Annotated in this window: 53 protein-coding genes and 2 tRNA genes (2 of these 55 cut by a window edge); 36 read left to right on the forward strand and 19 right to left on the reverse strand. The window is 68.9% G+C overall.

The window, feature by feature from the left end:
* The 5 genes from otsB to ilvC all read left to right on the forward strand — a co-directional run.
* On the forward strand, positions 1-456 hold the 3' portion of the coding sequence (gene otsB / locus ACFY9N_RS07190; protein ID WP_391477720.1) for a trehalose-phosphatase. 342 nt of this gene lie to the left of the window's left edge; 456 of the gene's 798 nt are visible here — the last part of the coding sequence; the start codon falls outside the window, past its left edge; it ends in the stop codon at positions 454-456.
* Positions 457-465: 9 nt separating this feature from the next.
* Positions 466-2,181 (forward strand): dihydroxy-acid dehydratase, encoded by a 1,716-nt coding sequence (gene ilvD, locus ACFY9N_RS07195; protein ID WP_391477721.1) that lies wholly within the window; start codon positions 466-468, stop codon positions 2,179-2,181.
* 72 nt (positions 2,182-2,253) lie between these two features.
* Positions 2,254-4,056 carry an acetolactate synthase large subunit gene (locus tag ACFY9N_RS07200; RefSeq protein WP_391477722.1) on the forward strand — a complete coding sequence of 601 codons (1,803 nt, stop codon included), beginning with the start codon at positions 2,254-2,256 and terminating at the stop codon, positions 4,054-4,056.
* Between the two features lie 2 nt (positions 4,057-4,058).
* Complete coding sequence (ilvN, locus tag ACFY9N_RS07205) at positions 4,059-4,568, forward strand: acetolactate synthase small subunit (protein WP_391477723.1); 510 nt, start codon at positions 4,059-4,061, stop codon at positions 4,566-4,568.
* Between the two features lie 80 nt (positions 4,569-4,648).
* Positions 4,649-5,677, forward strand: coding sequence for a ketol-acid reductoisomerase (gene ilvC, locus ACFY9N_RS07210; RefSeq protein ID WP_247622666.1), 1,029 nt, complete (start codon positions 4,649-4,651; stop codon positions 5,675-5,677).
* 72 nt (positions 5,678-5,749) lie between these two features.
* Here the strand turns inward: ilvC and ACFY9N_RS07215 are convergent, their stop codons facing one another.
* The gene (locus ACFY9N_RS07215) at positions 5,750-8,584 is read right to left on the reverse strand and encodes an FAD-binding and (Fe-S)-binding domain-containing protein (protein WP_391477725.1); all 2,835 of its coding nucleotides are present in this window, start codon (positions 8,582-8,584) and stop codon (positions 5,750-5,752) included.
* A 73-nt stretch (positions 8,585-8,657) separates the two neighbouring features.
* Between ACFY9N_RS07215 and ACFY9N_RS07220 the strand changes: the two genes are divergently transcribed.
* Positions 8,658-9,320: a GntR family transcriptional regulator gene (locus ACFY9N_RS07220; RefSeq protein ID WP_391477726.1), complete on the forward strand. Its 663-nt coding sequence runs from the start codon at positions 8,658-8,660 to the stop codon at positions 9,318-9,320.
* A 16-nt stretch (positions 9,321-9,336) separates the two neighbouring features.
* Here ACFY9N_RS07220 and ACFY9N_RS07225 read toward each other — a convergent pair whose 3' ends face one another.
* Positions 9,337-10,251 carry a hypothetical protein gene (locus ACFY9N_RS07225; RefSeq protein WP_391477727.1) on the reverse strand — a complete coding sequence of 305 codons (915 nt, stop codon included), beginning with the start codon at positions 10,249-10,251 and terminating at the stop codon, positions 9,337-9,339.
* A 59-nt stretch (positions 10,252-10,310) separates the two neighbouring features.
* On the opposite strand from ACFY9N_RS07225, the gene ACFY9N_RS07230 reads away from it, so the two are divergent.
* The 3 genes from ACFY9N_RS07230 (at position 10,311) to serA (ending at position 12,849) form a co-directional block, all read left to right on the forward strand.
* A complete protein-coding gene (locus tag ACFY9N_RS07230) occupies positions 10,311-10,805 on the forward strand; it encodes a hypothetical protein (protein WP_391477729.1) in 495 nt (164 codons plus the stop codon).
* On the forward strand, positions 10,802-11,137 hold the full coding sequence (locus tag ACFY9N_RS07235; RefSeq protein ID WP_391477730.1) for a hypothetical protein: 336 nt from the start codon (positions 10,802-10,804) through the stop codon (positions 11,135-11,137). The genes ACFY9N_RS07230 and ACFY9N_RS07235 overlap by 4 nt, the downstream gene beginning before the upstream one ends.
* A gap of 107 nt (positions 11,138-11,244) precedes the next feature.
* Positions 11,245-12,849, forward strand: coding sequence for a phosphoglycerate dehydrogenase (gene serA, locus ACFY9N_RS07240; protein ID WP_391477731.1), 1,605 nt, complete (start codon positions 11,245-11,247; stop codon positions 12,847-12,849).
* 53 nt (positions 12,850-12,902) lie between these two features.
* Here the strand turns inward: serA and ACFY9N_RS07245 are convergent, their stop codons facing one another.
* Positions 12,903-13,448 carry a TetR/AcrR family transcriptional regulator gene (locus ACFY9N_RS07245; protein ID WP_391477732.1) on the reverse strand — a complete coding sequence of 182 codons (546 nt, stop codon included), beginning with the start codon at positions 13,446-13,448 and terminating at the stop codon, positions 12,903-12,905.
* A 94-nt stretch (positions 13,449-13,542) separates the two neighbouring features.
* On the opposite strand from ACFY9N_RS07245, the gene ACFY9N_RS07250 reads away from it, so the two are divergent.
* The 8 genes from ACFY9N_RS07250 (at position 13,543) to ACFY9N_RS07285 (ending at position 21,997) form a co-directional block, all read left to right on the forward strand.
* Positions 13,543-15,078, forward strand: coding sequence for an MFS transporter (locus tag ACFY9N_RS07250; RefSeq protein ID WP_391477734.1), 1,536 nt, complete (start codon positions 13,543-13,545; stop codon positions 15,076-15,078).
* A 67-nt stretch (positions 15,079-15,145) separates the two neighbouring features.
* Positions 15,146-16,189 (forward strand): 3-isopropylmalate dehydrogenase, encoded by a 1,044-nt coding sequence (locus ACFY9N_RS07255; RefSeq protein WP_391477736.1) that lies wholly within the window; start codon positions 15,146-15,148, stop codon positions 16,187-16,189.
* Between the two features lie 61 nt (positions 16,190-16,250).
* The gene (locus ACFY9N_RS07260; protein WP_391477737.1) at positions 16,251-17,351 is read left to right on the forward strand and encodes a branched-chain amino acid aminotransferase; all 1,101 of its coding nucleotides are present in this window, start codon (positions 16,251-16,253) and stop codon (positions 17,349-17,351) included.
* 82 nt (positions 17,352-17,433) lie between these two features.
* Positions 17,434-18,210: a fumarylacetoacetate hydrolase family protein gene (locus tag ACFY9N_RS07265; protein WP_391477738.1), complete on the forward strand. Its 777-nt coding sequence runs from the start codon at positions 17,434-17,436 to the stop codon at positions 18,208-18,210.
* Entirely contained in the window at positions 18,207-19,472 is a 1,266-nt protein-coding gene (locus ACFY9N_RS07270) for an MFS transporter (protein ID WP_391477739.1), read from the forward strand. Before ACFY9N_RS07265 ends, ACFY9N_RS07270 begins: the two co-directional genes overlap by 4 nt.
* On the forward strand, positions 19,469-20,239 hold the full coding sequence (locus ACFY9N_RS07275) for a class I SAM-dependent methyltransferase (protein WP_391477741.1): 771 nt from the start codon (positions 19,469-19,471) through the stop codon (positions 20,237-20,239). Before ACFY9N_RS07270 ends, ACFY9N_RS07275 begins: the two co-directional genes overlap by 4 nt.
* Positions 20,240-20,251: 12 nt before the next feature.
* Entirely contained in the window at positions 20,252-21,757 is a 1,506-nt protein-coding gene (gene gltX, locus ACFY9N_RS07280; protein ID WP_391477742.1) for a glutamate--tRNA ligase, read from the forward strand.
* 168 nt (positions 21,758-21,925) lie between these two features.
* A tRNA-Gln gene (locus ACFY9N_RS07285) sits at positions 21,926-21,997 on the forward strand.
* 81 nt (positions 21,998-22,078) lie between these two features.
* Here the strand turns inward: ACFY9N_RS07285 and ACFY9N_RS07290 are convergent.
* Positions 22,079-23,041, reverse strand: a complete 963-nt coding sequence (locus ACFY9N_RS07290) for a hypothetical protein (protein ID WP_391477743.1) — start codon at positions 23,039-23,041, stop codon at positions 22,079-22,081.
* 136 nt (positions 23,042-23,177) lie between these two features.
* On the opposite strand from ACFY9N_RS07290, the gene ACFY9N_RS07295 reads away from it, so the two are divergent.
* The gene (locus ACFY9N_RS07295; protein ID WP_391477745.1) at positions 23,178-24,155 is read left to right on the forward strand and encodes a DNA topoisomerase IB; all 978 of its coding nucleotides are present in this window, start codon (positions 23,178-23,180) and stop codon (positions 24,153-24,155) included.
* Here the strand turns inward: ACFY9N_RS07295 and ACFY9N_RS07300 are convergent, their stop codons facing one another.
* Together ACFY9N_RS07300 and ACFY9N_RS07305 are read right to left on the reverse strand one after the other, a co-directional pair.
* Positions 24,156-25,142, reverse strand: a complete 987-nt coding sequence (locus ACFY9N_RS07300; protein WP_391477746.1) for a hypothetical protein — start codon at positions 25,140-25,142, stop codon at positions 24,156-24,158.
* 3 nt (positions 25,143-25,145) lie between these two features.
* Entirely contained in the window at positions 25,146-25,637 is a 492-nt protein-coding gene (locus tag ACFY9N_RS07305; RefSeq protein WP_391477747.1) for a hypothetical protein, read from the reverse strand.
* 139 nt (positions 25,638-25,776) lie between these two features.
* On the opposite strand from ACFY9N_RS07305, the gene ACFY9N_RS07310 reads away from it, so the two are divergent.
* Entirely contained in the window at positions 25,777-28,230 is a 2,454-nt protein-coding gene (locus tag ACFY9N_RS07310) for a hypothetical protein (RefSeq protein ID WP_391477748.1), read from the forward strand.
* Here the strand turns inward: ACFY9N_RS07310 and ACFY9N_RS07315 are convergent, their stop codons facing one another.
* Positions 28,231-29,088, reverse strand: a complete 858-nt coding sequence (locus tag ACFY9N_RS07315; protein WP_391477749.1) for a 3-hydroxyacyl-CoA dehydrogenase — start codon at positions 29,086-29,088, stop codon at positions 28,231-28,233.
* Between the two features lie 55 nt (positions 29,089-29,143).
* Positions 29,144-29,575, reverse strand: a complete 432-nt coding sequence (locus ACFY9N_RS07320; RefSeq protein ID WP_391477751.1) for a MarR family winged helix-turn-helix transcriptional regulator — start codon at positions 29,573-29,575, stop codon at positions 29,144-29,146.
* Positions 29,576-29,680: 105 nt separating this feature from the next.
* Here ACFY9N_RS07320 and pepN point away from each other — a divergent pair, with 105 nt between their 5' ends.
* Positions 29,681-32,173 carry an aminopeptidase N gene (gene pepN / locus ACFY9N_RS07325; RefSeq protein WP_391477752.1) on the forward strand — a complete coding sequence of 831 codons (2,493 nt, stop codon included), beginning with the start codon at positions 29,681-29,683 and terminating at the stop codon, positions 32,171-32,173.
* Here the strand turns inward: pepN and ACFY9N_RS07330 are convergent.
* Positions 32,170-32,703, reverse strand: coding sequence for a GNAT family N-acetyltransferase (locus ACFY9N_RS07330; RefSeq protein ID WP_391477753.1), 534 nt, complete (start codon positions 32,701-32,703; stop codon positions 32,170-32,172). The genes pepN and ACFY9N_RS07330 overlap by 4 nt on opposite strands.
* Complete coding sequence (locus tag ACFY9N_RS07335; RefSeq protein ID WP_391477754.1) at positions 32,703-33,341, reverse strand: MBL fold metallo-hydrolase; 639 nt, start codon at positions 33,339-33,341, stop codon at positions 32,703-32,705. Before ACFY9N_RS07335 ends, ACFY9N_RS07330 begins: the two co-directional genes overlap by 1 nt.
* A 154-nt stretch (positions 33,342-33,495) precedes the next feature.
* Between ACFY9N_RS07335 and ACFY9N_RS07340 the strand changes: the two genes are divergently transcribed.
* Positions 33,496-33,568: transfer RNA gene (locus tag ACFY9N_RS07340), tRNA-Glu, on the forward strand.
* A gap of 59 nt (positions 33,569-33,627) precedes the next feature.
* Here the strand turns inward: ACFY9N_RS07340 and ACFY9N_RS07345 are convergent.
* From ACFY9N_RS07345 to ACFY9N_RS07360, 4 genes are all read right to left on the reverse strand, one after another.
* The gene (locus tag ACFY9N_RS07345) at positions 33,628-34,944 is read right to left on the reverse strand and encodes an acyltransferase family protein (RefSeq protein ID WP_391477755.1); all 1,317 of its coding nucleotides are present in this window, start codon (positions 34,942-34,944) and stop codon (positions 33,628-33,630) included.
* Between the two features lie 118 nt (positions 34,945-35,062).
* A complete protein-coding gene (locus tag ACFY9N_RS07350; protein WP_391477756.1) occupies positions 35,063-36,184 on the reverse strand; it encodes a DUF4349 domain-containing protein in 1,122 nt (373 codons plus the stop codon).
* Positions 36,181-36,738, reverse strand: a complete 558-nt coding sequence (locus tag ACFY9N_RS07355) for an RNA polymerase sigma factor (protein ID WP_391477758.1) — start codon at positions 36,736-36,738, stop codon at positions 36,181-36,183. Before ACFY9N_RS07355 ends, ACFY9N_RS07350 begins: the two co-directional genes overlap by 4 nt.
* A gap of 61 nt (positions 36,739-36,799) precedes the next feature.
* A complete protein-coding gene (locus tag ACFY9N_RS07360) occupies positions 36,800-37,438 on the reverse strand; it encodes a TIGR00645 family protein (protein ID WP_391477760.1) in 639 nt (212 codons plus the stop codon).
* A 180-nt stretch (positions 37,439-37,618) separates the two neighbouring features.
* On the opposite strand from ACFY9N_RS07360, the gene ACFY9N_RS07365 reads away from it, so the two are divergent.
* A complete protein-coding gene (locus ACFY9N_RS07365; RefSeq protein ID WP_391477762.1) occupies positions 37,619-38,623 on the forward strand; it encodes a TerC/Alx family metal homeostasis membrane protein in 1,005 nt (334 codons plus the stop codon).
* 19 nt (positions 38,624-38,642) lie between these two features.
* Here the strand turns inward: ACFY9N_RS07365 and ACFY9N_RS07370 are convergent, their stop codons facing one another.
* Positions 38,643-39,239, reverse strand: a complete 597-nt coding sequence (locus tag ACFY9N_RS07370) for an LON peptidase substrate-binding domain-containing protein (RefSeq protein ID WP_391477764.1) — start codon at positions 39,237-39,239, stop codon at positions 38,643-38,645.
* A 53-nt stretch (positions 39,240-39,292) separates the two neighbouring features.
* Between ACFY9N_RS07370 and ACFY9N_RS07375 the strand changes: the two genes are divergently transcribed.
* A complete protein-coding gene (locus ACFY9N_RS07375) occupies positions 39,293-39,790 on the forward strand; it encodes a DUF427 domain-containing protein (RefSeq protein WP_391477765.1) in 498 nt (165 codons plus the stop codon).
* A 15-nt stretch (positions 39,791-39,805) separates the two neighbouring features.
* Here ACFY9N_RS07375 and ACFY9N_RS07380 read toward each other — a convergent pair whose 3' ends face one another.
* Both ACFY9N_RS07380 and ACFY9N_RS07385 read right to left on the reverse strand, forming a co-directional pair.
* Positions 39,806-41,119, reverse strand: coding sequence for an LLM class flavin-dependent oxidoreductase (locus ACFY9N_RS07380; RefSeq protein WP_391477767.1), 1,314 nt, complete (start codon positions 41,117-41,119; stop codon positions 39,806-39,808).
* Positions 41,116-42,438, reverse strand: coding sequence for an O-acetylhomoserine aminocarboxypropyltransferase/cysteine synthase family protein (locus tag ACFY9N_RS07385; RefSeq protein WP_391477768.1), 1,323 nt, complete (start codon positions 42,436-42,438; stop codon positions 41,116-41,118). The genes ACFY9N_RS07380 and ACFY9N_RS07385 overlap by 4 nt, the downstream gene beginning before the upstream one ends.
* A gap of 188 nt (positions 42,439-42,626) precedes the next feature.
* Between ACFY9N_RS07385 and leuC the strand changes: the two genes are divergently transcribed.
* The 6 genes from leuC (at position 42,627) to ACFY9N_RS07415 (ending at position 48,970) form a co-directional block, all read left to right on the forward strand.
* Positions 42,627-44,066: a 3-isopropylmalate dehydratase large subunit gene (gene leuC, locus ACFY9N_RS07390; RefSeq protein WP_391477770.1), complete on the forward strand. Its 1,440-nt coding sequence runs from the start codon at positions 42,627-42,629 to the stop codon at positions 44,064-44,066.
* A gap of 2 nt (positions 44,067-44,068) precedes the next feature.
* Positions 44,069-44,665, forward strand: a complete 597-nt coding sequence (gene leuD / locus ACFY9N_RS07395) for a 3-isopropylmalate dehydratase small subunit (protein WP_391477771.1) — start codon at positions 44,069-44,071, stop codon at positions 44,663-44,665.
* A 65-nt stretch (positions 44,666-44,730) separates the two neighbouring features.
* On the forward strand, positions 44,731-46,098 hold the full coding sequence (gene murA, locus ACFY9N_RS07400; RefSeq protein ID WP_391477772.1) for a UDP-N-acetylglucosamine 1-carboxyvinyltransferase: 1,368 nt from the start codon (positions 44,731-44,733) through the stop codon (positions 46,096-46,098).
* A gap of 5 nt (positions 46,099-46,103) precedes the next feature.
* Positions 46,104-46,859 carry a lysophospholipid acyltransferase family protein gene (locus ACFY9N_RS07405; RefSeq protein WP_391477774.1) on the forward strand — a complete coding sequence of 252 codons (756 nt, stop codon included), beginning with the start codon at positions 46,104-46,106 and terminating at the stop codon, positions 46,857-46,859.
* Positions 46,849-47,982: an NAD(P)H-dependent glycerol-3-phosphate dehydrogenase gene (locus tag ACFY9N_RS07410; protein ID WP_391477775.1), complete on the forward strand. Its 1,134-nt coding sequence runs from the start codon at positions 46,849-46,851 to the stop codon at positions 47,980-47,982. Before ACFY9N_RS07405 ends, ACFY9N_RS07410 begins: the two co-directional genes overlap by 11 nt.
* The gene (locus ACFY9N_RS07415; RefSeq protein WP_391477776.1) at positions 47,888-48,970 is read left to right on the forward strand and encodes a D-alanine--D-alanine ligase family protein; all 1,083 of its coding nucleotides are present in this window, start codon (positions 47,888-47,890) and stop codon (positions 48,968-48,970) included. The genes ACFY9N_RS07410 and ACFY9N_RS07415 overlap by 95 nt, the downstream gene beginning before the upstream one ends.
* A gap of 10 nt (positions 48,971-48,980) precedes the next feature.
* On the opposite strand, the gene ACFY9N_RS07420 is transcribed toward ACFY9N_RS07415, so the two are convergent.
* On the reverse strand, positions 48,981-49,466 hold the full coding sequence (locus tag ACFY9N_RS07420) for a DUF3515 family protein (RefSeq protein WP_391477777.1): 486 nt from the start codon (positions 49,464-49,466) through the stop codon (positions 48,981-48,983).
* A gap of 23 nt (positions 49,467-49,489) precedes the next feature.
* On the opposite strand from ACFY9N_RS07420, the gene thiL reads away from it, so the two are divergent.
* On the forward strand, positions 49,490-50,485 hold the full coding sequence (gene thiL / locus ACFY9N_RS07425) for a thiamine-phosphate kinase (protein ID WP_391477778.1): 996 nt from the start codon (positions 49,490-49,492) through the stop codon (positions 50,483-50,485).
* On the opposite strand, the gene rsmD is transcribed toward thiL, so the two are convergent.
* Complete coding sequence (gene rsmD / locus ACFY9N_RS07430; protein ID WP_391477780.1) at positions 50,455-51,060, reverse strand: 16S rRNA (guanine(966)-N(2))-methyltransferase RsmD; 606 nt, start codon at positions 51,058-51,060, stop codon at positions 50,455-50,457. The two genes, thiL and rsmD, sit on opposite strands and share 31 nt — an antisense overlap.
* 61 nt (positions 51,061-51,121) lie before the next feature.
* Between rsmD and ACFY9N_RS07435 the strand changes: the two genes are divergently transcribed.
* From ACFY9N_RS07435 to mutM, 6 genes are all read left to right on the forward strand, one after another.
* The gene (locus ACFY9N_RS07435; RefSeq protein ID WP_391477782.1) at positions 51,122-53,296 is read left to right on the forward strand and encodes an ATP-dependent DNA helicase RecG; all 2,175 of its coding nucleotides are present in this window, start codon (positions 51,122-51,124) and stop codon (positions 53,294-53,296) included.
* 55 nt (positions 53,297-53,351) lie between these two features.
* Positions 53,352-53,849: a pantetheine-phosphate adenylyltransferase gene (coaD, locus tag ACFY9N_RS07440; protein WP_391477783.1), complete on the forward strand. Its 498-nt coding sequence runs from the start codon at positions 53,352-53,354 to the stop codon at positions 53,847-53,849.
* A gap of 63 nt (positions 53,850-53,912) precedes the next feature.
* Entirely contained in the window at positions 53,913-54,461 is a 549-nt protein-coding gene (locus ACFY9N_RS07445; RefSeq protein ID WP_391478468.1) for a YceD family protein, read from the forward strand.
* Positions 54,462-54,463: 2 nt separating this feature from the next.
* Positions 54,464-54,673 carry a 50S ribosomal protein L32 gene (rpmF, locus tag ACFY9N_RS07450; RefSeq protein ID WP_247622624.1) on the forward strand — a complete coding sequence of 70 codons (210 nt, stop codon included), beginning with the start codon at positions 54,464-54,466 and terminating at the stop codon, positions 54,671-54,673.
* A 13-nt stretch (positions 54,674-54,686) separates the two neighbouring features.
* Positions 54,687-55,379, forward strand: a complete 693-nt coding sequence (rnc, locus tag ACFY9N_RS07455; protein ID WP_391477784.1) for a ribonuclease III — start codon at positions 54,687-54,689, stop codon at positions 55,377-55,379.
* Positions 55,372-55,959 carry the 5' portion of a bifunctional DNA-formamidopyrimidine glycosylase/DNA-(apurinic or apyrimidinic site) lyase gene (mutM, locus tag ACFY9N_RS07460; protein WP_391477785.1) on the forward strand. 276 nt of this gene lie beyond the right edge of the window, so 588 of the gene's 864 nt are visible here — the first part of the coding sequence; it begins with the start codon at positions 55,372-55,374; its stop codon lies beyond the right edge, outside the window. Before rnc ends, mutM begins: the two co-directional genes overlap by 8 nt.

Genomic DNA, 55,959 nt, shown 5'->3' on the forward strand with positions numbered 1-55,959 from the left:
GGCGCGCGCGAGGAGCTGTGGGCGGCCGCTCGGCCGATCATCGACCGCTACGAGGGGGCCGAGTTCGAGCCGAAGACCTTCGGTATGGGGGTGCACACGCGTCGGGCGGATCGCGAGACCGAGGAGAAGGTCTTCGCCGAGATCGATGCGCTCGTGGCCGAGCGGTTCCCGCACTGGCGCCGCCGCTCGGGTCACCGGGTGCTCGAGTTCTCGTCGCGCACCGAGGGCAAGGACGCCGCGATCGGCGTGCTCCGTGAGCGGTTCGCAGCGACCGGCATCCTCTTCGCCGGCGACGACGTCACCGACGAGGACGCGATGCGGGTGCTGCAGCCCGGAGATCTCGGCGTGCGCGTCGGCCCGGGGGAGAGCGCCGCCGTCTTGCGCGTGGACGGACCCGTCGACGTCGCGCGTCTTCTCGGCGTGCTGGCGGACGAGCGGGCCGCCGGGCGGGAATAGACTGCCTGCATGTCTCCGCACGATCCTGACAGCGCGTCCATCGACATCAAGCCCCGCAGCCGTGTCGTCACCGATGGCATCGAAGCCACCACCTCGCGCGGCATGCTGCGTGCCGTCGGAATGGGGGATGAGGACTGGGACAAGCCCCAGATCGGAATCGCCTCCAGCTGGAACGAGATCACCCCCTGCAACCTGAGCCTCGACCGGCTCGCGCAGGGCGCGAAGGAGGGCGTGCACTCGGGCGGCGGATACCCGCTGCAGTTCGGCACGATCTCCGTCTCGGACGGCATCTCGATGGGCCACGAGGGCATGCACTTCTCGCTGGTCTCGCGCGAGGTCATCGCCGACTCCGTCGAGACGGTCATCATGGCCGAGCGCCTCGACGGCACCGTGCTGCTCGCGGGGTGCGACAAGTCGATCCCCGGCATGCTCATGGCGAGTGCGCGCCTGGGCCTGTCGAGCGTGTTCCTCTACGCCGGATCCATCGCCCCTGGTTGGGTGAAGCTCTCCGACGGCACCGAGAAGGACATCACGATCATCGACTCGTTCGAGGGCGTCGGCGCCTGCCGTGCGGGGCGGATGACGGAAGAGGACCTGAAGCGCATCGAGTGCGCCTTCGCTCCGGGCGAGGGTGCGTGCGGCGGCATGTACACCGCCAACACGATGGCCTCGGTGGCCGAGGCGCTGGGACTCAGCCTGCCCGGCTCCGCGGCGCCGCCTTCGGCGGACCGTCGTCGCGACTACTTCGCCCATCGTTCCGGCGAGGCCGTCGTCAACCTTCTGCGCCAGGGCATCACCACCAAGGACATCCTCACGAAGGAGTCCTTCGAGAACGCGATCGCCCTCGCGATGGCGCTCGGCGGTTCGACGAACGTCGTGCTGCACCTGCTGGCGATCGCCCGCGAGGCCGAGATCGACCTGAGCCTGCACGACTTCAACCGCATCGGCAGCAAGACGCCGCACGTCGCCGACATGAAGCCCTTCGGCAAGTACGTGATGAACGACGTCGACCGTCACGGCGGTATCCCCGTGATCATGAAGGCGATGCTCGACGAGGGTCTCATCCACGGCGACGCGCTCACGGTCACCGGCAAGACGGTCGCCGAGAACCTGCGCGACCTGAACCCCGACCCCGTCGACGGCGAGGTCATCCACACGTTCGACAACCCCATCCACGCCTCGGGCGGCATCACGATCCTGCACGGTTCGTTCGCCCCGGAGGGTGCCGTCGTGAAGTCCGCCGGCTTCGACGCCGACGTGTTCGAGGGCCCGGCGCGCGTGTTCGAGCGCGAGCGCGGAGCGATGGACGCGCTGGCGAACGGTGAGATCAACGCCGGCGACGTCGTGGTCATCCGCTACGAGGGGCCCAAGGGTGGTCCCGGTATGCGGGAGATGCTCGCGATCACCGCGGCCATCAAGGGCGCGGGACTCGGAAAAGATGTACTACTCTTGACGGACGGACGATTCTCAGGCGGCACAACCGGCCTGTGCATCGGCCACATAGCACCCGAAGCGGTGGACGCAGGTCCTATCGCCTTCGTGCGCGATGGTGATCTGATACGGGTCGATATCGCAGCTCGCTCTCTCGACCTACTCGTCGACGAGGCGGAGCTCGCCTCCCGCCGCTCTGGCTGGGAGCCGCTTCCCCCGCGCTATACCCGTGGCGTTCTTGCCAAGTACTCACGCCTCGTGCGGTCCGCCGCCGAGGGCGCGACGACCGGCTGATCCCGACTCGTTCGGCACGCAGCACCGTCGTCTCCGGCATCCGATGCCTTACAGATCACCAGAAGGAAAGTCATGACTGCTGACTCCGTCTCGGCTGTGCCGAGGCCGCCCGCCCGTCAATCCAATGCCCCCGAGATCACCGGCGCCGAAGCCGTCGTCCGCTCGCTCGAGCTCCTCGGGATCACCGACGTCTTCGGTCTTCCCGGCGGTGCGATCCTGCCCGTGTACGACCCGCTCATGGACGCGTCCGAGCTGCGTCACATCCTCGTGCGTCACGAGCAGGGCGCCGGCCACGCGGCCGAGGGCTACGCATCCGCCTCCGGCAAGGTGGGAGTGTGCATCGCGACCTCGGGTCCCGGAGCCACGAACCTCGTCACCGCGATCGCCGACGCCTACATGGACTCGGTGCCGCTGCTCGCGATCACCGGGCAGGTCTTCTCGACCCTCATGGGAACGGATGCCTTCCAGGAGGCCGACATCGTCGGCATCACGATGCCGATCACCAAGCACTCCTTCCTCGTGAAGGATGCCGCGGACATCCCCGGTGCCATCGCCGCCGCCTACGAGATCGCCTCGACGGGCCGTCCCGGTCCGGTCCTGGTGGACATCACCAAGGACGCACAGCAGGCCGTCGCGCCGTTCGTCTGGCCGCCCAAGGTCGACCTGCCCGGCTACCGCCCCGTCACCAAGGCGCACGGCAAGCAGATCCAGGCTGCGGCCGCCCTGCTTGCCGAAGCCAAGAAGCCGGTCCTGTACGTCGGTGGCGGAGTGATCCGCGGACGTGCATCCGCCGAACTGCTCGAACTCGCCGAGTCGACCGGTGCGCCTGTCGTGACCACGCTGATGGCCCGCGGCGCCTTCCCGGACTCGCACCCGCAGCACCTGGGCATGCCCGGCATGCACGGCACGGTCCCGGCCGTGCTCGCGCTGCAGGAGGCCGATCTGCTGATCTCGCTGGGCGCCCGCTTCGACGACCGCGTGACCGGCAAGGCTGCGCTCTTCGCGCCCAACGCGAAGGTCGTGCACGTCGACATCGACCCCGCCGAGATCTCGAAGATCCGCATCGCGGACGTGCCGATCGTCGGTGACGTGCGTGACGTGCTCGTCGACCTCGAGTCCGCGTACCGCGGCGCGATCGGGAGCGCGAAGCCAGACACCGAGGAGTGGTGGTCGTACCTCGACGGACTCCGCAACGAGTTCCCGCTCGGATACACGCCGCCGACCGACGGCCTGCTCGCTCCGCAGCACGTGATCCAGCGCATCGGTGAGCTGACCGGCCCCGAGGGCATCTACGCCGCCGGCGTCGGGCAGCACCAGATGTGGGCCGCGCAGTTCATCAAATACGAGCGCCCCAACGCGTGGCTCAACTCCGGCGGTGCCGGGACCATGGGGTACTCCGTTCCCGCCGCGATGGGTGCCAAGGTCGCCGAACCCGACCGCGTGGTGTGGGCGATCGACGGCGACGGATGCTTCCAGATGACCAATCAGGAGCTCGCGACCTGCGCGATCAACAACATCCCGATCAAGGTCGCGATCATCAACAACTCCTCGCTCGGCATGGTGCGCCAGTGGCAGACGCTGTTCTACGACGGTCGCCACTCCAACACCGACCTGAACACGGGGCACGGCACGATCCGCATCCCCGACTTCGTCAAGCTCGCCGAAGCGTACGGATGCCTCGCCATCCGCGTCGAGAAGGAGGACGAGGTCGATGCGGCGATCCAGCTCGCGCTCGAGACGAACGACCGCCCCGTCGTGATCGACTTCGTCGTCAGTGCCGATTCCATGGTCTGGCCGATGGTGCCCCAGGGCGTCAGCAACAGCTACGTCCAGTACGCCCGCGAGCACGCGCCCGCATTCGACGAGGAGGACTGACCATGTCGACCCACGTGCTGAGCCTCCTGGTCGAGGACACCCCCGGTCTGCTCACCCGCGTCGCCGGGCTCTTCGCCCGACGCGGATTCAACATCCACTCGCTCGCCGTCGGCGTGACCGAGGTGCCGGGCATCTCGCGCATCACCGTCGTCGTCGACGTCGACGAGCTGCCGCTCGAGCAGGTCACCAAGCAGCTGAACAAGTTGATCAACGTGATCAAGATCGTCGAGCTCGACTTCGCCACCTCGGTGCAGCGTGAGCACATGCTCGTGAAGGTGCGCACCGACAACGCCACCCGCTCGAACGTGATCGAGGTCGTGAACCTCTTCCGCGCCGCCGTCGTCGACTACGCCGCCGATGCACTCGTGATCGAGGTCACGGGCGACAAGGGCAAGGTCGACGCCATGCTCCGTGCACTCGAGCCCTTCGGCATCAAGGAGATCGCGCAGTCGGGTCTCCTCGCCATCGGCCGCGGTGGCAAGAGCATCACCGAACGCGTGCTGCGCGGCTGACCCCGACCACTCCATCCATCCGCTCCACCGCCATCCGGCACGGAGCGAGAAGAACCGCCACGAACAAGGAGAAACACACAGTGAGCACCGAGATCTTCTACGACGCCGACGCCGACCTGTCCCTCATCCAGGGCAAGAAGGTCGCGATCGTCGGATACGGCTCGCAGGGCCACGCCCACGCGCAGAACCTGCGCGACTCGGGCGTCGAGGTCGCGATCGCCCTCAAGGAGGGCTCCAAGTCGGCTCCGAAGGCCGAAGAGGCCGGCTTCGCGGTCAAGACCGTCGCGGACGCCACCGCCTGGGCCGACGTCATCATGATCCTCGCGCCGGACCAGCACCAGCGCACGATCTACAGCGAGTCGATCGCCCCCAACCTGACCGCGGGCAAGACCCTCGCGTTCGCACACGGCTTCAACATCCGCTTCGGCTACATCGACGCTCCCGAGGGCGTCGACGTGATCCTCGTCGCCCCGAAGGCGCCGGGTCACACCGTCCGCCGCGAGTTCGTCGCCGGTCGCGGCATCCCCGACATCATCGCGGTCGAGCGCGACGCCTCGGGCAAGGCCTGGGATCTGGCGCTCTCGTACGCGAAGGCCATCGGCGGCACCCGTGCCGGCGTCATCAAGACGACCTTCACGGAAGAGACCGAGACCGACCTGTTCGGTGAGCAGGCCGTGCTCTGCGGTGGCGTCAGCCACCTGGTGCAGGCCGGCTTCGAGACGCTGACCGAGGCGGGCTACCAGCCGCAGATCGCGTACTTCGAGGTGCTGCACGAGCTCAAGCTCATCGTCGACCTCATGTGGGAGGGCGGCATCGCCAAGCAGCGTTGGTCGATCTCCGACACCGCCGAGTTCGGCGACTACGTCTCGGGCCCGCGCGTCATCGACGAGCGTGTCAAGGAGAGCATGAAGGGCGTGCTCGCCGACATCCAGTCGGGTGCGTTCGCGAAGCGCTTCATCGACGACCAGGACAACGGTGCCGAGGAGTTCCTGGCGCTGCGCGCCAAGGAGGAGCAGCACCCGATCGAGGTCACCGGCAAGGAGCTGCGCTCGCTCTTCGCCTGGAAGCAGCAGGACGAGGACTACATCGACGGCAGCGCTGCGCGCTGATCGTCCGATCCGCTGAAAGACAGAGCGGGCGCTCCCTCCGGGGGAGCGTCCGCTCTTCTCGTTCTCGGGGTCTCAGGGGCGCGTGAGTTCCTCGAGCACCTCGACGACATGCCGGTAGGGCTGGCCCGTGGCGCGCGTCATCCCGATCTCACAGGTGCGGTTCGCCGAGACGAAGGCGTCGAAGCCGCCCCGATCGGCGTCGGCCGCACGCACCTCGGCGGACTCGACCTCCGTCGCGCTGGCGGTGAGCTCGGGATGCAGCATCCCGCGGTCTCCGGCGAAGGCGCAGCATCCCCAGCCATCGGGCACGAACACATCGGATGCGACAGCCGCGGCGATCTCGGTCAGCGCGCCCGTTGCGCCCAGCGCGGTGGTGGAGCAGGTCGGATGCACCGCCACGCTGTCGAGCTTCGACGACACCGTGACGCGGGGGAGAACCTCGCGGGCGATGTAGGTGGTCGCGTCCTCGATCACGAGGCCGGCGTACTCCGGGTACTCGGCGACGGACTTCGCGAGCATCGTGTGGAGGCCCTCGGTGCAGGATGCCGCGTCGCAGACGATCGGAAGCTCCCCGAACCGGCTCGCCTCCCACAGCGAGGAGAGCACGCGCTTCGTCATGCGGTCGTAGCCGGCGAGGTGGCCCTTCGACTTCCAGGGCGTGCCGCAGCACATTCCCCCGGCGTCCTCCGGGATGACCACGGCGATCCCGGCTCGATCGAGAAGAGCGCGCACCGCGTCCCGCGATCCCTCGCCGTGTCCCTCTGCGCCGAACATCGTGCCGATGCACGCTCCGAAGAAGACCGCACGAGCGTCCGCGGGGTTCTGGGGAGCCGGGGCCTTGGTCCCGCCGCGCGGGAGTCCGCCGTCGTACAGCGGAACGGTGTCGGCGCCGAGGAGCGCGCGGCCGACACGGGTCGCGCCGGTCACGAGTGGCGCGGGAACGGCGGAGGCGATGGTCAGCGCCGCGCCGCCGACGCGGGTCACCGCACCCCAGCCCTTCGCCGCGGCATCCCACAGGCCGTCCTCGACCTTCGACGACTCCTCGGCCCTGAGTCGTCGGACGAGGTCGCCGGTGTTGATGTCGACGGGGCATGCGACCCCGCACATCCCGTCGACCGCGCACGTCTGCACCCCGTCGTAGTCGTAGTCGGCGCGCAGATCCTCGAGCAGCGCGGTGTCGCCCTGCTCTTCGGCCCAGGCCATGTCGCGCCGCAGCACGATGCGCTGCCGCGGAGTGAGGGTGATGCTCTTGCTCGGACAGGTCGGCTCGCAATAGCCGCACTCCACGCAGCGATCGACCTCGTTCTCGACGGTCGGCACGCGCTTGAGGTCGTGCAGGTACGAGTCGGGGTCGTCGGAGAGCACGACGCCGGGATTGAGGATTCCCGCGGGATCGAACAGGCGCTTGATGGACCACATCATGTCGGTGAGCTCGTCGCCGTACTGTCGACGGACGAACGGTGCCATGATGCGCCCCGTGCCGTGCTCCGCCTTCAGCGATCCGCCCTGGCCGAGCACGAGGTCGACGAGGTCGTCGGTGAAGCGCCGGTAGCGCGCGACGCTGTCGGGGTCGTCGAAGCGCTCGTTGAGGAGGAAGTGCACGTTTCCGTCCTTGGCGTGACCGAAGATCACCGACCCCTCGTAGTCGTGGGCGGCGAAGAGTTCGATCAGGCGCTCGCAGGTCGCGAGGAGACGGTCGACCGGCACGACGATGTCTTCGAGCAACGCGGTGGTGCCGGAGGGCCGTGCTCCCGCGACAGCCGTGTAGAGGCCCTTGCGAACATGCCACAGCGCGGCGCGCTCGGCGCCGTCGGTCGTCAGCGACGCCGCGATCGCGAGGGGGAGGGTCGCGAAGTGCGCGAGCGCCGTCGTGCTCTCGGCCGCCAACTCCTCGCTGCTGCCGGCATGCACCTCGACGAGGAGCGCCGCGTGCTGGTCGACCGCGATGTCGGCGATCGCGGCGGGCACGTCGGCGAGTCCCTGCGCGACGCGGAGCGATGCCGCGTCGAGGAGCTCGATCGTCGCGAGGCCGAGATCGGCGAGGTCGGGAAGGGCGGCCATCGCGTCGGACAACGTGGTGAACACGAGCAGACCGGTGGCGATCGCCGGACGGATCGGGATGGTGCGGAAGCGTGCCTCGGCGACGAAGGCGAGTGTGCCCTCCGACCCGATCACGAGGTGCTCGAGGATGCCCACCGCGGTGTCGAAGTCGAGGAGGGCGTTGATCCCGTAGCCCATCGTGTTCTTCATCGAGAACTGACGGCGCACGAACTCGACGTTCTCGGGGGAGGAGAGCAGCTGTTCGCGGAGGGCCAGGAGGCCCGCGGCGAGGTCGGGATCGGACGCGAGCAGTCGTTCCTCGGCGTCGGGGAGCGCGGTGTCGAGGATCGTGCCGCTCGGGAGGACGAGGAGGAGCGACTCCACCGTCCGATAGGAGTTCTCGATGATCCCGCACGCCATGCCGCTGGAGTTGTTCGCCACGACGCCGCCGATCGTGCAGGCGATCTCGCTGGCGGGGTCGGGGCCGAGCTTGCGGCCGTGGCGCACGAGGCGCGTGTTCACCTGGCGCACGGTGGCGCCGGGGCCCACCCGAACCGACGCGCCGTCGTCCTCGATGCGGATGTCGCGGAACCCGCTGCGCGTATCGACGAGGATGTCGCCACTCACTCCCTGCCCCGAGAGGCTCGTGCCGCCGGAACGGAAGGTGAGTGTGCGCCCCGCCGCACGGACGGCGTCGAACACCCGGGCGACCCCGTCGGCGTCGCTGGGGGAGAGGACGGCATCCGGCACGAGCAGATAGTGGGAGGCGTCGTGCGCACGGGCGAACCGATCGATCGAGCGTGCGTGCACCTCGGTCGACGGGCCGAGGATCGTCGGATCGAGTGGTTCGGCGAGAGTGATCGACACGGGGGCTCCTCGGCACTGATGGAAGATTGTCTGACAAGTGTACCGAAGTCGTCGATCTCGCTAGTCTGTACGGGTGAACAGCTCCACGGATGCCCCGATCGCCGTCGTCGGGGTCGTCGACGCCGTGACCTCCCGGCTGCGCGATCGGATCCTCAGCGGTGATCTGCGCTCGGGATCCGCGCTGACCGAAGCGTTCGTATCGGAGGAGTACGCGGTCGCGCGTCCGAGTGCGAAGGCCGCGATCGAGCAACTCGTCGCCTCGGGGCTCCTCGAGCGCACCGCGCATCGCAGCGCCCGCGTCGTGGCGATCGATCCGGAGACCGTGCGGGACGTCTACCGCACGCGAGCGCGACTCGAGAGCGCGGCGCTGCGCGAACTCGCCGGCACGCGAACCGTCCCGGCCGCGGCCGTCGCGGCCAACGCCGAGATCCAGGCGATGCCGGCAGGGCCGGACCCGGCCACCGTCGATCCCGATCTGCGCTTCCACACCGCGCTCATCGACGCCCTCGGCAGCACGCGCACCGGCCGGATGTACCGCAGCGTGCTCGACGAGGCGCGGATGTGCATGGCGCAGGTGCAGGGGCGCCGTCTGCTCGACGCCGGAGTCATCGCCGCCCAGCACGCCGAGATCCTCGACGCGCTGGCCGCCGGTGAAGCCGAACGGGCCACCGCGGTGCTCGGCATCCACCTCTCGTCGGCGCAGGAGCGTCTCGTCGACGCGCTCGGCACCGACTGAGCGACGACGACGGCGATCAGTTCGCCGGGGCGTCCTCGACCACGATCGGGGCCTCGGACGGGTCTGCCCACACCGGCGCGGGTAGCACCGTGTCGACCTGCCCGGCCTGGATGGCACGAAGCGCGTCGGTGATCTCGTCGTCGTTCTCGGGGACGGCGAGGCCGCAGGCGCGCAGCTCGGAGCCGAACTGAAGAGTCAGGCGGATCTTGCCCGCTTCCACCGCCTCGGCGGTGGTGCCGGTGCGGATCTCGCTGCCGGTCTGGATCGCGGGGACCTCGTCGCACACGTGGTAGACAGCGCCGCCGTCCACCCACACGACCTCGTCCTTGCCGAGGAGCTGGATCACCGCGGACTGGTCGGCCGTGTACTGCTCGACGGAGGGCGGGTCGAAGTCGATGCCGATGAACACCGCGATCGCCGCGAGCGCGATGCCGACGATGCCGGCCGTCGTCTTCTGCCCCTTGTCCATGTCCTTGTTGAGGAAGACCAGGATGATCAGGGGGAGGAACGCCACGACGGCGATGATCGCGCCGAGCTGGTTCTGCACGAAGAAGCGCACGGTGTCGGACTTGCGGGCGGGATCGAGGCGATTGGCCTTCTTCCAGAGCACCGAACCGGTGATCGAGAGGGCGGCTATGACCGCGAGGAGCACGAGCAGTGCGATGAAGGCCCACTGCGGGAACTGGGCCGTGACGCCCTGCTCCTCGAGCAGGCCGGTGTCGGCGTCACGCACGAGGGTGCCGTCCTCGCCGACGAACACGCGCTGACGGAGCAGCCAGAAGATGCCGACCGCCTCGCCGATGATCGCGAGGAGCCAGAGGACTCCGGCGATCCAGCGGAAGCGAGTGGCCTTCGCCTTCGCCTCGGGCGTCGGCTTCCAGTTCGCGGGTGGTTCGACGCCCTCGGCGCTCGGTGTGCTCTGCTCGGTCACGATGGCCCCTCCTCGGTGTGAGGCCGAGCCTAGTGGGCGCGGTGTCCTACGCTGGATACATGATCTCCGATTCCGATGACGCCCTGAGCTGGGACGGTGATGACGACGCGTCCCGAGCGCGTCCGACTCCGGTGAAGCGCGAGAAGAAGGCGGTCGATACGGCGCCCCCCGTCGTCGCGGATCGCGTCGCCTCGCCGGTCGAGGATTCTGTCGGTGAGGCTCCGGATCCCGACTCCGAGGAAGGGGAGGAGAGCGCTCCGCTGAGCACGGCGATGCTGCTCATCACCGGTGTCGTCGGTGGTGTGTACCTCCTGTACTCGATCGGCTGGGTCGTCGGAGGTCTGCGTCTCAAGCCGCTCGCGAACTTCTTCGTCGCCGACGAGATGTTCCTCCCGTGGTTCGTGCTCGCCGTCGCCGCACCGGCGCTGTGGTTCCTGGCCACGTGGGTGCTCACTCGCGGGCGGGCGTCGTGGGTGAGGGCATCCCTCCTCCTACTCGGAGTCGTGCTCCTCGTGCCGTGGCCGTTCGTGACCGTGGGGGTGATCGGAGCATGATCACCGAGCGGAGCAGCGACAGCACGCGGACCTCGCCGCGCTGGGTCATCGGCCTCGTTCTCGGGCTGGCCGGGCTGTTCTACGCGTACGCGGTGTGGAACGCCGTCGCGCACCTGATCCAGATGGCGCAGGGCGGACTGACGGGTGGAGGGTGGATCACCCTGCTGTTCGGCGTGGTGTTCCCCGCCCTCGTCTTCGTGTTCGCCTTCGCGATCGGCCGCCGCCGTCGAGCGGGTGAACTGGCACTGGTGCTGCTCGCCGGTCTCGGGATCGTGGCGGTGTTCTGGCTCTGCGTGCTCTCGTTGAGCCTCGGACTCATCGCCTCGTCCTAGGCGTCACACGGTCAGACCGAGCGATCCCCTCGGGTACAGTGGAACCGATCGCGCCCCCATGGAGTGCGGCGCATCGGCCCCTATTGTGTTGCCCCGAAGGATCCACTGTGCCGAAGCCCGTTGTGCTCATCGCCGAAGTTCTCTCTCCCGCCACGATCGAGGCCCTGGGCCCGGACTTCGATGTCCGCAATGTCGACGGCACCGACCGCGAGGCGCTGTTCTCGGCGCTGTCGGAGGCGGATGCCGTGCTCGTGCGCTCGGCTACGCAGATCGATGAAGAGGCCCTCTCTCACGCGCCGAAGCTGAAGGTCGTCGCCCGTGCCGGCGTCGGACTCGACAACGTCGACATCAAGGCCGCCACCGCGGCCGGCGTCATGGTCGTCAACGCGCCGACCTCCAACATCGTCTCGGCCGCCGAACTCACCGTCGGTCACATCCTCAGCCTCGCGCGCCGCATCCCGGCCGCCCACGCCTCGCTCTCCGCGGGAGCCTGGAAGCGCAGCTCGTTCACCGGCGCCGAGCTCTTCGAGAAGACCGTCGGCATCGTCGGTCTCGGCCGCATCGGCGCGCTGGTCGCCGCGCGTCTCGCCGCGTTCGACATGCGCGTCGTGGCCTACGACCCCTACGTCACCTCGGCACGTGCGCAGCAGCTGGGCGTGCAGCTCCTCTCCCTCGACGAGCTCGTCGCGGAGTCTGACTTCCTCACGATCCACATGCCGAAGACCCCCGAGACCACGGGAATGATCGGCGCGGAGCAGTTCGCGGCCATGAAGCCGAGCGCGTTCGTCGTCAACGTCGCTCGCGGCGGCCTCATCGACGAAGAGGCTCTGCGCGAGGCGCTGGTCGCCGGCGAGATCGCCGGTGCCGGTCTCGACGTCTTCACCTCCGAGCCGCCGGTCGAGGGCGGCAGCGCTCACGCACTCCTCGACCTCCCGAACGTCGTCGTCACCCCCCACCTCGGCGCCAGCACCGAAGAGGCGCAGGAGAAGGCCGGCGTCTCGGTCGCCCGTTCCGTGCGCCTCGCCCTCGGCGGCGACCTCGTCCCCGACGCGGTCAACGTCGCCGGTGGTGTCATCGACCCGTACGTGCGCCCCGGAATCTCGCTCGTGGAGAAGCTCGGTCAGATCTTCGCCGCCCTCGCGACGTCGCCGCTCACGAGCCTCGATGTCGAGGTGCACGGCGAGCTGAACGACTACGACGTGAGTGTGCTGAAGCTCGCCGCTCTCAAAGGCGTCTTCACGAACATCGTCAGCGAGACGGTGTCGTACGTGAACGCTCCGCTGCTCGCCGAGCAGCGTGGGATCGCGGTGCGTCTGCTGAAGGACGACGTCAGCGCCGAATACCGCAACGTCATCACGCTCACGGGTGCTCTCTCCGACGGCTCGCAACTCTCGGTCTCGGGCACGCTCACCGGCCCGAAGCAGGCCGAGAAGCTGGTCGGCATCAACGACCACGCGCTCGAGCTCCCGATCGAGAAGCACCACGTCGTGATGCTCTACACCGACCGCCCCGGAATCGTGGCCGTGTACGGGCAGAAGTTCGGCGAGGCGGGCATCAACATCGCCGGCATGCAGATCGCCCGCGAGGCCGCCGGCGCCCAGGCGCTGAGCGTCCTCACGCTGGACTCGCCGGTCTCCGACGAACTGCTCGACGATGTGCGCAGCGCGATCGACGCCGACCTGTTCCGTCAGATCGAGATCACCGAGATCTGATCACGATCGGAAGTCGAGGGCGGGGCGCGCGAGCGCCTCGCCCTTCGTCGTCGTCAGGGCGCGGTCGTGCTCAGGACGAGGTCGATGAGCGCGGCGAGCTGTGCGTTCTGGGGGACGACGTGCTCGGAACCGTTCACGTCGAGGGAGTTGTTGAAGTAGAGGCCGTCACTGACCAGCATCACCAGATCGAGGCTGGTCTGATCACGGACGTGCGGGCGGATCGCATCCTCCCACCGGTGCCGCGCGTGGCGCAGGGCGTCGCCGGCCTCGGCCGATCCGCCCTGGGCGAGGCGTGAGGCGGTGACGAGGGCGCGGTCGAGCGCGTCGTCTTCCATCACCGAGGTGCGGATGTAATACGCGACGGGTCCCTCTTCGGCGGCGATGATGCGTTCGAGGTCTCGCGTCGTGAGCGTCTCGAGGCGATCGAGAAGCCCGGCGACGAGCTCGTCGCGCGAGCCGAAATGGTAGAGCAGACCGCCCTTCGACACCCCGGCGGCCTTGGCGGTCGCCTCGATGGTCGCGGCGCGCTCGCCCTCGGTGAGGACGAGCTCTTCGAAGGCGTCGAGCACGCGCTCTCGGGCAAGGGGTGGTCGGGGCATCGGGTCCTCTGCACAGTCAATGATCGGGGCGGATTCTGTTACTATACCAGCCGGACGGTTTAGTAATACCACCGCAGAAAGTGAGAGGTGTGACATGACCCGGACCGCGTCGATTCCGACGGCAGGAACGGATGCCCCCCGCGTCGGAGCCCGCGGATGGGCCGCGCTCATCGTGCTGATGCTGCCGGTGCTGCTGGTGTCGGTCGACAACACGGTGCTGAGCTTCGCGCTGCCCGAGATCTCCATCGCTCTCGCGCCCTCCGGCGCCGAGCAGCTGTGGATCATCGATGTCTATCCGCTCGTTCTCGCGGGACTCCTCGTGACGATGGGGACGCTGGGCGACCGTTTCGGCCGGCGACGGATGCTGCTGATCGGCGCGAGCGGATTCGCCGCCGTATCGGTGCTCGCCGCCTTCGCGCCGACCGCCGGTCTGCTCATCGCCGCGCGTGCGCTCCTGGGCTTCTTCGGCGCCATGCTGATGCCGTCGACGCTCTCTCTGCTGCGGTCGATCTTCGTGAACCGCGACCAGCGTCGTCTCGCGATCGCGGTCTGGGCATCCGCATTCTCCGCCGGGTCGGCGCTCGGCCCGATCGTCGGAGGGTTCCTGCTCGAGCACTTCAGCTGGGGCTCGGTGTTCCTGATCGCCGTGCCCGTCCTGATCCCGTTGCTCATCGCGGCGCCCATTCTGGTACCCGAGAGCCGCGACCCCAACCCCGGGCGCATCGACGTCGTCAGCATCGCGCTGTCGATGGCGGCCATGATCCCCGTCGTCTACGCCATCAAGTCGCTCGCCGTCGACGGCCCCACGGTCGTCGCCGGCGCCTGGGCGCTCCTCGGCATCGTGATGGGCGTGCTGTTCGTGCGCCGCCAGCTCCGCGCGGAGATCCCGATGCTCGACATGGCGCTCTTCCGGCGGGGGACGTTCTCGGGTGCGATCCTCGTGAACCTGCTCAGCGTCGTCGCACTCGTGGGCTTCCTCTACTTCGTCTCGCAGCACCTGCAGCTCGTGCTCGGGCTGTCGCCGATGATGGCCGGTCTCGCCCTCGTGCCCGGCATGGCGGTGATGATCGTCGCGGGGCTCGGCGTCGTGCCGATCTCGCGGCGGGTCGCCCCTCACCTCGTCGTGCCGATCGGTCTGGCGTTCTCGGTGGCGGGGTACCTGATCGTGGCGTTCACGACACACGAGCACGGGGTCGCTCCGCTGATCCTCGCGTTCGTGGTGCTCGGCATCGGTATCGGCGCCGCGGAGACGATCTCGAACGAGCTCATCCTCTCGAGCGCGCCGGCCGAGAAGGCCGGCGCGGCCAGCGCGGTCTCGGAGACCGCCTACGAACTCGGTGCGGTGCTGGGCACCGCGGTTCTGGGCGGCATCATCACCGCGTTCTACCGCGCGGCGATCGTGCTTCCCGCGGGACTGCCCGCGGGAACGGCGGATGCCGCCCGCGAGACGCTCGCCGGGGCGTACACCGCGTCCAACGAGGTCTCGGGTGCATTGGGTGACGAGCTGTGGCAGGCGGCGGCGGATGCCTTCGGCTCGGGCGTCTTCATCACCTCGCTCATCGGTGCGGGGCTCGTCATAGTCGCGGCTGTGATCGCCGCCGTCACACTGCGCACGCGCACCCCGCGGTGACCAGTACGCTGGGGGAACCGAGCCGTCGACGACTGATCGCGGCTCGGTTCCCGAAGCAAGGAGTGTCATGTCGCGTGTCGTGAAGCTGGCCGTCATCCCGGGTGACGGCATCGGTCCCGAGGTCGTCGCCGAAGCGGAGAAGGTGCTCGACGCGGTCACCGCCGACACCGACGTGACATTCGACAAGACCCGCTTCTCGCTCGGTGCCGCGCGGTACCTCGAGACCGGCGACACGCTCACCGACGACGATCTCGCCGCGATCTCGTCGAACGACGCGATCCTGCTCGGCGCCGTCGGCGGAACGCCGGGCGACCCGCGTCTGAAGGACGCCAACATCGAGCGCGGACTGCTGCTCAAGCTCCGCTTCACTCTCGACCACTATGTGAACCTGCGCCCCTCGAAGCTGTTCACCGGAGCGACCGGCCCGCTCGCGAACCGCGGCGACATCGATTTCGTCGTCGTGCGCGAGGGCACCGAGGGTCCGTACGTCGGCAACGGGGGAGCGATCCGTCAGGGCACGCCGCACGAGATCGCCAACGAGACCTCGGTGAACACCGCTTTCGGTGTCGAGCGCGTGGTCCGCTACGCGTTCGAACTCGCCGAGCGTCGTCGCCGCAAGCTGACGCTCGTTCACAAGACCAACGTGCTCGTGCACGCCGGTGCCATCTGGCAGCGGATCGTCAACGAGGTCGCGTCCGAGCATCCCGATGTGGCGGTCGACTACCTCCACGTCGATGCCGCCACGATCTTCCTCGTGACCGACCCCGCACGTTTCGACGTCATCGTCACCGACAACCTCTTCGGTGACATTCTCACCGATCTCGCCGGTGCCGTCACCGGCGGCATCGGACTCGCCGCCTCGGGGAACATCAATCCCTCGGGCGCCTTCCCGTCGATGTTCGAGCCGGTGCACGGTTCGGCGCCCGACATCGCGGGGCAGCAGAAGGCCGATCCGACCGCTGCGATCCTCTCGATCGCGCTGCTGCTCGACCACCTCGGCCTCACGGCCGAATCCGCACGCGTCAGCGCAGCGGTCGAGGCCGACATCGCGAGCCGTGACGGCGCGCGCACGACCGCCGAGATCGGCTCCGCGATCGCCGCACGCCTCTGATCCGCAGGCGTAGGCTGGAACCGCGCGAGGACGCGTACACCCCTCAGAACGGAACATCACCATGACGACCATCGACGCACAGGCAGCAGTGGCTCCGCTCGATTTCGCTGTGACCAAGAACCTCGCCGCGGCCTCGGCCGCGCGAGTAGCCGAAGTGTTGGAGAATCCCGGCTTCGGCGTCGTCTTCACCGACCACATGGTCGACATCTGTTGGTCGGTCAAGGGCGGCTGGCACCGACCGCGCGTGCAGCCGTACGGCCCGATCCCGCTCGACCCCGCGGCATCCGTGCTGCACTACGGCCAGGAGATCTTCGAGGGCATCAAGGCCTACCGTCACGCGGACGGGTCGATCCACACCTTCCGTCCCGATCGCAATGCCGCGCGCCTGCAGGCCAGTGCGCGCCGTCTCGCGCTCCCGGAGCTCCCGACCGAGTACTTCATCGAGTCGCTGCGTCAGCTCATCGCCGTCGACGGTCGCTGGGTGCCGTCCGGCGCCGACCAGAGCCTCTACCTGCGCCCGTTCATGTTCGCCAAGGAGGCCTTCCTCGGCGTCCGCGCCGCGCAGAAGGTCGCGTACTACGTGATCGCGAGCCCGGCAGGGGCGTACTTCACCGGTGGCGTGAAGCCCGTGCGCATCTGGCTCTCCGAGGACCACTCCCGCGCCGGTCGCGGAGGCACGGGCAAGGCGAAGACCGGCGGCAACTACGCGTCGAGCCTGCTGCCCCAGGCGCTGGCGAGCGCGAAGGGTTGCGACCAGGTCGTCTTCCTCAACGAGAAGAACGACGTCGAGGAGCTCGGCGGCATGAACGTCGTCTTCGTCTTCAAGGACGGGCGCATCGTGACGCCCGAGTCCGACAGCATCCTCGACGGCATCACGCGCGACTCGCTGCTGCAGCTCGCCGAGGACCGCGGGTACACGGTCGAGCGGCGTGCGATCTCTATCGACGAGTGGCGCGCGGGCGTCGCCTCGGGTGACATCACCGAGGTGTTCGCGTGCGGTACCGCCGCCGTCGTCACCCCGATCGGCGCACTCGTGGGTGAGGGCTTCGACGAGCCCCAGCCGATCGGCGAGCTCGCGCTGTCGTTGCGCGAAGAGCTCACCGACATCCAGTACGGCCGGCGCGAGGACCGCCACGGCTGGCTGCTGCGTCTCGACGCCTGACCGCGCCGACTCTCTGGGACCCCGCTTTGCAGAACCGGCAAAGCGGGGTCTCGTCGTCCGGCCCGCTGGATAGGCTGGATGCATGAAGATCGCCCGATTCAGCCATGACGACGCCATCCTCTTCGGGATCGTCGATGAGAAAGATCTCGTCGTCCTCTCGGGCGACCCTCTCTTCGCCGGCTACGAGCCGACGGGTGATCGTGTGCCGATCGCCGATGCCGTGATCCTCGCGCCGGTCATCCCGCGCTCGAAGATCGTCTGCGTCGGAAAGAACTACCACGACCACGCCGCCGAGATGGGGGGAGAGGCGCCCGCGGAGCCGCTGCTCTTCCTCAAGCCGAACACGGCCGTGATCGGCCCGGGCGACACGATCGTGCGCCCCGCGATCTCGCAGCAGACCGAGTACGAGGGCGAGCTCGCCGTGGTGATCGGGAAGGTCGCGAAGAACGTCGCCGCGCAGGATGCGCTGGACTACGTGCTCGGATACACGATCGCCAACGATGTGACCGCGCGCGACCTGCAGCGCGCGGACGGCCAGTGGACGCGGGCGAAGGGGTTCGACACGTTCTGCCCGCTCGGCCCGACGATCAACACCGACTTCGACCCGTCCGCGGCGACGATCGAGACGCGCGTCAACGGTGAGGTTCGGCAGAAGGCGCCCCTGACCGACATGATCCACTCGGTCGAGGAGATCATCGCCTACGCGTCGGCCGTCTTCACCCTGCTGCCGGGCGATGTGATCCTCACCGGGACGCCTGCGGGTGTCGGCACCTTCGTGGCCGGCGACACCGTCGAGGTCGAGATCACCGGTCTCGGTATTCTGCGCAGCGCCGTGCGCGACGCCGTTCCCGCGGCATGAGCGCGCAGGCCCTCACCGCCGCCCAGCAGTCGGCGGTGCAGCGCCGCACGGTCCTCGTCCTCTCGCTCGGCCAGGTGCTCGGCGGCATCGCCTTCGGGGCGACGGTGTCGCTGGGAGCGCTTCTCGCCGCCGACATCTCGGGCGACGACGCCTTGTCGGGACTCGCCACCGCATCGGTCACGCTCGGTGCGGCGCTGTGTGCGATCCCGCTCGCCCGGCTTGCCGCGCGGGTCGGACGCCGCCGGGCGCTGACGCTCGGCAACCTCTTCGCGCTCGTCGGAATCGCGGTCGTCATCCTGGCGGCATCGTTGCGCGTCTTCCCGCTGCTCCTCGTCGGCATCCTGATGATCGGCGCCGGAAACGCAGGCAACCTGCAGTCGCGCTTCGCCGCGACGGATCTCGCCGCCCCGGCCCATCGCGGACGCGACCTGTCGATCGTGGTGTGGGCGACGACGATCGGGGGTGTCGCCGGTCCGCTGCTGCTCGGGCCGGGAGAGATCGTCGGCGCCGCGATCGGGATGCCGCCGCAGACCGGGTCGTACGTCTTCTCGTTCGTCGCGCAATCGGCCGCCCTGGTGCTCTACCTCGTCGCACTTCGTCCCGACCCGTTGTTGACCGCGCAGAGATTGGCCGTCTCGGCGGCGAAGACGGAGACCGTCGCCATCACCGACCGCCCGACGGTCGCGCGGTACGCGATGTTCGCGATCGCCGGATCCCACGTGGTGATGGCGTCGGTGATGGCGATGACACCGATCCATCTCTCGCACATGGCGCATAGTATGCATGCGCACCACGACGCCGCAGCGGCCGCGGCGGATGTCTCCCAGCTCGTCGGGATCACGATCGCGCTGCACGTGGCCGGCATGTATGCGCTCTCCCCGGTGTTCGGCATCCTCGCCGATCGCTGGGGGCGCTTGCAGGTCGTGCTGTTCGGGCAGGTTCTGCTGGGCGGATCGCTGGTCTTCGCGATCTTCGCCAACGACCAGGCGTGGGGCGTCATGGTCGCGCTCATCCTCCTCGGGCTCGGCTGGAGCGCCGCGACGGTGGCCGGAGCCGCGCTCCTCACGGAAGCGAGTGCGCCCGAGCTGCGCACGCGTCGCCAGGGTCGCAGCGACTCGCTCATGAGCCTGTCGGCGGCCGCCGGTGCCGTGCTGGCCGGAGTCGTGCTGTCGAACTTCCAGTACGCGGGACTCGGCATCGCGGCATCCGTCCTGGTGCTGGCGATCGTCGTGCTGTCGCCCCTCGGGCGGCGACGCGCATGAAGTCCTGGGCGGGGGTCGGCGAGGCCTACGGGAACTCGTACGCCTCGCTCTGCGCCGGGACGATCGACGTGCTGCTCGACGCGCTCGGGACGGCCGACGGCCGCTCATTGCTCGATGCGGGTGCGGGAACGGGAGAGCTCGTCGCCCGCGCGACGGCAGCCGGGTGGACGGCGACCGGCTGCGAACCCGAGCCGACGATGCGACGAGTCGCCGAACGTACCCATCCGGGTCTCCCGTTCATCGCCGGGGCGCTGCCGGCGCTCCCGGTTTCGACCGCGTCCTTCGATGCGGTGACCGCGAACTTCGTCCTCAACCACGTCGATGATCCGCGCGCATCCGCCCGGGAGATGCGCCGCGCAGCCGCGCAGGGTGGGATGCTCGCCGCGACGACTTGGACGTCGTCCCCGTCGTGGTTCTGGGTCGAGGTGTGCGAGCGCGCCGGGATCACTCCCGCAGCGGGGGAGCGGCTGCCGGCTGAGAAGGACTTCGACCGGACCGTCGCCGGATTCGCGGCGATGCTCACGGATGCCGGGTGGCGGGATCTCTCGACGAGCGAGCGCACCTGGACGTGGGAGGCATCGCCGGAGGCGCTGTGGAGTTCTGCCGAGGGCGGTGTCGCCTCGGCGGGTCAGTTCTACCGCGCCCTCGATCGCACGGAGCGGGCGCGGTTCAGATCGGGCTTCGATGCGGCGTGCGCCGCCCACGCGCGGGGCGAGGTGATTCCGCTGCTCCACAGCGCGGCGGTGGCGGTGGGGCGCGCGCTCTAGAATCGAAGGGCTATGGCTACTCCTCATCCCCTCACCACGACCGCCAGCGGTGCCGACGTCCGCGTCCGCTTCTGCCCGTCGCCCACCGGCCTGCCGCACGTCGGCATGGTCCGCACCGCTCTCTACAACTGGGCGTACGCCCGCCACAACGGCGGCAAGCTCGTGTTCCGCATCGAAGACACCGATGCGGCGCGCGACAGCGAGGAGAGCTTCCGTCAGCTCGTCGATGCGCTCACGTGGCTGAAGATCGACTGGGACGAGGGCGTCGAGGTCGGCGGGCCGCACGAGCCGTACCGCCAGTCGCAGCGCCACGACATCTACCGCGGTGTGATCGACAAGCTCGTCGCCACGGGCGCGCTGTACGAGAGCTACTCGAACGCCGAGGAGATCGACGCGCGTAACGAGGCCAACGGCCGCGCGAAGCAGCTCGGCTACGACAACCACGACCGCACCCTGACCGAGGAGCAGAAGGCAGCCTTCCGCTCCGAGGGGCGCCAGCCCGCACTGCGCCTCCGGGTGCCGGATGAGGACCTCACCTACGTCGACCTCATCCGCGGCGAGGTCACCTTCCCCGCGGGGTCGTTCCCCGACTTCGTGGTCGTGCGCCCGAACGGCATCCCGCTGTACACCTTCGTGAACCCGGTCGACGATGCGCTCATGGGCATCACGCACGTGCTGCGCGGCGAGGACCTCATGCCCTCGACCGCTCGCCAGCTCGCGCTGTACGCCGCGCTCATCGACGCGGGCGTCACGACCTTCGTGCCGCGCTTCGCGCACATGCCGCTCGTGCTGGGGGAGACCGGCAACAAGAAGCTCTCCAAGCGCGACCCGCAGGCCGATCTCTTCCTGCATCGTGAGCGCGGCTTCATCCACGAGGGCCTCCTCAACTACCTCGCTCTGCTCGGCTGGTCGATCGGTCATGACCGCGACGTGTTCTCGCTCGACGAGTTCATCGCCGCGTTCGACATCGAGAACGTCAACCCGAACCCGGCCCGCTTCGACCAGAAGAAGGCCGAGTCGATCAACGGCGACCACATCCGCATGCTCGACGTGAAGGACTTCGCCGAGCGCACGATCCCGTACCTCGCGGCGGCCGGGCTCTTCGACGAGCCGACCCATGAGCAGCTCGTGCTCGCGTTCCGCGCCGCACCGCTCGTGCAGGAGCGCGTCCAGCTGCTGGGAGAGGTGCCTGGCATGCTCGGCTTCCTCTTCACCGACGACATCGCCTATGAGGCGGATGCGCTCAAGGGGCTCCCGGCGAACGCCGGCGAGGTGCTGGATGCCTGCGTCGCCGCCCTCGAGCCGGTCGCCGAGTTCACCCCGGAGAAGATCCAGGATGCTCTGGCGACGGCGCTCGTCGAGAACCTCGAGCTCAAGCCCCGCGTCGCCTACGGCCCGCCGCGCGTGGCGATCACGGGTCGCCGGGTATCACCGCCGCTGTTCGAGTCGATGGAGCTGATCGGCAAGGACGAGACGCTGCGTCGTCTTCGTCTGCTGTCGGAGACGCTCGCGAGCTGAGCAGGCTGCCGATGCGCAGAGAGGAGGAGCCCGTTCGCGGTGGTCCTCCTCTCTGCCTTCGGGGCTCTCGTGACGGAGCGCGACACGCGCGGCGGGAGCCGCTCCATTTGGCGCATCCCGATCCGTCGGGTAGGCTTGACTCTCGGTGCGAGGCTCAGGTTTCGCCCTTGGGGTATGGTGTAATTGGCAACACGGCGGTTTCTGGTTCCGTTGTTCTTGGTTCGAGTCCAGGTACCCCAGCAAGACGAAGAGGCCCGGTATTCCGCGAGATGCGGAACCCGGGCCTCTTGCTTTTCCCGAGGGGCGAGTGCCCCGAAGGGCCTACTCGCACTCTCCGATGAACTCGAGGTAGCAGACGGCCTCGTGCGTCACGGCGGGCTCGTAGTCCTCGTTCGACACCTCGCGGGTCGCGGTCTCGGCGGTCTTCGTCAGATGGCCGAACGACCCGAGCGACGAGACGTACATGCCCTCCTGGTCGAGGTCGCGCATGCGGTCGATCTCGGTGCGGTGCTGCGTGCACAGCAGCGTGGCGGAACCGGTCAGCTCGACGTCGGCGCACGCACCGGCGTACTCCGCCTCCATGAGGCCGATGCAGTCGGTCCAGTCCTGGTTGACCGTGCAGGGGCTGACGCCGTCGTCCGCGACGTTGTACAGTCCGGTCTCGTACTCTTCGGTGTGGAACGTCTCGGGCTTCTCGGCGACGTCGGTTTTGGTCCAGTGGCGCGCGGTCGTGAAAGCGATGACGACGACGATGATCGCGGCGATCAGCAGCGCTCCGACGATCGAGAGAGTGACCCAGAGGCCCGTGCGCTTCTTCTTGGCGGGGGCGTCGCTTCCCGGCATGCCGTACGGCGCCGTCGCGGCATACGCATCCCCGGGGCCGGCGTAGGGTGCGCCGTTCGCTCCCTCGTACGGTGCGGTCGGGGCGAATGCGGCCGGGGCCGCGACGGCAGCGGGTGCGGCGCCGTGGGCGGCCGTGGGGGTGTCGGATGCCGAAGCATCGGGCGCCGGCTGCTGCGGAGCGGGGACAGCAGCGGGCGGGGGTGCCGCGGCGAAGCCGCCTGCCGGTGCGCCGATATACCCGTCGGGCGTGGGAGAAGGCGCTGGCGCGGGCGCCGGCGGGGCGGGCTGGCTGATCGACTGCCAGTAGCCGTACCAGCTCTGGCTCGCCTGCGGGTCGGCGACGACCTGCTGGGCCTCGGCATCCGAGAGCTGAATACCCAACGACTGGCGCGCCTGCGGGTTCAGGAGGTACGAACGGAATTCATCGAGTGACAGGCCCATGCTGGCGATGATGGCAGAAACCCGTGGCGCGCGACAATCCGATGGGCATTCCTCCCCATCACGCGACGCCTAGCAGAGCGCGCCGGAGCAGGGCCAGCCCCTTCCGGCTCGGCACCGCGGCCGGGAGAGTGCTTGCATGGCAGCTCTCGTGCGTGTGATCCCCGGTGAAGACCTCGGCTTCCGGAGGAAGCGATCCGGAAAGGGCTTCCGGTACGTGGATCAGGACGGGCATCCGGTGCCGGAGGCTGATCGCGAGCGCATCCAGGATCTCGTCATTCCGCCGGCCTGGTCGGACGTCTGGATCGCCGTCGATCCGCTCGCGCACATCCAGGCGGTCGGCGTCGATGGCGCCGGACGCAAACAGTATCTCTACCACCCGCTGTGGCGCGTCAAGCGCGACCGGAAGAAGTTCGGGCGCGCCCTGGCCCTCGCGGAGGCGCTCCCGCACGCGCGGGGACGCGTCACTCGCGCGCTGCAGGAGGAGACGCTCTCGAAGCGCAAGGTCCTCGCGACGGCTTTCCGGCTGCTGGACGACGGGGCGCTGCGGATCGGATCGGAACGCTATCTCGCGCGGCACGGGAGCCGCGGGCTCACCACTCTGCGCCGTCGCGACGTGCGTGTCGACGGCAGCTCCGTCTCGCTCTCCTTCCCCGCGAAGAGTGGGCAGACGGCGGCGATCGAGATCACCGACGATGTGCTCGCCGCGGTTCTCGACGACCTCTCGGCCGGCCCGGATCGCGCACCGCTCCTGGCCTACCGCCGAGGTCGGCGGCGGGTCAAGATCACGCCCGCGCAGGTCAACGGCTTCCTGCGCGATGTCACCGGCGCCGCGTTCACGGCCAAGGACTTCCGCACCCTCCACGGCACGATCCTCGCGGCCGACGCCCTCGCCCGGATCGGCCCGCTCGACAAGCGGCGGGATCGCGCGAAGGCCGAGCGCCTGGCGGTGCAGGCGACCGCCTCCGCGCTGGGCAACACGGTCGCGGTCGCGCGCGACAGCTACATCGATCCGCGCGTCTTCACGCTCTACGGACGGGGGAGGATGCTCGATCTCTCCGTGTCGCCGGAGAGCGCGATCCGGCGTCTGCTGCTCGATGAGAAGCGGCGGCGCTGATCAGCCGAGGAACTGCAGCCAGACGGCTGCGATGAGCAGCGGAACCAGCGGCGTCAGAACGGCGAGCACGATCGGCCAGACACGTGTGCGGGTGTCGAGGGTGCGTGCCTGTGCGGCGAGCGTGTCGCCGTCCCGTCGATAGGTGGACGGGTCGAGGGGAGCGGCGCGTTCGTCCCGGTAGAGCGCCGTGCGTCGAGCGAAGCGTTCGTGAAGGGCCGCGATGACCGTGAGGAAGCGCCTCGCCTCCCGCGGGTCGGTCAGGTCGATCGCCGGGAAGTAGACGTGCAGTGTGCGATCGACGATCTCGAGGTCGAGATCGGAAGAGGCATCGAGCAGGATCGCCATGAGGTCGGGCGTGAGCACGTACAGCGCATCGGCCTCGTAGCCGGCCGGCACGGAGACCTCGAAGACGTCGCTGAAGTTGCCCTCGAGCGTGAGTTCCCCCCGTCCGCGGGGCCGGCGGGGGAGCAGACTCAGCGCTCCGCCGCCCCGCCGCGACCGCAGAGCGATGCGCGGTGCCTCGGCGGCGAGCGGGATGCGCACCGCGCGGATCCGGTGCACCGTCGCTCCCTCCCGATCTCCGACCACCAAGGTGCGCTCGATCGAGTCGAACGGGATCTCCGCCTCCCGCGCGTCGATGAGATCGCGGGAAGAGCGACTCGACCGCTCGATCTGCTCGTCGACGGATCCGCCCCAGACGCGATCGCTCACGTCCTCGCGATAGCTCCACCCCATCCCGGCGGCGAGTGCACGGAGTCCGGCCCGACGCCTCTCGTCGCGGCGGAGCATGACCGCCACGTACGCCACCGCCGCCGCGCCCCCCACGAACACGGCGATCTGAGCGGCCAGCAGCGGCACCCCCTCCAGTCCGAAAGCCGCCGGCAACAGGTACAGTGCGATGGGCGCGGCGATCGCGGCATAGGCGACCGACAGCAGCACGAGCCGCAGGCCGCCGCGACCGCTCAGGAGATGCGTCAGGCGGAGCATCCGTCAGGGCTTGTAGACGATGGCGGTGTGCAGCTGGCCGTTCTCGCGCACCCAGGCGAGCCAGCGCGGCTCGCTGTACAGGCGCTGGATCGGGATGACGAAGATGCCGGTGTCGGGGCGGCTGAGCGCACGGAACTCCGGCTTCTTCGAGATCCAGATCGTGCCTCCCCCGTCCCACGGCTCGAGCTGGTTGTAGACGTAGCCGTGCTCGCGCAGGTTGATGCGGTCGGCGAGTGCCTCCGCCTCGGACGCGAGCTCGCGCTGGACATCGGAGGGTACTGTTCCGTCGAGCGTGAAGGCGGCGACGTCGTAGATGTTCCCGTCGCCGTAGTCGCGGGTGGTGAGGATAGCGAGCTCGGTCACGCCCTTGTCGCTGTTGCGGGTCCAGAGGGCGTGCGAGTTCTTCGCGCGCTTGTTCATCAGGAATCCGCCGAAGTTGACCTTCTGGAAGGCGAAGTCGTCGAGCTTCGCGGTGAGCTCTGCGCGTGTCGTCATGGTGTGTCTCCCGGTGCGGGCAGGCGCGGGTCGCCTGCTGATCGGCGAGCCTAGGAGGCGTTCGATCGGGCGCGTCGGAGTCCGAACGATCCCGAACGGCGCCCGTCCGTGCGGGGCCTGACTGTCCTAGGCTCGGAGCATGCCCGAGCCCCGCACCTTCGACGAGCTCTGCGCCCGGCTGAACGAGCTTCGGGCGGCCGATGGCGGCACGTCGTTCGCCGAGATCGCCCGCCGGATCGGGGGCCTCCGGGGTGGCGTGGAGCCGGCGAAGGTCACGGTGTACGACTGCTTCCGTCCGGGACGCCGACGCATCGACGAGCATCTCGTCGGTGACATCGTCCGTGTGCTCCACGGCGACGAATCGGAGGCCGTGCGCTGGACGGACGCGGCGCGATCGCTCAACGGCATCCGTTCGGGAGTGCGCATCGAGGTCGCTGCCGGCTCCCGCGCGACCGACGGTGCGGAGGTCGGTCGGGAGGACGTACTGGCCGCACTGCCGCACGTGGATGTCCTGCTGCTCACCGGGCTCCCGGGGGTCGGGAAGAGCACGCTCGCGACCGCCGTCCTCGGCGGGGTGCCCGCGCTGACGGTCGACCTTCGCGCCTCCGACCCCGATCGTCCGTCCGCGGATCCCGTCGACGTGCTGCGGCGCATGCTCGGAGCGATGGGCAACCGATCCGTCCCCTACGACATCGCGCGCTTGCGCGAACGCGTGCGGGGCGAAGCCGCCGGACGGGCCATCGTTCTCGAGGACGCGGGGTCCGGTGAGCAGCTCATGCCCCTGATCGTCCCCGGGGTGCGCTACGTCGTCACCTCGCGCGTCGACCTCGGGGCCTTCGCGTCCCGACTGCGGAGCGAGGGGATCAGCGCGGCGCATGTCCCGGTCCGTCCGCTCGACGACGCCGGATCGCGTCGTCTGCTCGCACGTCTGCTGGCGGATGCCGCGGAGTCGCCGGGCCGATCCGACCGAGGACTCGACGGTCGTGCGCTCGACCGCATCGTCGCGGTGAGCGGAGGTCTCCCACTGGATCTCGCGATGCTCGCGGGTGTGGTCGCCGAGCACGCGGGCTGGACGTTCGACGATCTCGCCTCTCGATTCGAGACCGAGCCGCGCGACGCCCGGATGCGTCCGGTACTCGAAGCGGCCACGCGCTCGCTGATCGCACCGGATGCCGATCTCCTCGCCGACCTCGCCCTCATCGACCGCGAGTTCGACGAACGCGTGCTCCTCGCGACCGGCGGTCAGCGCGTCGCGCGCGGACTGGAGAGCCTCCGTTCGCGTCACCTGCTCGAGCGCGTCGACGGGCGCATCCAGGTGCACGCGACCGTGTTCGCCTTCGCCGCGGAGCGCTCGCGCGCGCTGCGTCCGGTGTCGAGACGCCGCGCGTTCGTCGCGCGTGCCACGCAGGCGGTCCTCGAATCGATGGCGACCGATCCCGAGTATGCGGCGCGTGAGGTGGGCACGCTGCTGGCGGTGGCGGATGCCGCCCGCGAGCACGGGTTGGACGCGGAGGCGGTGGATCTCGCGACCAGGGCTCATCCCACGCTCGTGCGTTGGTCGCTCTGGGCGGAGTCGCTCCGCCTCCACGAGGTGGCCTCCGTCGGTGCCGGTCTCGACCCGGCCCCCGCACTCGCACTCGGCATCGCGCAGTGCGCCGAGAAGCTCGGCCGGTACGACGAGGCGCTGATCACCCTGCACCGCGTGCGGAGGACGGCGGCCGGTATCGCGCTCGCCCGCACCTGGAATCAGATCGGCAACGTGCAGCGCTGGATGAGTCACCACGAGGAGGCCCTGGAGTCGTACGCGACCGCGATCGCGCATGCCCGCGACGCCGGTGACCGCGTCGTCGAGGGGCGGGCCCAGGGGAACCACGCGGACACACTGCGGATCCTCGCCCGTTATGCCGAGGCGGATGCCGGATACGACCGTGCGCTCGCGATGGCGATCGCGGAGGACGACGCGCTCAACATGGCCATCGTGCGGGGCAACCGTGCGCTGCACCTGCTGGCGGTGGGGCGTCTGGACGAGGCGGAACGATTCCTCGACGTCCTGGACGCGGCGTCGGCCGAGCCCACCCCGCCTTTCGCGCTGCGCACCCGAGCGCTCATCGCGGAGGCGCGAGGCGATGACGCCGGTGCCCGGGTCTGGCTGGAGAGAGCGCTTCGGCCCGACGGCGAATACGGGACCGAAGCGGACGCCGCCCTCCTCGCCGCGCGGATCGACTCGCGGGACGGACGATCCGCGGCGGCGCGGGAGACGGCGGAGAGCGTACTGCAGGCGGCGGTAGCAGCGGGGTCGCCCCTGATCGCCACGGAAGCGGGGAACTCGCTGGCCGAGATCCTCCTGCGCGTCGCTGACGAGAGCGGCGACGCGGAGAGCGTGCTCCTCGCCGAACGTCGCGCGCGAGAGGCTCGCGGGATCGCGGAGGCTACGGGCGACCGTGCAGAGGTCGCCCGTAGCGATGGGATCCTCGGCGCGGCCGCCGCCGCTCGAGGCGACGTCGGTACCGCGGCACTCCTTTCGGCTGCCTCCCGAGACCTCTACCGCGAGCTCGGCCACCGGTGCGCTCGCGAGCCCGCCCGCGAGGGCTGATCAGCTCTGGCGCGGGTAGGTGTAGAAGCCCTCGCCGGTGACGACGCCCAGCTTGCCCTGGTCGATGTAGCGCTCCTTGATCAGGTCGGCGAAAGCCTGCTGCTTCGCATCGCCCATGCGGGAGATGTTGTAGGCGGTGGTGAGTCCGACGATGTCGTAGATCTCGAACGGTCCGGCGGGCGCCCCGGTGCCGATGCGCCAGGTGGCGTCGATCGCCTCCGGTTCCGCGATTCCGTCGACGAGCAGCTCACCGGCTGCCTGCAGGAACGGCACCAGGAGGGAGTTGAGGAGGTAGCCCGCCTTCTCCTTCTTGATCTCGATCGGCACCATGCCGATCCGCCGCGCGAACTCGACGACCTCGGCATAGACCGCGGGGTCGGTGGCCGGAGTGCCCATCACCTCGGCCGTGTTGTGCGACCAGATCTCGTTCGCGAAGTGCAGCGCGAGGAAGCGGTCCGGTCGGCCCGTCGCGTCGGCGAGGGCGCTGGGGAGGAGGGTCGACGAGTTCGTGGCGAAGATCGTCGTCGACGGCGCCGCATCGGCCATGCGCCGGTAGATGCCCTGCTTGAGCTCGAGGTTCTCCGGCACCGCCTCGATCACGAGATCGGCCGTGGCGACGGCATCCTCCAGCGAGGTGGTCGGCCGGATACGGGCGATCGCTGCGTCCGCGCCGCCGTCGGCCGCACCGTCGACCGCATCGGTGACGTATCGGCCGGCGAGGCCGCGGAACCGCTCGGCGGCCCGCTCCAGCGCGGCATCGTCGATGTCGTAGGCGGTGACCTCGAATCCGTGGAACGCGGTCTGGAACGCGATCTGTGATCCGAGGACGCCGGTGCCCAGGACGGTGATGTTCTTCATTTCTCTTCCTTCTTCTGCGGCCTCGTGGGCCGGTGTCGTGCCGGATGCGCCCGGGTCAGGACGCGTCGGCGGTGCGGTCGAATCGCTCGAGATCGTGCGCGAAGCGAGCGACCTCGTCGTCGGACCAGGAGGCGAGGTGCGCTTCGACGATCCGCTGGAGCGATGCGAGCGTGCGGTGGAACGCGGAGGTGCCGGCCTCGGTCAGCTCGAGCGGCCGCCCGCGCCCGGTGTCGCTCGGCGTCTCCCGAACGAAACCGAGACGCAGCAGCGCCGCGAGCTGGCGGGACACCGTCGAGCGGTTGAGGCGGAACATGCGCGCGATGTCGGTGGAGCGGATGCCGGGCTGTTCGGCGATCGCCATCATGATCGACTGCTCGGTCATCGACAGGGGCGTGTCGTCGTCGCGCGCATCGGCGAGACCGCGGCGGGTGATCGCGACGAGGGAGCGGAGCACGCGGCTGCTGTGATCGTGCCTCTCGGTGTCCATCTGGTCCTCCTGTTGCCTGATGCAACGCTACGCCCGTCAGTTGCATTCCGCAACGCAACTCGTCGACGGCCTGCGCCACGTCTGGGCGGATGGGAGGATGGAGGGATGGACACCGCCAACCTCACCCGTGACGAGACCGCGGCGCGATCCGCCGTGATCACCGTGCACCGGATCCGTGTCGAGCTCGATCTCGCGGGAGCCCCCGAGCGCGCTCGCACGGGCTTCCGCACCGTGACGACTCTCGAGTTCGACGCCACCGCGACCGAAACCTGGCTCGACTTCATCGGGGAGTCGGTTGAGCGCGTGGTGATCAACGGTGAGGAGGTGGACGTCGAATACGACGGCGCCCGCATCTCTCTGCGCGGTCTTGCCGCCACCAACACGGTCGTCGTCGACGCCGTCGGTGCCTACAGCCGGTCGGGCGAGGGGCTGCACCGGTTCCACGATCCCGCCGATGGCGAGACCTACCTCTACACGCAGTACGAGCCGGCGGACTCGCGACGTGTGATGGCCTGCTTCGAGCAGCCCGACATCAAAGCGTCGTACACCTTCGTGATCGATGCCCCCGCCGGTTGGGAAGTCCTCTCCAACCAGTCCGCCGCGCGCACGGAAGCGGGCGTCGGTATCCAGCGCGTCGAGTTCGCGCCGACGTTGCCGCTCTCGAGCTACATCACCTCGGTCGCGGCGGGACCGTACGCCCGTGTCGACGGGGAGTGGGAGCGCGACGACCAGCGCATCGCGCTCGGAGTGTTCGCCCGCCGGTCGCTCGCCGAGTACCTGGAAGCGGATGAGATCCTCGAGGTCACCCGTCAGGGGCTGGACTTCTTCGCCGAGGCCTTCGCGTACCCGTACCCGTGGGGCAAGTACGACCAGATCTTCGTGCCCGAGTACAACCTCGGTGCGATGGAGAATCCCGGACTGGTCACCTTCACGGAGTCGTACCTCTCCCGCGGCGCGGCGACCGAGGCCCAGCGCGCCGCGCGCGCGAACACGATCCTCCACGAGATGGCGCACATGTGGTTCGGCGACCTCGTGACGATGCGCTGGTGGGACGACCTGTGGCTCAAGGAGTCCTTCGCCGACTACATGGGATCGCACGCCTCGGCCGCCGCGACCCGGTACTCGGACGCGTGGGTGACGTTCGCGGCCCGGCGCAAGGCCTGGGCGTACCAGCAGGATCAACTGCCGACGACGCATCCGATCGTCGCCGACATCACCGACCTCGAGGCGGCGAAGCTCAATTTCGACGGCATCACGTACGCCAAGGGCGCGTCAGTTCTGAAGCAGCTCGTGGCCTTCGTGGGGGAGGACGCGTTCTTCGAGGGGGCTCGCCGGTACTTCGCCGCGCACGCGTTCGGCAACACGACGTTGGATGATCTGCTCGTGCAGCTGAGCACGGTCTCGGGCCGTGACATGGGGGAGTGGTCCCGGGCGTGGCTCCAGACGACCGGGATGTCGACGCTGTGGCTGGAGGAGACCGACGAGGCGGATGCCGGTGCCCGCGTGCTCGTGCAGACCGACCCTCGTCCGCACCGGTTGCGCATCGGGCTGTACGAGCGTGAGGGGGAGCGGCTCGTGCGCCGCGACCAGATCGCTGTCGACATCGTCGAGGAGCGGACGCCGATCGTCGTTCCCGAGGCCGACCTCGTGCTGGTGAACGACGACGACCTCACGTACGCCAAGGCGCGCGTGGACGAGCGCTCGCTCGCCACCGTCGAAGAGTCGCTCTCGGCGATCGACGACCCGCTCGCGCGTGGACTCGTCTGGTCCTCGCTGTGGAACGCCACCCGCGACGGCGACCTCGACCCTCGGCGATATCTCAGCATCGTGCGCGCACACGCACCGCTCGAATCCAACAGCGGACTCCTGACCGGTGTCCTCGCCAACGCGGCCTTCGCCATCCGTCACTTCGTCGCGGACGCGCATCGGGATGCCGAGCAGCGCTCCTGGCTCGCCGCATCGCTCATCGCGTTGTGGGACGCGGATGCCGGCAGCGATGCGCAGTTGTCGTGGGCTCGCGCCTTCGCCGGAGCATCCGCCTACGACGACCACCACGCCGCGCAGGTGCGGGAGTTGCTCGGCGGGCACGTCCCGGAGGGGCTCACGGTCGATCCCGATCTCCGTTGGCAGCTGCTGACCGCACTCGCGACCTGTGGGCACGCCGACGCGGAGGAGATCAATGCGGAGCTCGAGCGTGATGACACCGGGAGCGGGCGGACAGCCGCCCGCCGCGCCCTGGCCTCTCGACCGGATCTCGTGGTCCGTCAGGCGGCCTGGGATGCGGCCTGGAACGATCTCTCGCTCAGCAACGACCACCTCGACGCCGAGATCGGCGGATTCCGCGCCGGAGGTCGTCGCGATCTGGTCGCGGACTTCGACGCGGAGTACTTCCGCCGCATCGTCGACGCCTGGCGCACTCGGAGCATCGAGCTCGCACGGCGCCTCGTGCTCGGGCTCTTCCCGGCCACCGACACCACCGAGGCGGCAGACGCCTGGCTGGCGGAGAACGCGGAGGCGCCTGCAGCGCTCCGACGACTCGTTATCGAGCAGCGCGACCACCTCGCCCGCGAGATCCGCGTGCGCGCGGCTCAGGGCTAGGGGGTTCGTGGCTCGAGCGGCATCCCCATCACGGTGCGCACGATCCACGGATGCGCGCGGTCCTCGTCGATCCGAATCATACCGAGATGCTCGGCGACCCCGCGTGAGGCGCGATTCTCCGGGTGGATGATCGCCGTGAGGACGATCGGCGCGTAGCGTCGGCGGGCGAGCTCGACGCACGCGCGAGCGGCCTCGGTCGCGTAGCCGCGGCGTTGCATCGCGGGGCGCACGTGATAGCCGACCTCGAGCACGCGCTCCTCGTTGACCGACTGCCAGGTGAGTCCGCAGTCCCCGACGAAGTCGCCGTCATGCGTCTCGATGATCCACAGGCCGTGGCCGTCTTCGGTGTAGCGCGTGCGCATCCTCTCGATCCACTCGGCGCTCTCGGCCCGCGTCTTCGGCGCCGGGTAGAAGGCCATGATGTCGGGGTCGCCGAGCATCGCAGCGATCCGATCGAGATCGGCTCCGACCATCTCGCGGAATCGCAGGCGCGGGGTCGGGTCGGGGAGGAGCCGGGGTGGCAGAGCCATCAGACGTCGAGCGACTCGCCGGGTTCGAGCACGAGGAACTCGCCGCCGCCCTGCTGGGTCGCCCACTCCAGGCGCTGGCGGTGCATGGTCTTCCCCGCCACCGAGAGCGTCATGTCGTGCGTGCCGAACGCGCGGCGAGGCTTCACCGCGAGCACGTAGTCGATCGCGTCGCCGATCTTCAGCCAGGGGGCACCGAGGGGAGCGGCGAGTGTGCCGACCTCGACACCCTCGGGTACGGCGTAGGAGTCGCCCGGGTAGTACAGCTCGTCGTTCACCAGGACGCCGACGTTGTCGATCACCGGGATCGAGGAGTGGATGATCTCGTGCGTGCCGCCGAAGAAGCGCAAGGTGAACTCGCCGACCGTGCGGGTCTCGCCGGGGGAGACGACCGTGATCTCGTAGCCGTCGGCGGCGCGGGCGACCCCGGCGGGCGCGAAGATCGGGATGCCCGGCACCACGCGCAGGATGCGGTCGAGGTGTTCGGGTGTCCAGTGATCGGGGTGCTCGTGAGTGAGCACCACGGCCACGACGTCGCCGAGGTCGGTCAGCGGAGTGGTGAAAGAACCGGGATCGATGAGCAGCGTCTCCCCGTTCTGATCGATGCGGAGGCTGGCATGTTCGAACTTGGTCACGCGCATGGGTCGAGTCAACTCCTTCGCTCGGCGGCGCGCAAACCCTTGACTTCGCGCACGCCACGCCCGGGCGTCGCGCTGTCGGTGCCTCGATTTGGCGTCGTGAGAATCGTCATGGCATACTTGAACAGTTGTCGCGCGACGGAAACGAAACGCAGACGGCCCCATCGTATAGCGGCCTAGTACGCCGCCCTCTCACGGCGGTAACGCGGGTTCGAATCCCGCTGGGGTCACACAACAAGAGAAGGCCCCCGGTTCTCCGGGGGCCTTCTTCGTGCGCGGATGCCGAGGCTCAGGTTGCGCGCTTCGCGCCGGTGAGCCACAGGGCGGTCGTCGTCGTGGCCAGGGCTGCGGCGGCGAGCGGGAAGTCGAGCCCGTACATCGTGATGCCGACCACCGGGCCCACGAAGACGAGCACCGCGGAGACCGTCGCAGTGGCCGACGGGAATCGCGCGGGAGTCTGCCGCGGAGCCTTCTCGAAGCGCACCAACCACAGCGACGCCGCCCAGACGGCAGCGAGGACGATCACGAAGAACAGCGGACGCGTCCACCACCACGCCGCGCTTCCCGGCGCCGGCATCGGCAGGGGGAGCACCAGTTCGATCCCGATGAGCACGAGGATCACCGGGAAGTGCCAGAGATAGATGGTCATCAGTCGCGAGCCGATCACGAAGACCACGCCCTGCGCCGGCCGCGTGCGCATGAGCGCCGTCAGGGGTCGATGGAGGAGTGTCAGCCCCGCAGCCTGCACGATCGCCAGCAGCGCCATCGGTGCAGTCGGCGGCCATTGGTTCGTCAGCATGCTTGCGGGGTACCCCGCCAGAGCGACGAGTGCCCAGAGCGCCGCATAGCCTCCCGCGAAGAGTGCGACGAGCTGCCACCACGCGCGTCGCGCGAACCACCGGTCATACAGGAAGAACCCGACCTGCTGGGCGAACAGCCAGATGAACACGATGTTCGGGATTCCGAAGATCTCCTGCCCGAATCCGTACCCCGTCGGCGGGACCCGGTCGATGCCGAGCAGCCCGCCGACAACCAGGAACCGGAAGGTGTCGACCGCGAAACCGGCGAGCAGCAGCACGACGAGCACGCGTGCGCCGTACCGCTCGTGCAGACGCATCATGAAGGGTGCGCAAGCCTGGGTGATCAGATAGGCGGCGAGGAACCACAGCGGTGATCCGACCCCGATCGCGATCGAATCCACGAAGGCGGGGTCGAGGTCGATCACCCGTGTGATACCCAGGGCGAGCGTGAAGAACACGAACACGGGGAGTGCGGGGCGCGCGAGTCGTGCGAGTCGCACGCGGACGAACTCGTCCGCGCTGTCGCCGCGGGATACTGCGGAGCGCCACCCCGCGCGCGCTGCGTATCCGCCCACGACGAAGAACAGCGGCATGATGTTGACGACCCACGTCCCGGCGACGAACCACGGCTGCAACTCGACGGTCTTCTCGATGACGAGAGACCCGTCAGTACCCCGGCCGACGCCGGTGAACAGGATGTGGACGAAGACCACGAGGAGCACGCACGCGACGCGCGCGAGGTCGAGTGTGAGATCGCGTCCTGCGGGGACGGTGCGGGTCGTCGTGTCGGCGGCGGCGCGGGTCATGCCGAAGACTCTAGCGCTGCGAGACCGTCGTACGAGCGACCGTGGCGTCTCCTGTGGAAAGACGCCCGGAAAGGGATGCCCGGCGCGTTCGCGGGCACCCCTCCGGTCGTCAAGCGGGTCAGGCGTCGACGTCGGATGCCGCGGCGCCGACCGCCTCGCGCCGGGTGCGGCGCGCCCGGCGGATGAGCCAGATCGCGAGCACCACGGCCCCGGCGATCGCTGCCCAGGGGAGAAGGAAACCGACGGCGATCACGAGCGCGTTGAGCGACACGATGAGCCCGTTCCACCCCGCCCAGAGGCCGTCACCGAACCCCGCGGGGTCGGCCGCGGTCGTCGTGGCCGTGCGGGTCAGCTGCACCTGGAGGCTCGACATGGCGACCTGGTCCTCGAGCGTGGCGAGTTGCTGTTCGTAGGACTCGAGTTGCGCCTGACGGTCGGTCAGTGCGACCTCCGCCTCGATGAGCTCCGATACCGACCCCGACTGAGCCATGAGCTCGGTCAGCCGCTGCACCGACGCCTTCGTCGCGTCGACGCGCGCCCGGAGATCCACGGCGACGTCGGTGACGTCCTGACGGGAGATCGACGACGAGAGCACCTCTCCGGAGTCGTCGAGCTCGGCGATGACCGTCGAGAGGTCCGCCGAGGGGACGCGGATGCTGATCCAGCCGTACCCCGAGTCGGCGGGCGCGGGCTCGGTCGTGCCGTCGACGGCCAGAGCCTTGCCGACCTCGGTGCTCTCGACGTATCCGCCGTGCTCCTCCGCGAGGGCGGCGATGGCGTCTGCGGCATCCGCGATGTCGTCCACTTCGAGCGTGGCGTTCGCGTTCGCGATGATCTCGCGATCGGCCGTCGCGACGTCGCCGCCTACGAGGGGGCTCGATTCCGCGCTGCTGTCGAGACTCGCGCTGCGGTCGTCGACTCCCTGCTCGGGCATCGCGACACCCGGGATCGGGGCGCCGACGGCAGGGGAGCTGACGCCGTCGGCCGTGCTCGCCGCGCCGCCCGAACCGACGACGCTGAGGATCGGAGGCGTCACCAGGACGCCGACCGCGAAGGCCGCGGCGACGCCGACTCCGGTCAGCCATCGGCGGCGGCGCACACCTACGCGCGCCGGTGCCGCCTGCGGGGCGGGCCCTGGAGAGCGCTCCTCGGCGATCTGGGCGAACACGGCGTTCTCGATGCGCGCGACCGCCTCATCCGACAGCTCGGGCAGCTCTTCCGGGGTGCTCTGTTCGTTCATGCGTCTCTCACTTCCTGGACGGCGCCCCGCAACTGGGTGCGCACTCGGGAGAGACGGTTCCGAACGACGGCATGGCTCACGCCCAGCTCCTCCGCGGCCGCCTGATAGGCGTACCCCTCGGTCGCGCAGAGGCGGAAGATCTCGCGATCGATCTCGCTGAGGTTCCCCACCTCGTCGGCGATGCGCGCGGCGAGCGCGGACGTGATGACCTGCTCCTCGACGTTCACCGTGTCGGGGAGGGAGTCGTCGAGCGCGTCCGAGGTGTGCGCCTGATCCCGCCGTCGTTGCCGCAGCCGATTCGCCGCCTGGAAGCGGCAGATCGTCGCCAGCCACGGCAGGATCGACTCGCCCTGGAGGTCGAGCGCCGGCAGTTTGCGCCAGGCGACCAGAAAGGTCTCCTGAGCGACGTCCTCGGCATCCGCGGGGGAAGCGAGGATGCCGTAGGCGATCCAGTACACGGGCCGGACGTGCGCGCGGTACAGCTCGCGGAAGGCGCTCTCGTCGCCCGCCGCGGCCTGGGCCGCCCATCTCTGATCACTCGTCTGCGTAGGCATCCTGATTCCGTTCGGTGTCTCTCACCCGGAGAGTGTCGAGGGATGCCCCATCGTCTCAGAATCAGGAGGCGGCGGCGGGGGCTGCCTTCGCCGTGCTCTGCGACATCTTGTCGATCCACGCGAGGGCGAGGGCCGAAAGGATGAAGACGCAGTGGATGACGACCTGCCACAGCACACCGGTCGGGGTGTACGTGGTTCCCTCGAAGTCCGTTCCTCCGGTGGTGAGCCCGCCCACGGCGATGAAGGTCTTCAGCAGGTGGATCGAGGAGATGCCGATGATGGCCATCGCCAGCTTGACCTTGAGCACGTTCGCGTTGACGTGCGAGAGCCACTCGGGCTGATCGGGGTGACCCTCGGTGTTGATGCGCGAGACGAAGGTCTCGTAGCCGCCGATGATCACCATGATCAGCAGATTCGCGATCATGACGACGTCGATGAGTCCGAGCACCGCGAGCATGATGACGGCTTCGTTGATCTCGGTCGGATGCGCCACGACCTCGGTGATCAGGTGCCACAGCTCGATCATGAAGACGACGACGTAGACGAGCTGCGCGACGATCAGTCCGATGTAGAGAGGGGCCTGGAGCCAGCGGCTCACGAAGATGAGGGAGCCGATCGACCGGGCCCAGGGATTGCGCGGTGCGGTCTCGAGCGGGGCGACGCCGGAGGGAGCGTTCTCGGGGTGCGAAGTCGAAGTCACGCGCCTATTCCACCATGTCCGAGACGCTGGGCTAGCATTGCGTCTGCGAGGGGGAGTATCCCGGAAACGCGCGTAACGTCATCACGAGCATCACAGCCGCTGCTCCGGGCGCGCGACGCACCATGTGCGGGGGAGAGACTCTCGATACTTCTAGACCCTTCGCGAAAGCTGTCGTTCCCCGTGGAAATCCCTCTCTGGTTCGAGATCACCTCGATGATCGTGCTCACGATCATCCTGATCGGCGACCTGCTGCTCATCCGTCTCCGGCCGCACATCCCGTCCACGAAGGAGTCGACCCTGTGGGTCGTCTTCTACGTCGGACTCGCCCTGCTCTTCGCGCTCCTGCTCGGCAATGTCGGAGGGTGGCGGAACGCCGGCGACTTCATCACGGGGTGGGCGCTCGAGTACAGCCTCTCGGTCGACAACCTCTTCGTGTTCGTGCTGATCATGGCCCAGTTCGCCGTTCCCCGACGTCTGCAGCAGCAGGTCCTCATGGTGGGCATCATCATCGCGCTGCTGCTGCGCGGCGCCTTCATCCTCGTGGGTGTCACGATCATCGAGAACTTCTCGCCGATCTTCTATGTCTTCGGTGCCTTCCTCGTCTGCACGGCGATCAAGCAGGCACTTCCCGAGGGTGAACACGAGGACGACGTCCGTCGAGAGAACTTCATCGTGCGTCTGCTGCGTCGCCGCATCGACATCAGTGAGACGTACGACGGGTCGAAGATCCGCACCACGGTCGACGGCAAGCGCATGTGGACGCCGATGGTCATCGTGTTCATCACGATCGGCGTGACGGACCTCATCTTCGCGATCGATTCCATCCCCGCGATCTTCGAGATCACCACGAACGGCTTCCTCGTCTTCGCCGCCAACATCTTCGCGCTGATGGGTCTGCGCCAGCTCTACTTCCTGCTCGGCGACCTTCTCGATCGTCTGCGCTACCTGCACTACGGCATCGCGGTCATCCTCGGCTTCATCGGCATCAAGCTGATCCTGCACGCCCTCCACGTCAACGAGCTGCCGTTCATCAATGGCGGGCAGCACGTGGAATGGGTGCCCGACATCGACAACATGGTCTCGCTCGGCGTCATCCTGGTCTCGATGACCGTGGCCACCGTCGCGAGCCTGATCGCGGCGTCGCGGGAGAAGCGCGCCCAGAAGGTGGCTCCGCCCGCGGAGTGATGCCGGGGAGAGGCGCTAATCACTCCACGGACCAGAGGACTTCGGCATCGAGCGTGGCGTCGATCGTCTGGCGGAGCAGCGCCCCCGCCGACTCGGACTGCAGGAGCGAGTACCGGTCGTACTCGCCGAGCGGGGCGATCGCGGCGAGCTGCCAGGACGCGGCGAGGGGATCGTCGGAGAGCTCGGTGTTCGCTTCCCAGCGGGCTTCGGGAGCACGCGCGAGTACCCGTCGAACGATCTGCTCGCCCTCGGCGAGCAGGGGAGCCAGCCCGTCGTGCCACTCCAGCGGCGGAAGCGGCGTCAGCTCGGCGCGGGGGTGCGGGTCGTCGTCGAGCCACTGCTCGACGAGGAAGCGTTCCGTGCCGACCGCGAGGGCGCGCAGCATCTCTGTCTCCGCCGACACGCTGACGAGTCGCGCCAGCGTTCCCACGCGACTGCGCTGATCACCGCCGCCCGCCTCGGATCCGCGCTCGATCAGGACGACGCCGAACTCCGGGTCCTCCTCGTCGAGGAGTCGTCCGACCATCGTGAGGTAGCGGGGCTCGAACACCCTCAGCGGGAGCGGGGTGCAGGGGAACAGCACCGAACCGAGCGGGAACATCGGCGTCGCGTTCATGGGATAAGTCAACACCGCGTGCCTCGCCGAGGCCAGCGACGTAGTGTGAACGGATGCGCAGACCGCTCCCCGTCACCCCGGCACCGGGTCAGGAATCCGTCTGGGACTATCCCCGCCCGCCTCGCGTGGAACAGGTGGCGCAGCGCGTCACGATCCGCCTCGGCGGCGAGCTGATCGCGGATACGCACCGGGCGGTGCGAGTGCTCGAGACGAGTCATCCGCCGGTCTATTACGTTCCGATCGCCGACTTCGTTCCGGGCGCGCTCACCGACGCTCACGGATCGTCGTTCTGCGATTTCAAGGGTGCGGCGCGCTACCTCGACGTCCACGGTGGCGAGGTCGTGCGTACGGGCGTGGCATGGAACTACCCGGAACCGGCACCGGGTTTCGAGATGCTCGTCGATCGCGTCGCCGTCTACGCCGGACCCATGGACGAATGCACGGTCGGGGGAGAGATCGTCCTGCCGCAACCCGGAGGCTTCTACGGGGGCTGGATCACGTCATCCGTCGTCAGACCCTTCAAGGGGATCCCGGGTTCGATGGGCTGGTAGCCGCACCCGCGACGCTCAGAACGCCCGCAGATTCGCCTGCAGGCCGCCGTCCGCGTACTCGCGCCGCAGGATGCCGCGGCGACGGAGGATCGGGACCAGCTCGTCGAGCGTGCGATGCAGGGTCACCGGGTGGAAGTCGCCCCAGAGCAGCACGCCGTCGTTGCCCCATTCGCCGAGCTCCTCGATCAGGTCGGCGAACTCCTCCGCCGTGCCCACGAAGCCGCTGCGATCGTTGATGCGTCCGGCGCGGACGAGGGCCGTCAGGTGCGCGCGCAGGGGCGCGTCCTCACCGCGGTCGCCGACCAGCCGCTGGATGCTTCCGCGCGACACGTGCGCACCGAAGATCGAGAGGTCGAGCGGGCGATCGAGATCGAGTGCGGTGAGATCCGTCTCCAGGTCGCTCGACTGCTTGCGCGCGATCTGCGCGAGCGCCGCGTCATCGGGGTGAGCCGAGGCGGCGACGATCCGATCGGCCTCCTCCGGCGACGAGACGATGACGGGCTGGATGGCGAACAGGATCTTGATGTCGTCCGGGCGGCGTCCGCGCTCGATGGCCGCGTCGTGGATCTTCTTCCGGTACCCCCGAACCGACTGCTCGTTCAGGGGTGCGAGCGCGAGCTGCACGTCGGAGTTCGCGCCGGCGAATCCGAGGCCGCGACCGGATCCTCCAGGCGACACGATGGCGGGCTCCCCGTCGGTGAACGGAATCGCATTGAGCGGTCCGTCGAACGAGTAGTACTCGCCGCGGTGCTGCACGGCGCGCAGCTTCGACCCGTCGGCGTACACGTCGGTGTCGCGGTCGAGCACGAGGGCGTCATCGTCCCAGCTGCGCCAGAGGGAGCGGATGCCGTCGAGCCATTCCTCTGCGCGGTCGTAGGCCTCGTCGTGGCCGAGCTGCGCGTCACCCGAGAAATGACGGGCGCTGCCCGTATCGGTGACCACGTTGAGGCCGAGGCGATGACCGCTCAGATGCTGGAGGGTCGCGAACTGGCGCGCCGAGGTGAAGGGCAGCGAGGCCGCGGGGTTCACCGTGGGGACGACGCCGAGGTGCCGCGTCGCCTGGAAAAGGTACGGGGCGAGCAGCAGAGGATCGTGCTTGGGGCCGCCGAAGGCGTGACGCACGCGCGAGTCGATGGTCGAGGGCGAGCCGAGGGAGGGACTGTCCTCGATGATCAGCAGATCGAATCCGGCCTGCTCGAGGGTGCGCGCCGCCTCCTGGTAGATCTCGGGTCGCGTCCAGTCGTAGTCCCAGTCGAGCGACGGATAGCCCCACCCCTGCGGACCGAAGCCGCGGGCGAGGAACCAGCCGAAATGCTGCGGACGGCTCATGCCACCGCCTCCCGGACGTCGTCGCGCCGAACGTCCTCGTGGACGGTCGCGAGCACGCGTGAGAGATCGCCGATGAGGTCGTCCACGTCCTCGATGCCGATCGACAGGCGCACGGTGCCGGGGTGCACTCCGAGGGCGAGACGCTCCTCCTCGGTGCGGTGGGAGTGGCTGGTGGTGCCCGGGTGGAGCACCAGGGAGCGGACGTCGCCGATGTGCGTCATGTGGACGAAGACCCCGACGCTCTCGACGAAGTCGCGTGCGGCGGGAAGGCCACCGCGGAGGGTGACGGTGAAGATCGAGCCGAAGCCGCCATCGAGGTAGCGTCGCGCGGTGGCGTGATCCGGATGTGTCGGGAGACCTGCGTAATCCACGCCCGCGATCGCAGGGTGCGCCGCGAGGAACGCCGCGATGGCCTGGGCGTTGCGCGATTGGCGCTCGACCCGCAGCCCGAGCGTCTCGACGCCCTGCCCGATGAGGAAGGCGTTGAGAGGGGATGGCGACGCGCCGAACCGAGGAGCGACGGTTTCCCGGGCGTACGCGATCCGCGCGTTCCCGCCGTGGCGCGCGGCGACGCTCGGCTCACCGTTGCGACCGGGGAGCACGAGGTGGGGTGCGTTGTGGCCGGAGGTCGCCGCGTCGAACCGACCGTCGTCCACGATCACACCCCCGAGGACCGAGCCGTGCCCGGCAAGAAACTTCGACGCGGAGTGCACGACGATCGCCGCCCCGTGCTCGAGCGGACGCACGAGGAACGGCGTCGCGAGGGTGTTGTCGACGATGAGCGGGATCGCTGATTCGTCGGCGACGGCGCTGACCGCGGCGATGTCGAGGATGTCGTTGCGGGCGTTCGCGATCGACTCGGCGAACAGAGCCCGGGTGTTGGGGCGGATGGCGGCGCGCCATGCAGCCGGATCGGCGATGTCGTCGATGAAGGTCGTCTCGATCCCCAGGCGGGAGAGGTTGTCGAGGAAGAGGCCCCGGCTGCCCTCGTAGATGTGCGTCGACGAGACGATGTGATCACCGGCGCCCGCGACCGTGAGCAGGGCGGTCACCACCGCCGCCTGGCCACTCGCGACGAGGAGGGCGTCGGCCCCGGACTCGAGCGCGGCGATCTGCCGTTCCACGGCCCTGATCGTCGGGTTCCCCGTGCGGGTGTAGCCGAAGCCCGCCCCGGTGCCGAAGTGATCGGCGGCGTGATCGAAGTCGTCGAACTCGAAACCCGCGGTGAGGTAGATCGGCGTCGCGCGCGCGGCTGCGACGTCTCGCGTCCTCGCGGCGTGGACGGCACGGGTCGCGAAGCGGGCGGTGTCGGCGGTCATGCGATGCCTCTCGATGATTCGGGGTGAACAGTAGGGTGTCACGGCGCGTCATGACGCGCCGAAGCGGTGGTAACCTGACGTCATGCGGATCGTGCTCCTTCTTAGCGGCCGCGACGAGAACTCGTTCTGAGCCCCTCCTCGTCGCGGAGTCCATCGTGGGCCGAACCGCCAGCTTCAGGAGAAGAGCCATGAACACCCCCGCAGTCGACGTCGATTCCTCACGCCCGAGAACCCTGGCCGAGAAGGTCTGGGACGATCACCTGGTCGTCAAGGGCGAGAACGGTGAGCCGGATCTCATCTACATCGACCTGCACCTCGTGCACGAGGTCACCAGCCCGCAGGCCTTCGACGGTCTGCGTTCGGAGGGGCGACCGTTGCGTCGCCTCGACTTGACCATCGCCACCGAGGACCACAACACGCCGACGTGGGAGATCGACAAGCCGATCGCCGACCTCACCAGTCGCACGCAGATCGAGACGCTGCGTCGCAACGCGGCCGAGTTCGGGGTGCGTCTGCACTCGCTGGGCGACTCCGAGCAGGGGATCGTCCACGTGGTCGGCCCGCAGCTCGGCCTCACCATGCCGGGGATCACGGTCGTGTGCGGCGATTCGCACACCTCGACGCACGGTGCGTTCGGAGCGATGGCCTTCGGCATCGGCACGAGCGAGGTCGAGCACGTCATGGCGACCCAGACGCTTCCGCTCAAGCCGTTCAAGACGATGGCGATCAACGTCGAGGGAACGCTGCGTCCCGGTGTCACGGCCAAGGACATCATCCTCGCCGTGATCGCGAAGATCGGCACGGGTGGCGGGCAGGGCTACGTGCTCGAGTACCGCGGCAGTGCGATCCGCGCCCTCTCGATGGAGGGGCGCATGACGATCTGCAACATGTCGATCGAGGCCGGCGCCCGCGCCGGGATGGTCGCGCCCGACCAGATCACCTTCGACTACCTCGAGGGGCGTCCGCACGCTCCGAAGGGCCAGGACTGGGAGGATGCCGTCGCCTACTGGCGCACGCTGCCGTCGGACGACGGCGCGACCTTCGATGCCGAGGTGGTCATCGACGCCGACGATCTCGAGCCGTTCGTCACCTGGGGCACCAACCCCGGTCAGGGCAGCTCCCTCTCGGCTGCTGTGCCGGATCCCGCCGCGATCACCGATCCGAACGAGCGGGCCGCAGCGGAACGCGCCCTCGAGTACATGGACCTCGCGCCGGGGACGCCCCTCAAGGAGGTGCCGGTGGATGCCGTCTTCATGGGGTCGTGCACCAACAGCCGGATCGAGGATCTGCGTGCCTTCGCGTCGATCATCGAGGGCAAGAAGAAGGCCGACGGCGTGAGAGTGATGGTCGTCCCCGGATCGGCCCGTGTGCGCATCGAGGCCGAGGCCGAGGGCCTCGATCGGATCATCAAGGACTTCGGCGCCGAATGGCGCTTCGCCGGGTGCTCGATGTGTCTGGGGATGAATCCCGATCAGCTGGCACCGGGGGAGCGCTGCGCGTCGACCTCGAACCGTAACTTCGAGGGCCGGCAGGGCAAGGGTGGGCGCACGCACCTCGTGTCCCCGCTCGTCGCGGCGGCCACGGCCATCCGCGGAACCCTGTCGAGCCCGAGCGATCTGGAGGTCTGATCATGGAGAAGTTCACCACCCACACCGGCATCGCCGCTCCTCTGAAGCGGTCGAACGTCGACACCGACCAGATCATCCCGGCCGTTTTCCTCAAGCGGGTCACCAAGACCGGCTTCGACGACGCGCTGTTCCACGGGTGGCGGCAGGACCCTGAGTTCGTGCTGAATCAGGAGCCGTACCAGGGTGCGTCGGTGCTGCTCGCCGGCCCCGACTTCGGAACCGGTTCGAGCCGCGAGCACGCCGTCTGGGCGCTGCGCGACTTCGGCTTCAAGGTCGTGCTCAGCCCCCGCTTCGCCGACATCTTCCGCGGAAACTCGGGCAAGCAGGGCCTGCTGGCAGCGACGATCTCCGAAGAGGATCTCGAGCGTTTCTGGGCCGAGGTCGAGCGGAATCCCGGGGTTCGGATGACCGTCGACCTGGAGGCGCGCACCGCCTCGATCGGCGACATCCAGGCCGAGATCGGTATCGACGATTACACTAGATGGCGGCTCCTCGAAGGGCTCGATGACATCGGGCTCACGCTGCGCAACGAAGACAAGATCGCGCAGTTCGAGGCCCGTCGCGAGTCGTGGCGGCCCCGGACCCTTCCCGTTCAGTAACGCGGTGGGGGCGGGTGGCTGAGGGGCACCCGCCCCGAACACAGTGAACTGAAGTGAGGCTCCGAATGACGACACCCGTGCGCGACGCTCTTCCGGACGGAGTCCCCGCACTCACCGGAGACGTCCTCGCGATTCGAGGCGGACGCCCCCTGCGTGGCCGCGTCGACGTCAAGGGCGCGAAGAACCTCGCCACCAAGGCGATGGTCGCGTCCCTCCTCGGCGAGACGGTCAGCGTCCTCCGCGACGTCCCGGCGATCAGCGATGTCGCCGTCGTGCGGTCGCTGCTCGAGGTGCACGGCGTGCGCGTGACCGAGGGCGACGAACCCGGTGCCCTCGTCTTCGACCCGAGCGACGTCGAGTCCGCCCACTTCGAGGAGATCGACGCCCACGCCGGCGCGTCCCGAATCCCGATCCTCTTCTGCGGTCCGCTCCTGCACCGCCTCGGTCAGGCGTTCATCCCCGACCTCGGCGGATGCCGCATCGGCGACCGCCCCATCGACTTCCACCTCGATGCGCTCCGCAAGTTCGGCGCCGTCGTCGAGAAGCTCCCCAGCGGCATCCGTCTGTCGACGCCGAACGGCCGTCTGCACGGCGCCAACATCCACCTGCCGTACCCGAGTGTCGGCGCGACCGAGCAGGTCCTCCTGACCGCTGTCCGCGCCGAAGGCGTGACGGAGCTGCGCAACGCCGCGATCGAGCCCGAGATCATGGATCTCATCGCCGTCCTGCAGAAGATGGGCGCGATCATCTCCTACGAGCCCAACCGGGTCATCCTGATCGAGGGTGTCGAGAAGCTCCGCGGCTACGACCACCGGTCGATCTTCGACCGCAACGAGGCGGCCTCGTGGGCCTCCGCCGCTCTGGCGACGGACGGCGAGATCTTCGTGGGCGGCGCGAAGCAGCAGGAGATGCTCACCTTCCTCAACGTCTTCCGCAAGGCGGGCGGATGGTTCGACATCCAGGAGGACGGCATCCTCTTCCGTCGCGAGGGCGAACTGCGCCCCGTCGTCGTCGAGACCGACGTCCACCCCGGCTTCATGACCGATTGGCAGCAGCCTCTCGTGGTCGCGCTCACCCAGGCCAACGGCCGCTCGGTCGTGCACGAGACCGTCTACGAGAACCGCATGGGCTTCACCGAGGCCCTCGTGAAGATGGGCGCCGACATCGTCGTGCACCCGCGCGGACTGCAGGCCGGTCCGCGTCGCGTGCCCCGCCGTGACCTGGAGCAGGCCGCCGTCATCACGGGACCGACCCCGCTGCACGGAGCCGACATCGTCGTGCCCGACCTCCGCGGAGGCTACAGCCATGTGATCGCGGCGCTCACCGCCTCCGGCGAGTCCAAGGTCTCGGGCGTCGACATCCTCAGCCGCGGCTACGAGAAGTTCCTCGCGAAGCTCGACGCGCTCGGCGCCGACTTCGACGTCCTCCGGTGACGCCGATGCGCAAGAGGTCGCCGGAGACAACGCGGCCGAGCATCTTCTGGCCGGTCGCGGCGATCGTGCTCCCGCTCGTCTCCCTGATCGCGAAGATCCGGGTGCGCAACCCCGAGAAGCTCCCGCGGGACGGCGCGTTCGTGCTCGCGCCGAACCACTACTCGGAGTTCGATCCGCTGATCGTGGCGGTCGCCGTCTGGCGGATCGGCCGTGCCCCGAGGTTCATGGCGAAGGAGAGTCTCTTCCGCGTCCCTGTGCTCGGGTGGATCCTGCGCAAGACGGGGATGATCCCCGTGGCGCGTGCGTCGTCGGCCACCGCGGCCAAGCAGACGATGCTGCAGTCGAAGGAGATCGTCGAGCACGGTCGCGGCGTCATCGTCTACCCCGAGGGCACGCTCACGCGTGATCCCGACCTGTGGCCGATGCGCGGCAAGTCCGGTGCGGTGCGACTGGCTCTCACCGACGGCATCCCGCTGATCCCGATGGCCCAGTGGGGCACCCAGGAGATCATGGGGCGCTACCAGAAGGGGCTGAGCCTCTGGCCGCTCCGGAAGCCCGTGAACGTGATCGTCGGCGACCCCGTCGACGTCTCCGACCTGCAGGGGCGCGGCGGCGATCAGACCGCGCTGAACGAGGCGACGACACGGCTGATGAACGCGATCACGGCTCTGCTCGAGGAACTGCGCGACGAGAAGGCCCCCGCCGAGCGGTGGAACCCCTCGACGCACGGCCAGAGGGAGACGGGTCGCCTTGACTCCTAAGCGAACGCCGCACCAGGGCCCTCGGGTCGCCGTGATCGGCGCCGGCAGCTGGGGCACGACCTTCGGCAAGATCCTGGCCGACGGCGGTGCCCACGTCACGATGTGGGCGCGCCGCGCCGAGCTCGCCCAGGAGATCAACGAGGCGAAGCGCAATTCGCGATACCTTCCCGGCATCAACCTTCCGCGGTCGATGGCGGCGACGCATGAACTGGCGACCGCGCTGGACGGTGCCGATCAGGTCTATCTCTCGGTCCCCAGTCAGTCGCTGCGCGAGAATCTGAAAGCACTGCGGCCGCTGCTCGCCGGATCGGACGCCAAGATCGTCAGCCTCATGAAGGGCGTCGAGCGCGGCACCGGGCTGCGGATGAGCCAGGTGATCCAGCAGGAGCTCCGTTGCGACCCGGATCGGGTCGCCGTGGCATCCGGCCCGAACCTCGCTCTCGAGATCGCTCGCGAGCAACCGACCGCAGCCGTGATCTCGTCGCGCAGTCAGGAGACCGCAGAGACAGTCGCCCGTGCTGCGCGCAACGACTACTTCCGCACCTTCGTGAACACCGACGTGATCGGCACGGAGTTCGGCGGCGTGCTCAAGAACCTCATCGCCGTCGCGATCGGAATCGTCGACGGCGTGGGTTACGGAGAGAACACGAAGGCGTCGATCATCACCCGCGGACTGGTCGAGATGACCGATTTCGCGGTCGCGAACGGCGCGCATCCGGAGACCCTCCAGGGCCTGGCGGGTCTGGGCGATCTTATCGCCACCTGCCAGTCGCCACTGAGCCGCAACAACACGGCCGGGCGCCTGCTCGGCCAGGGGTACAGCTTTCAGGACGTCGTCAAGCAGATGCAGCAGACGGCCGAGGGACTCGCGTCCGTCGCGCCGATCCTGCAGCTCGCCCGCGAATCCGAAGTGCACATGCCCATCGTCGAACAGGTGAAGATGGTGCTCGACGGCAAGATGAGCCCGCGCGACATCGCACCCCACCTGACGACGGACGACGACACCCCCCAGGGGGAGAGGACCAACCATGGACAAGCAGACGGTGGTGGTGCTGTTCGGAGGGCGCTCCAGCGAGCACTCGATCAGTTCCGCAACGGCGGGCGGAGTGCTGGGCGCGATTGATCGCAGCCGCTACGACGTGATCCCGGTCGGGATCACGCGAGAGGGTGCGTTCGTGCTCGAAGAGGACGACCCCGCCAAGTTCCCCCTCGACGCGGCGCACCTGCCCGAGGTCGTCGACAACGGGACGCGCGTGCTGTGGCCCGAGCCCGGGGGAGACCGCACGCTGCGGGTCGTCCGCGTCGACGGAACCGTCGAGGGCTTCGGCGAGATCGACGTCGTGCTGCCGATCCTGCACGGTCCGCACGGCGAGGACGGCACGATCCAGGGGTACTTCGACACCCTCGAGGTGCCGTACGCCGGCGGCGGCGTGCTCGATTCCGCGCTGTGCATGGACAAGCACTTCATGAAGATCGCGCTTCAGGCGGCGGGCATCGTCGTCGCGCCCTGGGTGACGGTTCGTCGCCGGGCGTGGGAGCAGGATGCCGAGACGGTGCGAGCCGAAGCGGCAAAGCTGGGTCTCCCGCTGTTCGTGAAGCCGGCGCGCGCGGGGTCGAGCGTCGGAGTGTCGAAGGTCGAGGCGCCGGACGAACTCGATGCGGCGCTGGCGATCGCCTTCGCCGAGGACGACAAGGTCCTGATCGAGACCGGTGTCACCGGACGAGAGATCGAGGTCGCGGTGCTCGAGGGCGCCGACGGCGTGCGGGCATCCCTGCCCGGCGAGATCGTCCTGACGTCGCGGGGGTTCTACGACTTCGAAGGCAAGTACCTCGGCGGAGACGGTGTCGACGTCGTGTGCCCGGCCGTGCTGACGGATGCCGAGATCGCGGCGATCCAGAGTGCGGGTGTGCGCGCGTTCGAGGCCGTCGACGGTCGCGGTCTCGCTCGTGTCGACATGTTCCTCACGCCCGAGGGGGAGCTGGTCGTCAACGAGTTGAACACGATGCCGGGGTTCACTCCGATCTCGATGTTCCCGAAGTGCTGGGTGGCTTCCGGGCTCACGTACGGCGACCTGATTTCCGAGCTCATCGAGGCCGGCCTGCGCCGCTGATCGGCCTCGATCAGCTCTCGGGAGCCTCGACGCGGTCGGTGCATCTCGCCGTCGCCCGCTCGAGGCCCGGCTGGATGCTGGACGAGAGCTTCTCGACGACGGTGCGGAAGTCGATCTCGGCGCCGCGCCGGATGATGACCTCGACGGCGGGGTCGCGCCCGTAGGTCACCAGGCGCTGACGCTCCTCCTCCTGATCGAGCACGAGCCAGTCGACGCTGCCGATCGTGGTGCAGACGAGATCCGACGGCGCGGGCGGGGCCACGCCGCAGCGGAGCACGATCGTCGGCTCGCCCCACGCACCGGTGGCCTGGGCATCCGTCCACACCCGATCGAAGCCGGCGACGTTCTCGGGCAGCAGCACCGACACGTTCGCGCAGGCGGGGTTGTTCGCGTCGTCGGCGGGCTCGAGGTGGATCGTCGTGGAGCATCCGGCGAGCGTGATCGCTGCGGCTCCGGCGACCGCAACGGCAGCAGCGAGGCGGCGGAAGAGGGGCATGCTTCCAGGCTACCTTTGAGTTCATGCCCTCCCGACCCGAGAACCACGACCCGCTGCTCGGCGAACTGTCGGAGGGCGAGGTCCTGCGCGCCATCCTCTCGCGCACGGCGCCCGGTGCGCACACGATCCTCGGGCCCGGAGACGACGCGGCAGTGATCGCCGCACCGTCGGGCTCGGTGGTCGCGACGACCGACACCCTCGTGCACGGGCCCGACTTCCGTCTCGCCTGGACCTCGGGGTACGACCTCGGGTGGAAGGCTGCCGCGGTCAACCTCGCCGATGTGGCCGCGATGGGTGCTCGTCCGACGGCCCTGCTGGTGGCGCTGGCCGTGCCGCGTGATCTCCGGCTGTCGTTCGTGGAGCGGCTGGCCGATGGCTTCCGCGAGGCCTGCGCGGCACTCGCACCGGGTTGCGCCGTCGTCGGCGGCGACCTCACGGTCTCGGATGTGCTGACCGTCGCGGTCACCGCACTCGGAGATCTCGAGGGGCGCCCGGGCGTGACCCGCGCGGGAGCGCGACCGGGGGATTCCGTTGCCATCGCCGGCGAGCTCGGACTCGCGGCCCACGGGCTGGCGGTGCTCTTCGGTCGCTTCCGCGACGGCGATACGCCCGTGCCGGTCGACCCCTCGAAGCTCGGAGAGGGGGAGGCGTCCGCAGTCGCCGCCCAGCTGCGGCCGTCCCCGCCGATCGGGCTGGGCCCGATGGCCGCGGTGGCGGGCGCGACCGCGATGATGGACGTGTCCGACGGGCTGGCGCTCGATGCGGGGCGTCTGGCGGATGCCTCGGGTGTCACCCTCGCCCTGCACGGGCATGCGCTCGGTTCCGATGCGCGTCGTGCCCTGGCCGGGGGCGAGGACCATGCTCTGCTCGCCACTTTCCCCGAGGGGATGCTCGCGCCGGGCTTCCGCCTGATCGGACGCGTGGTCGAGAGAGGCGGCGACGGAGTGCTCTGCGACGGCGAACCCGTCGACGTCGCGGGATGGGACCCCTATCGCGACTGGGACTCGGCTGCGGGCTGATCGCCCTCCATGTGCGGGAGCGGCTGAGCCCACCAGACGGTGGTGTCGCCGTAGGTCTTCTCGCGCACGAGTTCGAGCCCCGCGGCTTCGAGATCCGGGGGCGTCGATCGGCGTGCCCGCTCGACGACGACCAGGGCATCGGGGGAGAGCAGTGGGGAGAGGGCGACGAGATCCGCGGTCATCGCCTCGTCGTCGAGGTCGTAGGGAGGGTCGGTGAACACGAGGTCGAACGGGCCCTGCGAACGAACCAGGAACGGATGCACGGCGCTCTCGTGTACGCGGGCCATCGCGACGCCGCCTGCTCGCGCGACCGCGGCGGAGTTCTTCCGCACGATCGCCGCGGCGGAGCGTGCCCGTTCGACCAGATCGGCGCTGCGAGCTCCGCGGCTCAGCGACTCCAGGCCCAGGGCGCCGGAGCCGGCGTAGAGATCGAGAACCCGCGCGTCGTCGATCGCGCCGAACGATTCGAGCGCTCCGAAGAGCGATTCGCGCACCCGATCGCTCGTGGGGCGGGTGCCCGCATCCGGCACCTCCAGGCGCGTTCCTCCGGCCGTACCGGCGATGATCCTCGTCACCCGTTCACGATACGACAGGGCGGGTGACGCGGGTGTCGGTGGCGTTCCCTAGACTCGATGCATGTCGCTCACCCTGGATTCGTCGCTCGACGACGCGTTGGGTACGACGACCGCGAAGACGCTCGATCGAGCATTCTCGATGCGCACCGTCGGCGACCTGCTCTCGCACTATCCGCGCCGTTACGCGGATCCGGGGGAGCTGACCCCGATCCGCGAACTCCCGCTCGGCGAGACGGTGACGATCGTGGCCGAGGTGCTGTCATCGAGCTTCCGCCGAATGCGCAACCGCAACGGAGCGATGGTGGATGTCGTGATCGGCGACGGCATCGGGCGGATGTCGCTGACGTTCTTCGCGAAGAACATCGGGCAAGCGGAGTGGCGATCCAACGATCTCGCCGTGGGGCGACGGGGTGTCTTCTCCGGCAAAGTCGGCGAGTTCAACGGCGTGACGCAGTTCGCGCACCCGGAGTACGAGCTCTTCGACGACGAGGATTCGGCGCGTCGTCGCGCGGACGCCCGCGCCTCGGTGCCGATCCCGATCTACCCGGCGACGTCGACGGTCCAGACCTGGCAGATCGCTCGATTCGTCGGCCGGGTGATCGATGCGCTCGTCGACGTGCCCGATCCGCTGCCGGAGTCCGTGCGGGTACGTGAGGAGCTCCTCACCGCACGCGAGGCGATCGAACTCGTCCATCGCCCGCGCACCAAGAACGACATCGATCCTGCGGTGCGCACGTTGCGGATGCACGAGGCGCTGACGCTGCAGACGGCTCTGCTCCAACAGCGAGACGCGGTGCGCGCACTTTCGGCGACGCCGCGTGCCGCCTCACCGGGAGGTCTGCTCGAGCGCTTCGACGCGGCGCTGCCGTACACCCTCACCTCCGATCAGCAGACGGTCGGGGCTCAGGTCGCCGCGGATCTGATCGGCGAATGGCCGATGAACCGCCTGGTGCAGGGCGAGGTCGGCTCGGGAAAGACTCTCGTCGCCCTGCGGGCGATGCTCCAGGTCGCGGAGAGCGGCGGTCAGGCCGCGCTCATCGCTCCGACCGAGGTTCTCGCGGGGCAGCATCTGCGCTCGATCACCAAGATGCTCGGCCGCGAGCTGGCGCCGCTCGTGATGCCGACACTCCTCACCGGACAGATGCCCGCTGCCGAGCGACGCAAAGCCGCGCTCCGGGTCGCCTCGGGACAGGCGATGATCGTCGTCGGCACGCATGCGCTGCTGGGCGAGAAGACCACGTTCGCCGATCTCGGGCTCGTTGTGGTCGATGAACAGCACCGCTTCGGGGTCGAGCAGCGCGAGGCATTGCGCGCGAAGGGATCCAGCCCGCACGCGCTCGTGCTCACCGCGACGCCGATCCCGCGCACGGTGGCCATGACGGTGTTCGGCGATCTCGACACGTCGGTCATTCGGACGATGCCCGCGGGACGCGCGGGTATCGAGTCGTTCGTCGCTCCGCTCGCGGAGCATCCCGGGTGGTTCAACCGGGTGTGGGAACGCGCGGCGGAGGAGATCGCCCAGGGACGTCAGGTCTTCGCGGTGTGCGCGGCCATCGACACGACCAAGAAGACCGGCGAGGCGGGGGAGCAGCCGGCGCTCGCGCCGGAGGGGGCAGGCGGGCCGCGCTGGGGCGTCGTGCAACTCGACGAGGCTCTCGCGACCCATCCGACTCTCGGCGGGTTGCGACGCGCGGTCCTTCACGGACGTATGCCGTCCGACGAGAAGGACACGATCATGCAGGCGTTCGCGCGAGGCGAGATCGACCTGCTGCTCGCGACGACCGTGATCGAGGTCGGTGTCGACGTGCCGAACGCGTCCACCATGATCGTCCTCGACGCGGATCGCTTCGGCGTGTCTCAATTGCATCAACTGCGCGGACGAGTCGGCCGCGGTGGCGTGCCGGGTCTCTGCCTCCTGGTGACGGAGGCCGAGGCCGGCTCCGTCGCCCGCGAGCGCGTCGATGCCGTCGCGGCCACGCTCGACGGCTTCGCGCTGGCGGAGGTCGATCTCGAGCTGCGCGGCGAGGGCGACGTGCTCGGTGCCGCCCAGGCGGGAGTTCGTTCGTCACTGAAGCTTCTCCGGGTCGTGAAGGATGCGGGCCTCATCGTCCGCGCGCGCGAGCTGGGGGAGGAGATTCTCGCGTCCGACCTCGACCTCGAGCGACACGCGGGTCTGCGCGACGCGATCCTTCGACGCGTGAGCGACGAAGACAGAGCGGCGCTCGCGAAGAACTAAGACCGAGGATCGGCTCTCGGAGAGCGCATCGACGAGGTGCCCTAGGCTGGTGGGCATGAGCAGCAGGATCGCCGTCGTCCCCGGTTCCTTCGATCCGCCCACGCTCGGACACCTCGACGTGATCCGGCGGGCCGCGACCCTGTTCGACGAGCTTCACGTGCTCGTCGTGCACAACCCGGGCAAGGAGGCGATGCTTCCGATTGCGCAGCGCATGTCGTTGCTGGAACGGTCGATCGCCGACGACGGGATGCCCGGCAACATCGTCATCGGCTCGTGGAGCATGGGCCTGCTCGTCGACTACGCGCGCGACGTGAACGCGGGAGTGCTGGTCAAAGGCATCCGTTCGCAGATCGACGTGGCCTACGAGTCGCCGATGGCGATCGTGAACCGCCACCTCGCGGACATCGAGACCGTGTTCCTCCTGCCCGATCCCGCGCACGCCCTGGTGTCGAGTTCCCTCGTCCGCCAGGTGGCCTCCCTCGGCGGCGACATCTCGCCGTTCGTGCCGCCGGCGGTAGCGGAGTTCCTCGATACGGGTGCCCGGGGTATCTGAGACGGAGCGTTCGTCCAGCCCTGTCTCCATGAGGGCCGGTAGCATTGTCGGGTGCGATCCCGACTGAACGGCCCCTTCATCCTGCCCGTCCGCGACATCGTCCGGCGGCCGGGGGAGATGCGCGAGCATACCTTCACGGTGGCGCTTCCCGAGCAGTGGGGCGAAGGTATCGTCGCCTTCGAGAAGGGATCGGACCTCGATCTCGACGTGCGTCTCGAGTCGGTGCACGAGGGGATTCTGGTCTCCGGCGCCGCCGATGCCGAGTACGTCGGGGTGTGCGGGCGGTGCCTGATCGACATCGCTCGGCCCGTCGAAGTCGAGTTCCAGGAGCTTTTCGCGTATCCTGGTGAGGAAGAAACTGACTTCGAGGTTCAAGACGACCACGTGGATCTTGAAACTCTCGTCAGGGATGCGACCGTTTTGGCGCTTCCATTTCAGCCGGTGTGTCAGCCGGATTGCCTGGGTCTCGACCCGGAAACGGGCGAAAGGCTGACCGCGAGCACCGGAACGGAGCAGGCCGCTCCCATCGATCCTCGATGGAGTGCGCTCCAGCAGATCACAGACCAAGACGGAACGGCACAGAGCCGCGCCGCCGAGAAAGAAGAGAGCTAGTCATGGCTGGTAACCCCCCGAAGCGCAAGGTTTCCCGTTCGAACACCCGCTCGCGCCGCGCGCAGTGGAAGGCGGCGCCCGTCGCGCTCGTCAAGACCATCGAGAACGGCAAGGTCGTCTACAGCCGTCCGCACCAGGCGAAGGTCGTCACCGACTCGCAGGGCACCGAGCTGTTCCTCGAGTACAAGGGCCGCAAGGTCGCCGACGTCTGAGTCGCGAGTCATCGTGACGGAGGTCCCTGAGGCGAAGCGACCTCTCCCCGAGAAGCTCCGCGTCGATATCGACGCGGAGCTTCTGGAGTTGGCCCTCACCCATCGTTCCTACGCCTACGAGCACGGCGGCATCCCGCACAACGAGCGTCTCGAGTTCCTCGGCGACTCGGTGCTCGGGCAAGCGGTGACGGTGATGCTGTTCACGACGCACCCCGAACTCGATGAGGGGCAGCTGGCGAAGCGCCGGGCGAGCGTCGTGTCGACGGTCGCCTTGGCCGAAGTGGCGCGAGGCATCGACCTCGGCAGCCATCTGCTGCTGGGGCGTGGTGAAGAGCAGACCGGTGGACGCGACAAGGACTCGATCCTCGCCGACACCATGGAAGCCGTCATCGGTGCGACCTTCCTTTCGGCGGGACCGGATGCCGCGACCGAACTGGTGCTGCGCCTGACCCGACCGCTGCTCGATGACCCCGAGCGTTACGGTGCGGCGATGGACCCGAAGACCAGCCTGCAGGAGCTCGCCGCGCGCATCGGTGCCACGCCGCCCGTCTACGGAGTGGTCGCGAGCGGTCCGGATCACGACCGACGTTTCACGGCGACGGTCGTCGTCGGAGACGTGCGCATGAACGGTCTCGGCAGCAGTAAGAAGACGGCCGAGATGGCCGCGGCGCTCAGCGCCTGGCGCTTCCTCAGCGAACGTGCCTGAGCTTCCCGAGGTCGAGGTCGTCCGAGCGGGGCTCGCCCCCGCCATGACCGGCGCCACGATCGCGGGTGTCAGCGTGTTCGACGAGCGCGCCCTGACACGGCATCCGACCGGCTCCGCGGACTTCGTCCAGCGCCTGGAAGGACGCCGAGTCGTCACGGCCTCGCGACGCGGCAAGTTCCTCTGGTTGCCGCTCGAGTCCGACGGCGCGGCGCTCATCGCGCACCTCGGGATGAGCGGACAGATGCTGCTGCGTGCCCCCGATGCGTCGGCGGAGCGTCACGAGCGAATCCGGCTGCACATCCAGCATCCGACGCACGGCGAGTTGGCCGTGGTGTTCGCCGACCAGCGCACGTTCGGATCGCTCGCCGTCGACCCGCTCGTCGCGGACGGACCGAGCATGGTGCCCTCGCAGGTGCTGCACATCGCTCGCGACCCGATCGATCCGTTCTTCGACGACGTGATCTTCCGAACCGCGTTGGCGAAACGCGGCAGCGCGATCAAGCGAGTGCTCCTCGATCAGACGGTCGTCAGCGGCATCGGCAACATCTACGCCGATGAGGCGCTGTGGGCCGCACGCATC

It is taken from the genome of Microbacterium sp. NPDC008134 (assembly GCF_042957055.1).
In the GTDB taxonomy this organism is placed as follows: domain Bacteria; phylum Actinomycetota; class Actinomycetes; order Actinomycetales; family Microbacteriaceae; genus Microbacterium.

Excerpts from the sequence above, each read along its gene's own strand:
- ilvD (WP_391477721.1), top strand. The coding sequence starts at position 466 with ATGTCTCCGCACGATCCTGACAGCGCGTCCATCGACATCAAGCCCCGC.
- ACFY9N_RS07200 (WP_391477722.1), top strand. The coding sequence starts at position 2,254 with ATGACTGCTGACTCCGTCTCGGCTGTGCCGAGGCCGCCCGCCCGTCAA.
- ilvN (WP_391477723.1), top strand. The coding sequence starts at position 4,059 with ATGTCGACCCACGTGCTGAGCCTCCTGGTCGAGGACACCCCCGGTCTG.
- ACFY9N_RS07230 (WP_391477729.1), top strand. The coding sequence starts at position 10,311 with ATGATCTCCGATTCCGATGACGCCCTGAGCTGGGACGGTGATGACGAC.
- ACFY9N_RS07235 (WP_391477730.1), top strand. The coding sequence starts at position 10,802 with ATGATCACCGAGCGGAGCAGCGACAGCACGCGGACCTCGCCGCGCTGG.
- ACFY9N_RS07245 (WP_391477732.1), bottom strand. The coding sequence starts at position 13,448 with ATGCCCCGACCACCCCTTGCCCGAGAGCGCGTGCTCGACGCCTTCGAA.
- ACFY9N_RS07250 (WP_391477734.1), top strand. The coding sequence starts at position 13,543 with ATGACCCGGACCGCGTCGATTCCGACGGCAGGAACGGATGCCCCCCGC.
- ACFY9N_RS07255 (WP_391477736.1), top strand. The coding sequence starts at position 15,146 with ATGTCGCGTGTCGTGAAGCTGGCCGTCATCCCGGGTGACGGCATCGGT.
- ACFY9N_RS07260 (WP_391477737.1), top strand. The coding sequence starts at position 16,251 with ATGACGACCATCGACGCACAGGCAGCAGTGGCTCCGCTCGATTTCGCT.
- ACFY9N_RS07265 (WP_391477738.1), top strand. The coding sequence starts at position 17,434 with ATGAAGATCGCCCGATTCAGCCATGACGACGCCATCCTCTTCGGGATC.
- ACFY9N_RS07270 (WP_391477739.1), top strand. The coding sequence starts at position 18,207 with ATGAGCGCGCAGGCCCTCACCGCCGCCCAGCAGTCGGCGGTGCAGCGC.
- ACFY9N_RS07275 (WP_391477741.1), top strand. The coding sequence starts at position 19,469 with ATGAAGTCCTGGGCGGGGGTCGGCGAGGCCTACGGGAACTCGTACGCC.
- gltX (WP_391477742.1), top strand. The coding sequence starts at position 20,252 with ATGGCTACTCCTCATCCCCTCACCACGACCGCCAGCGGTGCCGACGTC.
- ACFY9N_RS07290 (WP_391477743.1), bottom strand. The coding sequence starts at position 23,041 with ATGGGCCTGTCACTCGATGAATTCCGTTCGTACCTCCTGAACCCGCAG.
- ACFY9N_RS07295 (WP_391477745.1), top strand. The coding sequence starts at position 23,178 with ATGGCAGCTCTCGTGCGTGTGATCCCCGGTGAAGACCTCGGCTTCCGG.
- ACFY9N_RS07300 (WP_391477746.1), bottom strand. The coding sequence starts at position 25,142 with ATGCTCCGCCTGACGCATCTCCTGAGCGGTCGCGGCGGCCTGCGGCTC.
- ACFY9N_RS07305 (WP_391477747.1), bottom strand. The coding sequence starts at position 25,637 with ATGACGACACGCGCAGAGCTCACCGCGAAGCTCGACGACTTCGCCTTC.
- ACFY9N_RS07310 (WP_391477748.1), top strand. The coding sequence starts at position 25,777 with ATGCCCGAGCCCCGCACCTTCGACGAGCTCTGCGCCCGGCTGAACGAG.
- ACFY9N_RS07315 (WP_391477749.1), bottom strand. The coding sequence starts at position 29,088 with ATGAAGAACATCACCGTCCTGGGCACCGGCGTCCTCGGATCACAGATC.
- ACFY9N_RS07320 (WP_391477751.1), bottom strand. The coding sequence starts at position 29,575 with ATGGACACCGAGAGGCACGATCACAGCAGCCGCGTGCTCCGCTCCCTC.
- pepN (WP_391477752.1), top strand. The coding sequence starts at position 29,681 with ATGGACACCGCCAACCTCACCCGTGACGAGACCGCGGCGCGATCCGCC.
- ACFY9N_RS07330 (WP_391477753.1), bottom strand. The coding sequence starts at position 32,703 with ATGGCTCTGCCACCCCGGCTCCTCCCCGACCCGACCCCGCGCCTGCGA.
- ACFY9N_RS07335 (WP_391477754.1), bottom strand. The coding sequence starts at position 33,341 with ATGCGCGTGACCAAGTTCGAACATGCCAGCCTCCGCATCGATCAGAAC.
- ACFY9N_RS07345 (WP_391477755.1), bottom strand. The coding sequence starts at position 34,944 with ATGACCCGCGCCGCCGCCGACACGACGACCCGCACCGTCCCCGCAGGA.
- ACFY9N_RS07350 (WP_391477756.1), bottom strand. The coding sequence starts at position 36,184 with ATGAACGAACAGAGCACCCCGGAAGAGCTGCCCGAGCTGTCGGATGAG.
- ACFY9N_RS07355 (WP_391477758.1), bottom strand. The coding sequence starts at position 36,738 with ATGCCTACGCAGACGAGTGATCAGAGATGGGCGGCCCAGGCCGCGGCG.
- ACFY9N_RS07370 (WP_391477764.1), bottom strand. The coding sequence starts at position 39,239 with ATGAACGCGACGCCGATGTTCCCGCTCGGTTCGGTGCTGTTCCCCTGC.
- ACFY9N_RS07375 (WP_391477765.1), top strand. The coding sequence starts at position 39,293 with ATGCGCAGACCGCTCCCCGTCACCCCGGCACCGGGTCAGGAATCCGTC.
- ACFY9N_RS07380 (WP_391477767.1), bottom strand. The coding sequence starts at position 41,119 with ATGAGCCGTCCGCAGCATTTCGGCTGGTTCCTCGCCCGCGGCTTCGGT.
- ACFY9N_RS07385 (WP_391477768.1), bottom strand. The coding sequence starts at position 42,438 with ATGACCGCCGACACCGCCCGCTTCGCGACCCGTGCCGTCCACGCCGCG.
- leuC (WP_391477770.1), top strand. The coding sequence starts at position 42,627 with ATGAACACCCCCGCAGTCGACGTCGATTCCTCACGCCCGAGAACCCTG.
- leuD (WP_391477771.1), top strand. The coding sequence starts at position 44,069 with ATGGAGAAGTTCACCACCCACACCGGCATCGCCGCTCCTCTGAAGCGG.
- murA (WP_391477772.1), top strand. The coding sequence starts at position 44,731 with ATGACGACACCCGTGCGCGACGCTCTTCCGGACGGAGTCCCCGCACTC.
- ACFY9N_RS07405 (WP_391477774.1), top strand. The coding sequence starts at position 46,104 with ATGCGCAAGAGGTCGCCGGAGACAACGCGGCCGAGCATCTTCTGGCCG.
- ACFY9N_RS07415 (WP_391477776.1), top strand. The coding sequence starts at position 47,888 with ATGGACAAGCAGACGGTGGTGGTGCTGTTCGGAGGGCGCTCCAGCGAG.
- ACFY9N_RS07420 (WP_391477777.1), bottom strand. The coding sequence starts at position 49,466 with ATGCCCCTCTTCCGCCGCCTCGCTGCTGCCGTTGCGGTCGCCGGAGCC.
- thiL (WP_391477778.1), top strand. The coding sequence starts at position 49,490 with ATGCCCTCCCGACCCGAGAACCACGACCCGCTGCTCGGCGAACTGTCG.
- ACFY9N_RS07435 (WP_391477782.1), top strand. The coding sequence starts at position 51,122 with ATGTCGCTCACCCTGGATTCGTCGCTCGACGACGCGTTGGGTACGACG.
- coaD (WP_391477783.1), top strand. The coding sequence starts at position 53,352 with ATGAGCAGCAGGATCGCCGTCGTCCCCGGTTCCTTCGATCCGCCCACG.
- rpmF (WP_247622624.1), top strand. The coding sequence starts at position 54,464 with ATGGCTGGTAACCCCCCGAAGCGCAAGGTTTCCCGTTCGAACACCCGC.